We start from the raw sequence: 57671 nt of genomic DNA, 5'->3' as shown, positions 1-57671 counted from the left end.
ACGGTTGTACCAGCAGTTACGTTTTGCCAGAAAGCGCGGAAAACACTCGGCACATCAACACCGGGATTCGTGTAGAAATTGGCATCTTCGACGGCAACGGTCGCATCACGAAGGATTTTGGGAATGCGATCGAGGGTTACCGGTACGCGCACACCAAGACCGATCACCTCGTAAAGCAAGGTGTAGCCATCACGGGCGTAAATCTGGGAGTTCTCAAAGCTGCGATACTGGTCGATTAATTCGGGAGGCGGAAGGTCGCGGCTGTAGTAAAAATAGAGTGCGACCAGACTGGCACAGCCAAACATGACCAGTACGAATACTCCAAACACCAGTCGTTTCAACCAGCGCCATAACACAGAGAGAAAGTGGGACGACGATGAGCGATAGCGAAGTCGACGGGACATAGGCAATCGGTACCAACGACATCATGAAACAGAGCATCAGTGAATGCGCTATATGTACTATAGCGCGTTTCAGTGCAGATTGTATATGGAAAAATTGTTAAAACGTTCGGGGTACGAACGACACCGAACGACGATGACGCCGAACGGTCGGGACGTCGACGACGCCGATGACGAAACGACGGTCCCCGTAGAGACGCACGGCCGTGCGTCTCTACGGGGACCGTTCGCCGCGGAATCGGTCGCGTTCCCACCGGACCGGATTATTGCGGATATACGTCATGATACGTTGATACGCAATATCATTGCGGATAATATGATCATGAAATCGGGGTTGCCAGACCGGTACGCCGGGGGTTTGGCGGTATTCATTGATCCGTTTGGTGGCGGCCGCCTTGAATCCGGCAATGAACGATGAAATGGATTTGGGTGGTCGGATGATGCGTTTGCGATCAGGGGATGGTCTGGGGGCCGCACGGACGTGCGGCCTATCAGTGGGTAGATCGATGATTCGCAAAATTGCGTGAATGTGGTTCGGCATAATGACATACACGTCACATACCAATTCGGCACGAATATCAAACGATCGTTCCCATTCCTCGCGCACAATGTTACCCAACGGCGATAAACACATCTGCCCGTGGCGCACAAACCCAAATAGATGTTGGCGTTGCGCTGTGCAGAAGGTGATGAAGTAACGCCCCGGCGCGGCGTAGTTCCACCATGAAGCACGTGCAGATGGAATGCGGTATTTGTTTTTGTAGAGTTGGTTGTTTTTCGCTGTCATCGTTGTGATCTGATCAAATGCGGCTCCTTACTATAGATATACCGTTTGACCAGCGCAAAAGATGCGCAAGATACTAGCGTTTAACGCAGGGATTGCTGAGTACGAACCGCTACGTTCTGATGCACCTACCGCCAGCGAGCGATAGCGCCGCGTTGTGGCCTCATTACACTCAACGCAGAGGATTACGCTACGACAATGCTGTTCGCCTACCCTGACGGTCACCGCCAAACATTCGCCACAGTCAGTTGGCTGCGGGAGCACAACTCCCCTCTCCCCCCGCCTTGATTGCCTCCATCACTGCCGGCCAAGCTGCGCTATGCGGCGTGGTTAGTTCAAAGTGACCACAATGCGGCACCATGCTCAGATGCGCATCATCGCCGGCAGTGCAGGCAGCGGCGACAAAGGCGGCAAGGTAGGTCGGCGGTACAATGCGATCGTCGCTGCCAACGATGTGACGGTGTGGAACGCCGAGCGGTAGCAATGCATGCGGTGAAGCCTCAGCGTATCGCTGTGGTTCATCGTCGATCAGGTCGGCACAGGCAGCGCCACAGCCTGTAGCAGTGATACCTTGTTCCAGATCGGCCACGGCAGCCAGTGCGACAACGCTACGGATCGGTAGTGGATCGGTAGTGTACAAGAGGCTAGTAGAGGGAAGTTTTGGCCGTGCTGCCAGCCAAAGCGCGAGATGACCACCGGCTGAATGACCGACAACAATGACCCGACAAAGATCGAGTGGATACTCCTGAGCCAGTTCCCGCACGTGATCGGCGCCAGCCGCAACATCGTGAAAGGTGTGCGGCCAACCACCACCGTTACCCAACCGACGATACTCAAGACTCCACACGGCATATCCGGCGGTACGCAGTGCAGCACAACACTCGCCGAGTGGTGCGAGATCGTAGACCGCTTGCCAACAACCACCGTGAATAAGGATCACAACCGGTATCGGCTGCTCCGTATCAGGGACGTACAGATCACCAAACTGATCGGGATGCGATCCATACCATACTCGTCTATCGGGCGGGACGTGCGGTTGGGCAAGGTAATCGGCCACGGTCAACATACGGCTATGCTCAGGATCAGAATCACACGACTGTCACGGCACGCTCGATACTAGCGACGCAGACAAGACCGGTGCTACATATCCTCGAACTGCTCGAGAAACGCTTCGAGCGCACCGTTAAAATAGACATGCACGACTTGGTTGAACGTGATCCGACTGACCGCGTCCCATACCTCATCAGGGTCACTACTGTAAGCGACCAGCATTGCCTGCTCAGGATGCTCTTCGTCTTCGCCGGGAGGGATGACGAGCGCGAGCCATCGGTTGGGGTGGCATTGTTCGATCAACGCGACCGGCTCAACCCGACCCCGTTCAACCATACCGGTATATGGGCAACCGCAGCCGCAATCCGGCCCACAACTCCTGTGGTCGCCGGTGCCGCAACTGGAGCTGGTGCCACCGTGAGACGCACTGGTGAGGTTAATAACAACCGGCATAAACTATTCCATAAAGGCACTTATAACGGTGAGAATATTATTACCCGATAATAAACCGCAAAAACTCTTACCATGGTAAACGTATCATCACTTGGTAAAGTGTACCACCTATTACATCTTCGCGCCTTTGCATTTTTAAGGTCCAATCCGTTCCATCCCACCCATATACGGGCGCAACACCTCAGGAATCAGAATACTGCCGTCTTCCTGCTGATAATTCTCCATAATCGCGATAATTGTGCGCGGTAATCCAAGGCCTGATCCATTCAGCGTATGGACAAACTCTGGCCTAGCACCCGGTTCGGGCCGGTAGCGTATATTGGCACGGCGAGCCTGAAACGCTTCGACGTTAGAGCATGAGCTGACTTCAAGCCACTCCCCCACGCCCGGTGCCCATACCTCAATATCGTAGGTCTTAGTTGAACCAAACCCGAGATCAGCCGTACAGAGCAGCTTAGTGCGAAACGGCAAACCGAGCAAGCGCGTACACTCTTCGGCATCACGCCGCAACTTCTCGAGCGCCTGATAACTCTCTTCCGGCTTCACAAACATGTACATCTCAACCTTATCAAATTGGTGACCGCGCTTGATCCCCCGCACATCACGCCCGGCACTCAACTGTTCTTTCCGAAAACAAGGCGTATAAGCGGCGTGGTAGATCGGCAACTGACTCGCCTCCAGAATCTCGTCGGCGTAGAGACTGGTCAGCGGCACTTCCGCCGTCGGCACCAGCCACAAACCCGACTCCTCATCGCGGTAGAGATTATCACGGAACTTTGGTAACTGTCCCGAAGCCAACAACACCGACTCTTTCACCACAAACGGTGTATAGACCTCTTGGTAACCCTGCTGCAAATGGAGATCGAGCAGCCACTGGATCACCGCACGTTGCAGCCGCGCACCGGCATCACGCATCACATAAAACCGCGATCCGGCCAACTTGACGCCCCGCTCGAAGTCGAGAATACCCAACGCTTCACCAAGCTCCCAGTGTGGGCGAGCAGGAAACGGCAGTTGACGCTCTTCTCCCTCTTGATAGACAACCACGTTATCGTGCTCATCAACGCCATCGGGGACATCAGGATGCGGGAGGTTGCGAATCTGCAACATTGCTGCCCGTTGCTGCTCTTCAACGGCGGCGAGTTGGCGATCGAGTTCAGCGATCTCATCACCCAATCGGCGCATTGCCTCAATCTTCGCCTGTCGCTCGGCTTGATCTTTCATTGCACCAATCTGCTTCGAGACCGCATTCCGCTCTGCTTTGCGCGTTTCAACTTCGTAAATCAGACGACGCCGTTGCTCATCGAAGGCTAGCACCTGATCGATGATTGCCCCGTCAACACCACAGCGAGCCAATTGGCGCTTTACTTCATCAGGCTGCTCGCGGATGAGTTTGATGTCAAGCATGGTTTTCTACCAATATTCAATGCGCAAGCGCGCAGCGGTTCGTGCTGTAGAGGCAATTATACCACGGTGTTGGATGGTATGTCCGCCGACAATCGTCACGATCCACGTACACGGCTGTAGCGCCACCCTACCGGTTGGCCGTTGGCGTAGGGCATCACGCCGTGGAATGGACGCGGATCATTGTCGAATACGAGCGGGAGAAAGTAACGGTCGCCGGGCCAGAGTGGCAGATCCGTGATCCGTACCAACGGTACCCACTCAAGGGTTCCTTCGACATTACGTGCCGGCGGCTCGCCTTCAAAACGGGTGATTAAGAAGATGAACGCAAACCAGTCTTCGCCGTTCTTACCAAAACCGGGCCAACTCACCGTCCCGCGCAAGGTGAGTTCGAGCGCAGTAATGCCGGCCTCTTCGCGCAATTCGCGCTGTATCCCGGCAACAATCTCTTCGTCACGTTCCAGTTTACCGCCGAGACCATTATACTTGCCCAAATGTTGATCATCGGGTCGCGCATTACGATGCACCATCAGCACCGATTGGCGATCGGGCGAGAGAACGTAACCAAGGGTAGCGAGAATTGGCGTGTAAGGCATAGTTGACCTCAATCACAAATGTACATAATCGCGTCACAGTCCACTCAGCGAACTATCAGGATTGATGAAGAGATTGACGGGTGTTGCTTACTTACCACGCCCGATAGAGATGATGCTCACCACGACGCACTTCCATAATTCGACGCATACTCCCAGCCTCAATACCGGTCGGGAGACAGTCAATGTGAAACCATTGGGCATCACAGATTTCGATGTCACCGCGGGGTGGTGACGGTGGACTATCGGCTATCGCCGTGAAGACGATAATGTAGTCACTCAGCCCATGGGCAAAATAGTGAAAAACGCCGTGTAAACCGGTAATCGTCACCGAACAGCCACTTTCCTCAAACGCCTCACGACGAGCGGCTTCTGCCGGCGCTTCGCCACGGTCAATCGCACCACCGGGTAAACCCCACGGTTTTTTCCCCCCGCGATGACGTACTAACAAGAACTCGTCACCATGTTGCACGATCACCCGCACCCCAAGCGCACGTGGGCGCAGGATTAACTGCACTACCCGGCGTAGGTGAAGGAAGAGGTTATAGGCGCCGGTGAGGGCAAATTCACGAAGTCCATGTAGCATGGTTACTGACGTATCTAGCATTCGTCCACATTATTGATAGCATAACAGATTTTGTTACCTGGTGACATCAGATCATTGTGTGATAATTTCCATTCGCATCACCATCGACGTGTTCTCGATTTCGGTTGTAGAATTGGCCTCGTAGCACCATGATAGGAATATCCATTAAGAACTTTCATAGACATTACTAACACAATACTAATCCTCTTCTAATCAACAAGGTCTATTTTCTCGGAATTGAGCGGATCTCCGCGACCGGCTACTCAGTCATCACAAAGGAAAGGGAGGTAGACGATGCGTGCCATTCGCACCATCAGTATACTCGTGCTCGTACTATTAATAATGGTAGGATTCACACCGGCATCAGCGCAAGAAAACCAACGCAACCTCTTCTTTTACACCCGCTACCCTGCCCAAGAAGCCACCATTGGTGACATCATCACCTTCAAACTAACCCTCGGTACCGATACAACCCCCCAGATCGTCCAGCTCGGTTTGCGAGAAGTACCACAAGGTTGGAATGTCACCTTCCGTGGTGATGGGCGGGTCATTTCTTCGGCATACGTTGAACCCAACAATAACGCCACGTTCGACTTGCGGATCGAGCCTCCGGCTGATGTAAAGGCTGGCTCGTACCGCATGGTCGCGGTAGCAAGCGGTGTAAGTCAAGAGGTCGCCCTTCCGATTGCTCTGACTCTCAAAGAGAAGAGTACCAATCCGGGTGGATTATCGTTCAAAGTTGATCTCCCCACCCTCCGCGGCTCACCCTCGACCACGTTCCGCTATAACGTCACCCTCAAGAACGAGAGTAGTGAAGAGGTACCGGTGAGCTTACTGGCCGAAGCACCGCGTGGGTTTCAAGTCGATTTCAAGTTATCAGGGCAGAGCATTACTAGCGTGCCATTCGGCCCCAACGAGTCGAAGAGCTTGAGTGTTGAGGTACAGCCGTTCAGTGATGTGCCCGCCGGTACCTATGAAATCGGCATTCTCGCACGTGGCAACGATTTGCAGGCTACTACCCGCCTTGTCGCCGATATTACCGGCCAACCCCAACTACTGCTCACCACTCCCGATGGCCGCTTGTCGGGTGAAGCCCGGATCGGTGAACAGACTGAAGTGAAGCTTATCGTGCGCAACACCGGTAGCGCACCAGCCCGCACTATTGAACTAAGCGCCTCACCACCCGTGGGTTGGACGGTTGAGTTTGAGCCGAAACAGATTCCTGAATTGGCCAATGGTCAGCAGATTGAAGTGAGCGCAAAGGTTCAGCCGTCGAATCAGGCTATCGCCGGTGATTATCTCGTAACCTTCACTGCACGTCCTACCGATGCGGCGGTTGCCACCAGTGAGTTCCGTTTCACCGTGCTGACCTCGACCATTTGGGGTCTGGTGGGAATCGCATTGATCGCAATCGCTGTGGTGGGCGTAGGTATGGCGGTCATGCGATTTGGTCGCCGGTAAACTTATCGTTCCATAGGGCGACGCACCGCCATGCGTCGCCCAGATGTGCATCACCACCGACAGACAATAACAGGAGTACACCTATGACCGACGTGGTGATTGAATGCCATGATTTGACGAAGCAATACGGTACGTTTACCGCCGTCGATCATCTGAACATGACCGTGCGCAAAGGCGAAATTTTCGGTCTGTTGGGTCCAAACGGTGCCGGTAAGACGACCACCATCTTAATGTTGCTCGGTCTCACCGAGCCGACGAGCGGTAGTGTGCGCGTGCTTGGGCTTGACCCGGCCCGTCAGCCGCTCAGTGTCAAGGCACGGGTTGGGTATTTGCCCGATCAGGTTGGTTTTTATGACAATCTGACAGCACGGGAAAACTTGAACTACATCGCCAAGCTGAACGGTTTTCGCGAGCCGGATATGAGCAAGCGGATTGCCGCTGCGCTTGAGCAGGTCGGACTGAGTCATGTCGCTGACCGGCGGGTCAAGACGTTTTCGCGCGGTATGCGTCAGCGTCTTGGTGTAGCCGAGGTGTTGATCAAGCAACCGCAGTTAATTATTATGGACGAGCCAACACTAGCGCTTGACCCAGAGGCCGTGCGCGAATTTCTCGATCTGATCCGTCAGCTTAAGGCGAGCGGCATCACCATCTTACTCTCGTCACACCTGTTGCAGCAGGTTCAGGCGATATGCGACCGTGTCGGCCTGTTCCACAAAGGACGGATGGTGCTCGAAGGCACTGTCAGCGAATTGGCCCAGCGCGTCCTCGGCGGTGCGTACCGGATTCACGTTGAAGCAGAGGGTGGTGACGCTGTCGCTGCTGCCTTGCGGTCGCTACCCGATGTCCTGAACGTTTCGGCTAACGGCACCCACTTCTACCATGTCGAAGCACGCACCGACGTGCGGGCCGAGATTGCTCGCAAAGTCATCGAAGCCGGTGGCCGTCTGCTCGGCCTGAGCGTTGATACACCCGGCCTCGATGAGGTTTATACTCGCTACTTCCAGAAAGGAGCTGCCTATGCAGCAAGCGCGTAGCCTAACGACCACCCGCCAACGCGAAGGGTCGCCATGGACAGGGCTGTGGGCGGTGGTGGCGAAAGAAATGGCCGATTACCTGACGAGCGCTCGCATGATGATTCTCGAGGCGTTGATCTTACTGACAGCCTTCGGTACCGTCTTTGCCGCCTCGCAGAATCTGCGCGCCGGGGTCAGTAGTAACGATACCTTTCTCTTCTTGCGTCTCTTTACCACGGCTCGCGATCCACTGCCGGCGTTCGTTGGGTTTCTTGGCTTGCTGGTGCCACTATTAGCGATTGCGTTGGCATTCGATTCGATCAATGGCGAGTTTAATCAACGCACCCTCTCGAAAGTACTCGCCCAGCCGATCTACCGCGATGCTTTGTTGTTAGGGAAGTTCTTAGCCGGACTCGGCACGTTGGCCTTAGTCCTCACCGCGATCTGGCTGCTCATCATTGGGATGGGCCTATTGCAATTGGGGGTTCCCCCCAGCAGTGAAGAGACGGTTCGCATGCTCTGGTTCCTGCTGATCACCATCTTCTACGGTGGGATTTGGTTGGCGCTGGCAATGCTGTTCTCGATCATCTTTCGCCAACCGGCCACGGCTGCGCTAGGCGCGATAGCCGTCTGGCTCTTTTTCACCGTCTTCTGGGGCATTATTGCCAGCTTACTAGCCCGCACGCTCCAACCGGTTCCACCGGGTGACACGCAGGCCCTGATCAACCAGATTCAGCTTGAACTCATGCTGACCCGGCTGTCGCCGAACACCCTCTTCTCCGAGGTGGCACTGGCAATGCTGAACCCAGGCGTCCGCGCGCTTGGGATTGTCTTACCGATCCAGTTGCACAATGCAATCGCCGGTACACCCCTCCCTGCCTCACAGAGTATTCTACTGACGTGGCCGCACGCCACCGGCCTGATCGCAGCCACAATTGTGTTGTTTGCCATCGGATACATCCTCTTCCAACGCCAAGAGGTGCGGGCCTAGGCAAAAAGCGTATTGTTCCGCCGACTCCCTTCGCCGTAGCCGGCGAAGGGAGTCGTTGTTACGCATACGCCACCACATAGAACCTTCCGCGCGATACCCCATTCTCATCAGTCCTCATTGTTGTACAATACTATTAGCTTTTGTTGGGTTCGATGTTACTGAAAGAACGAACAACCGATGATGAGCAATGTGCTAGCGATTGCCCTCGGAGCGGCGATTGGTGCTAATCTCCGCTATGGCATTGGTCTGTGGGCAGCTCAACGCCTCGGTACAACATGGCCGTATGGCACCTTTATCATCAATCTGTTAGGCTGTTTACTCATTGGATTATTGCTGACGCTGGCCGCTAACCGGCTGACACTCAGCGAACCGATACGACTAATGCTGGTGACGGGTTTACTCGGTGGTTTCACTACCTTCTCAACCTTCGGCTACGAGAGTGTGACACTCCTTAATAGTGGGAACTGGCTGGCGGCGCTCAGCTATGTTGGCGGAAGTGTCATTGGTGGCCTCATTGCGGTAATTATCGGTATCGGATTAGGGCGCTGGATCGGCGGATAGATAGATGGGTCAAGGTTCGTTTGTAATGAGGAGGTCACCGATGGAACAGGCCATGACCCAACAACTTTGGATTTATATTGATGAAGGTGACAGTTTGGAGGGGCGCACAATTGTGACGCGCATTGTCGAAACGCTACGCGCTGCCGGTGCGCCCGGCGTCACTGTTCTGCGCGGTGTAGGCGGCTATGGCACCCACGGTGTGTTTCACAGTGATCTGTTGGTGGACATTCCCAGTCGGTTACCGTTGGTGATTACGTGTATCGACCGCAGTGATCGGTTGCAACGATTATTGCCAAAACTGAGCGAACTGGTGCAAGAGGGTTTGATCGTGCTCTCGCCGGTGCAGGTGGTGAAAGTGGGTCGGCGAGCCGGTGGAGTATTACCGGCACACCTGACCGTTGCCGACGTAATGACCCATGACGTAGTGTCGGTGACGGTCGACACACCTGTAGGTGAGGTGGTGCGCCTGTTGATCGAACGTGGGTTACGCGCGATGCCGGTAATCGATACTGATCGCAAGGTAGTGGGGATTGTTACCGATGCCGATCTTCTCCAACGGGGTGTGATTCAGTTACCACTTCACTTGCAGCAACTCCTGCCGAATAATGATCGGGCAGCCCAACTAGCGGCAGCCGCATCTCGACCCGAACGGATCGGTGAGGTTATGACACCAAACCCGATCACAATCCCTGCAACTGCCTCATTAGCACAGGCGGCATTGGTTATGACCAAGAATGACCACAAACGGCTGCCGGTGGTTGATAACGAGGGGCGATTGGTAGGTATTGTTAGTCGGTCGGATCTGTTGCAGACGGTGGCGAACAATTTTGCGATCAGTCGTGAGACGCTGCCGGCAGAGCTTGTCACGGCAACAACGGTTGGCGAGGTGATGGCTCGCGATGTTCCGGTGGTAACGCCGGACACGTCACTGAGCGAGACGCTTGATCGGATACTCTCGACGCCACGGCGACGAGCAGTTGTTATCGATCAAGATCGGCGTGTGATCGGAATCGTGAGCGACGGCGACATTTTACGGCGAGCGATGCGCCCGGTATCACCGGGATTGCTGCAACGGTTTGCCATGTGGATCGGCGGTGGTGCGCGCTCGCCGGAATTGGCGTTGGCCCTCCAGAATCAGACGGCGGCTAACGTGATGACGAGTCCGGTCATCACCGTCACGCCGGACACGCCGATTACTGCTGCCATCGAGCAGATGATTGCTCACCGGATCAAGCGGCTGCCGGTGGTTGATGACCAAGGACGATTAGTGGGGATGGTAGGCAGAGCGGCACTGTTAGGAGCGTTAATCGGCAACAAACGGTAGGTTATCGCCCAACGGATGTGTCAACAGAGCGGCGGGTCGGTGACCCACCGCTCATTATGGACTTATGCCAGCGCCGGGCTTTCTTCCGTCTTCTCCTGATCGATCTCGCGTTGTGAGCGAAGGCGCAACTGATCCTCATAGACATCGACAATCACCGTATCCCCATCTTGGAACTGACCGGAGAGCAACCCTTCGGCCAGTGGGTCTTCGATCAGGTTGGTAATCACTCGCCGCAACGGGCGCGCACCGAAGGCCGGGTCATAGCCACGGCGAGCGAGGTATTCGAGCGCATCGGGCTGCACGACCAACTTGATCTGGTGCTCATCGAGCTGGGTCTGCACCCGCTTAAGCATCAGTTGAGTGATCGACTGAATCTCCTCTGTCGTGAGCGGATGGAAGATGATCGTAGCGTCGATTCGATTGAGGAACTCCGGTCGGAAGAGCATCCGCAACGCTTCATCAACCTTACGCCGCATATCGGCCTGATCGATCTCCGCCGCGTTCCCACCAAACCCAATCCGTGACGCTCGTCGGATGTGCTCGGTACCGACGTTACTGGTCATAATGATGATCGTATTGCGGAAATCAACCCGTCGGCCCTTGCCATCGGTCAGATGACCATCTTCGAGCACTTGCAACAAGAGGTTGAAAGCATCGGGATGGGCCTTCTCGATCTCGTCGAACAGCACCACGCTATAGGGCTTGCGACGCACCGCATCGGTCAACTGACCACCCTCACCGTAACCGATATAGCCGGGCGGCGAACCAACCAACCGCGAGGTGGTATGGCGCTCTTGGAACTCCGACATATCGATCTTGATCAGCGCCTCTTCGGTACCGAACATAAACTCGGCCAGCGCCTTGGCCAGCTCGGTCTTCCCGACGCCGGTGGGGCCGAGGAAGATAAAGCTCCCAATAGGTCGCTTGGGGTCCTTCAAACCGGCGCGGGCACGGCGCACTGCCTTCGAGATAGTGACAATCGCCTCGTGCTGACCAACAATCCGACTGTGGAGGAACTCCTCCATATGCATCAGGCGCTGCGTCTCGTTACCGGTGAGACGGGTAACGGGCACACCCGTCCACATCCCAACCACCTCAGCAATATCCTCTTCGGTCACATAAGGCCGGTCGTAGCGCTCATTGCCGCGCGTCCCCAGCTCGGCCTCAATCTCTTGGATACGGCTGAGCATCCGCTCTTCACGCTCACGCAGATTTTCGGCCAGCTCGTACTGATGATCTTCGAGGGCAGCCTCACGTTCCTTCCGCAGTGCCTCCAACCCACGCAGCGCATCACGCAAGCGTGGCGGCGTCGCCGAACGATACATCCGCACTCGTGAAGCAGCCTCATCGATAAGGTCAATCGCTTTATCCGGCAACTGGCGGTCGGGCACATAGCGAGCCGAGAGCACTGCTGCCGCCCGAATAGCCTCATCGCTAATCTGCAACTGATGGAAATCCTCGTAGCGCGACTTAATCCCGCGCAAAATCTGGATAGTATCCTCAATCGACGGCTCATCGACCATCACCGGCTGGAAACGGCGTTCGAGGGCTGCGTCACGCTCGATATACTTGCGATATTCATCGAGCGTCGTCGCACCGATCGTTTGCAACTCACCGCGCGAGAGAGCCGGCTTGAGGATATTGGCCGCATCGAGCGTCCCTTCGGCGCCACCGGCACCGATAATCGTGTGGAACTCGTCGATAAAAAGGATGCAGCGTGACTCTTTAATTTCATCAATCACACGCTTGAGACGCTCTTCAAACTGGCCACGATACTTGGTACCGGCGACCAGCGCACCCATATCGAGCGTCACCACCCGTTTACCTTTGATGCTATCGGGCACATCACCCTGCACGATACGCTGGGCCAAACCCTCAACAATCGCCGTCTTCCCAACACCAGGTTCACCGATCAGGGCCGGGTTATTCTTGGTACGGCGTGAGAGAATCTGGATTACGCGCTCAATTTCATGTTGGCGCCCAATAATCGGATCGAGCCGTCCCTGCTCGGCCATCTCAGTCAGATCGGTGCCAAGTGCATCAAGGTACGGCGTCTTCGACTGGCGCTGCGTCGTTGGTGTACCAGGAGCAGACACGCGCGCCTCACCGGTAGCGCCGGCAGTCCCGTGGCGTAAGGTGCGCATCACCTGATTCCGCACCTGTTCGAGTGAGACGCCGAGAATGTCGAGCACGCCGGTGGCAACACCTTCACCATTGCGCACCAGACCAAGCAACAAGTGCTCGGTACCGATATAGTGATGGTTCAGGCGATTGGCCTCTTCAATCGCGTATTTAATAACCTTTTGGGCGCGGGCCGTCAGTTCCTGATCGGTAACCAACGTACTCTCACCGGGGCCAACGATAAACTCAACCGCGCTTCGTGCCTGCGGCAGCTTCACCCCGAGTTCATCAAGCACACGGGCCGCAATCCCTTCGCTTTCACGAATCAGGCCCAGCAAAATATGCTCAGTGCCAATGTATGGATGATTGAACGCACGCGCCTCTTCGGCCGCTAACTGCAATACCTGCTTGGCACGCTTAGTGAATTTACTGTAGAGGTCTGACATACTCTTCTCCACCTGCTTGATTTGGAGGAAATGACTAACACGGCTCGACAGACCGGGGAGAACAACTTGTGTTCCGATAAAACCATCGTGCGCCAGAGCGCCATCGTGCGCAAGACGGTAGCGTTTAGCCAGCCTCCTCCGTTTCGGCGTCGCCCTCCGACGGCTCTTGTTGGAGCCGTAGACTCAACCCCATCCGCTTCCGTGCCGGATCGATGCGGATGATCCGTGCCTGCACAACTTGACCCTCGCTTAGCACGTCACGTGGGTGCTGAATACGCTCATCACCTATTTCTGAAACGTGGATCAGCCCTTCTACCCCATCTTCAATCCGTACAAAGGCGCCAAACGAGGCCAGTTGTGTAACTGTCCCTTCGACAATTTGCCCCAACTGATAGCGTTCGGCCACCCGTGTCCACGGCTCGCTTTGGGTCCGCTTGATCGATAGCGCGATCCGTTTGCGCTCGTGGTCAATGTTCAAGATGGACACTTTGACTTTATCACCCACCTTGAGCACTTCGCTCGGATGTTTGACGCGCGACCACGAGATCTCGGACAGATGCACCAACCCATCAGCGCCGCCGATATCGACGAAGACACCGAAATCGCAGACCGACGAGACCACTCCTTCGCGCACATCACCCTCTTGTAACGATGCGAGCAACTCGTCTTTCTTCGTCTCACGGGTTTCGACCAACGCCTGCCGCTCGGACAGGATCAGGCGGTTGCGGTTGCGGTTGATCTCAATCACTTTCAGCGGCAGCTCAACATTTACTAGCCGCGCCATTTCGGATTGCTTTTGCGCCTCCGAAGCACGGCTAACACTCGACACCTGCGACGCAGGGACAAACCCGCGCACACCATCGAGATCGACTAACAGGCCGCCCTTGTTGTAATTCTTGACGCGGGCGTAGATAATTTCGCCCCGCTCGTAATACTCTTGCAATGCGCGCCAGCTTTTTTCTTGCCGAGCTTTATCGATTGATAAAATCGCACGTCCTTCTTTGTCTTCCGATTGGACAACGAAAACGAGGATGGTATCGCCAACTTTGAGCGCAGCTCGATCGTCTTCACTGAGGGTCTGCATCTCCCGGCTAGGGACGACACCTTCGGCTTTGGCGCCTATGTCAACCAGGATTTCATCTCGGTCAATCCGCATGATCCGTCCATCAACGGTGTCACCGTGTTTGAGGTTACGGTAGGCATGGGCCGGATCGCTCAGTATCTGTTCCATCAGTGCCTGATCGCCACGCTCCATCAGATCGTTTAGATCAGGTTGGCGAACGTCCTCATTGTTTGTGTTATTCCCGGCATGCTTCAACTCTTCCATGAAAAATCCCTGCGCAGAAGCGGCGGCGCGCCATTCGACGGGGCTTGGTCGGAGTAATACGTAGCAATATTATACGCCGGGCTGATGTAAAACGCAAGGATTACGAAAGTATCTCATCGCTTGCGGCAGGACGCCGCCGGTATGTCGCGGTCGTGACTGGAACAATAGGAAGCGGCAGCAGAGCGATACTACGGAGCTGCATACCGGCTTCTTCAGTACATACGAGCGTTCCCGGTGAGCTTTCCACAACGAGTTGAGCCGTTTGGGTGATGATGTCGCCGGTGACGTAAAGACCGAGCAGGGGAACAATGGCGACCCGCCCATTGCCACTGCTCAGCGCAAACGGCGGTAGTGGTAAGCCGGCAGTCTTGGCGGTGGCTACAATGGTGGTGATCACGTTAACCGCACTGCGAATCGGGTCGGGTGTGGGGAGGAGGACACCCACGATAAGGAGCGCTACACCATCGTGCCACTGGACGAGTGCTCGCTGGTGGGCTGCCGATTCAGACAATATCTGTGTGCGCGCCCGCAGCTCAGCCAATGGATCGGTAAATGCTAACCGGCCCACCGCGACCACCGCAATCGGCGTGACTTTACCCTCAACCGGTGGAAGGATGGTGAGCGTTTCGAGTTGTTGGATAGCCGGTTGTGACGGTTGTAGGCGTTGGCGATGTTGTTCGGCACGCCATCGCTGTAACAATCGGTTCATTGCGTGGCACACTTCACCCCACGCGCCCACCCCGACTTCGAGTTTGGCTTCTAAGGAGCCGGATTGAAGACGGTTGGCCAGAGCACGCATCGCCCGCCCAAGACGATAGCGTTCCCACAGCAACAGCAAGACAGCAGCGCCCAGCGCTACGATTGACAACACCGGAGCGATTATGAGACTGATAATCGCTATGCTACAAAGTATGACAAGTAGCAAGAGAGTTGGTTCCGCTACCCAACGACCCATACATAGTACGCCTTGTATCCTTAACCATAACCGGCAACGCAAGCTGGTGCAGCTCGGCATAGTCGCAGCGTACCATGGGTGGGGAAGTATGCAGCTCAGACGTAGATTACAGATTGGCGAACGATGCTCTCGGCCGGTAACGTACCAATGCCTCGTCGTCGTAGCGTTCGAGCATGCCATCTGCAACCAGTAATTCGAGATGGGCAATTGTCTCGGCAATCGCAAAACGGGCTTCGTGTGGGGTGAAGCGCTCGACAGCGAAGACCCGTTGCGCAACGGTAAATGCCGTTTCGGCGCCATCCTGTACTGCCTGGAGCATAGCCTCAAGACGGTTTTGGTGGTGATGTTGCAATTCGGCAATTCGCTCCTGCCACGCAGTAATGGTCTTCCCATGACCGGGCAAGGCCAGATCGACATTGAGAGCCGCTAATTCCCGCAACGATGCGAGATACTTGCGTAACGGATCGGGGTCACTCTCCGGCCATACGCCAATATGCGGCGTGATCTTCTGCAAGACTTGGTCACCTACTAAGGCGAGCCGCTCGTCGGGAGCATAAAAGATGAGCTGGCCGTCGCTGTGACCAGGGGCATGAATGGCGAGAAAGCGCCGCTCGCCCATGGTCAGCCACGTACCGGCCGGTAGTGGAGTCAACGGAGGATGAGGACGAGTGCCGGTACGTAACCGCGCAATCGCACCGACCACTTGTTTCACCAGCTCGGCCGGCATACCATGGCGGAGAAAATGTCGTAAACTAGGATCATCATGGTCGGCGCGGTGGATCCATACCTCCTCGGCCAATGCAATCTCACGCAGGGCGAGAAGGACTCGTGCGCCAGAGCGTTCGTGGAGCCAACCGGCCATACCGAAGTGATCGGGATGAAAATGGGTGAGAACAATGGTATGAATCTGATGGGGAGCGATCCCTAATTCGGTAAACGCCGTCTGCCAACCGGTTTCGGCAGCCGGGGTGTGCAGACCGGTGTCGACCACCGTCCACCCTTGACTGTCTCGGAGCAAATAGACGTTAACATGGTTAAGGGCAAAGGGCAGAGGGAGGCGCAACTGGTACAGATTGGGAAGGAGAGCCGTAATCATACGAAGCAGTTCCTGTTAGATGACGCAGCGCGTCGGCGAATAGACTACTTGCATTATAATACGGTAAGGATGTAGACAATACCACTTTTGACGTATGGAACATTTTGAACCATCATCATCTCAGCCACCGGCATGGCGTCTACCGGCCATCATCGGTGGAATTATCGTGCTTGCCGGTTTGTTGGCTTTTTTCATCACCGGTACCGGGACAACAGCACCGACAACACCCCCTACTACCGCTCCTACTGTTGAGACAGCCGCAGGACACGGCGATTTAAGCAACAGCCCCCCGGCGCCAACCATCTCGGTCACCGAAGCCTACCAGCGTTGGCAAAATGGGAACGTTATCTTCGTCGATATGCGATCCGGAGAGGCATATACCACCGGCCACCTGCCCGGTGCGCTCAGTTTGGCTTCCCCTGATCTCAATCAACAGCTCGCTGCCCTGCCGGAAGATGGATTGATCATTACGTATGGTGATGCAAGCCGACCCACCGCCGGTCAGCGTGGAGCGCAGATTTTTCGCGACCTCGGCTATGGGCCGGTAGCTGCTCTCGATGGCGGTATTGAAGCGTGGCAGGCGGCAAACCTGCCGTTGGAGCGACCATGATCGATTTACACATTCACACCAATGCGACCCCCCATCACGCAACGTGGACACCGGTTGCACTGGCCGTTGCTGCTGCGGCACGTGGGATAACGATGATTGCTGTGACCGATCATAATACGACAGCCAATGTGATCACGACGGCAATGGCCGGAATGCATTACGGTGTGCAAGTGGTCAGTGGGGTAGAGATTGATAGTGCTTTCAACGGCAAGTTGTGGCACACGTTGGTCTATGGCGTCGATCCTGAAGCACCGGCCCTGCTCGATCTCTGTGCGGAGGTTGTCAATCGCAATGCTGCTGATGCAGCGCAACTGCTGCGCGATTTATCGGCAGCCGGATTCCGTTTGCCGGACCTAACCGACCGTGATCGCCCCCCGACGGTTGCCGATGTCGCTCTTGCATTAGCACGTCACAACGACTTACCCGGTCGGATCGCCGGCGAAAGTGATGAAGAAGCCGGTATGCGCTTTATTCTCACACACTTTGCCGCCGCTTACCGTCCACTTGGCGTCGATGAGATTATCGGCGTGGCACATGATCTCGGTGGGTTAGCGGTGCTGGCCCATCCCGGACGAGACAAAGGGATCTATGCCATCTCCGCTACCGACGAGGATATTGCAGCGCTTGCCGCCGTTGGACTTGATGGCATCGAGGTCTATTACCCAACGCACGATGCAGCAACCCGGGAGCGATTACTGGCCGCGGCTCAGCGTCATCACTTGCTGGTGTCGGGTGGGAGTGATTCGCACCATCCGCATCAAGAGTTGGCAACCTGGCGGGCAACGGATTTGACTATCGTCGCCAGATTGCGCTGATCACCAACTCATACCTCGCCTAACGAGCATAGCACGGGTCATCATATGAACGTACCATCAGCACTCGATTGGCTACCACCACACCACCGTGCGGAAGTAGTCATGCTCGCCGCCCAATACGGCGTACCGCACCACCGTCACGTTGTTCTCACCGACGGCGAGTTTGATCCACTGATCAAGACTGATCGGTTAGGTGAGGTGGGAATGGTGGTGCGTCGGCGTGACGGCGGTATTCTGGTGGCGCGTAAAACCTACTATCCGCCAGAAGTCTTCCGCTTGCTTACCGGCGGTATCGCTCCCAACGAACCGATTGCCATCGCGCTTGAGCGTGAAGTCGCTGAAGAGACGAGCCTTACGGTGCATATCGAGCGCTTCCTCGGTATTATCACCTACGAAGCACGGCAGCCCGTTCTCCGTCGATTTGTGAGCTACGTCTTCTGGCTCACCGAATTGGGCGGTACGCTCCACGTTGCCGACCCAACAGAACAAGTCGCCGAAATGCGCACCGTTGCCCCGCCAACGTTGCCGGCACTGGCTGACAAGTTACGACAGTTACCGTCTACTACCGATCCGGCGATCAACGGGCGTTGGTCCAGTTGGGGCCAATTCCGTGCCGTGATGCATGAAGAAGTAGCGGGGTGGTTACCGACATAACTTGTTGAGGTGAGACTTCATCGCCGCTTGCCTCATGAGCACGCTACCCCAACCGCTATCGGACGACGGCAGCCACCATGGCTGCCGTTCGATATCCTGTGAAATCATTCACTTGACAGCCAAAGGCTTCCATGTAATACTGCAAAGGATTAGTCAGATTTGTATAGTTTTATGAGGATTGACATGGTACAAACAAGTGGTCTTTGGCTAGCAATCGCTACGTTTCTCAGCATCTGGTGGGGACACGTCGGGGTACGTTGGCTCGAAGCACAAAGCGCCGATATTCGCCCCCCAATGGTTGTGTTGATCATCGCCGGTCTTGCTCTGAACCTGGTAGCTCTCTTTGCACCGAATATCACAATTAGCGGCGTGTGTAGTGTGGTGGGGATTTCGCTCTGGTGGGATGCCTTTGAACTAGTTCGGCAAGACCGGCGCGTGCGCCATGGTCATGCCCCGGCCAATCCGGCTAATCCGCGCCATGCACGGTATCTGGCAGCAGGAACGGCGACAATTCACGATCCCCTCGATCGCGAACCGTCCGATCCGATGGAACCGGCCCCGCACTCGATAGATCGTAAAGCTGAGATTGCATAACCATGGGTAACTCGGTAAGAGCCGGCAGGCATCCGCAGACGACAATCTTATCGTCACTAGTAATCTTACGGAGTATAATGTATGATGTGGCAAGGGTTAGCGATAGGGCTCTTTAGCCTTGGCATTATCGGCTTTGGCTTTTTCTGGGTCATCCGAATGGAATACCATCTCGGCTATTTATGGTGGCCGTATCCCCTCCTGTTAGGAGTCGGGATAATCATTGGCTCACTATTTGTTGCCGATGCCGGTTGGTCGGCGCTTCTCGGTGTCACCGGAGCATCGTTCATCTGGGGCGCGACCGAGTTGAAGGAACAAGCGGTACGTGCCGACTTGGGATGGTTCCCACGTAACCCGAATCCCAAGCCGTTGCCGCCGTTTGCCTCGCTGATCCGCAAAATAAAGGCACCGCATCTATAGTATCGAGTTGGACCACAGGAACGCTGTGGTCCAACGGACTATCTTCATGACCGACATTGCTGCCGAGAAGGCTGCCTTACGTGCCAAGATGATGACCTTGCGTGATACGTTACCCGAACGGGAAAGACGGAGTGAACGAATCTGCGCACTAGTCCAGACCTTAGCGGCATTTGCGACTTCCTCGGCGATTCACTGTTATTTCCCGATGCGCTCTGAAGTTGATACGAGACCACTGATTGCAGCAGCGTTGGCTGCCGGCAAAGCGGTGGCTGTCCCAATTGTTGTCGGTCGCCATCAACTTGAGCATAGCTGGATTGATAGTTTGGCCGAATCGGAATGGGTGCGCGGTCAGTTCGGCACGCGACAACCACGCCAGATCCATCCGGCTCATCCCGGGGAGTGGTCGGTGACGATTGTCCCGTTGCTGGCATTTGATCGTGACCGGTATCGGTTGGGCTACGGCGGTGGTTATTACGACATGCTCCTCGCTACTGCCCCAACCCTCGCAGTTGGAGTAGCATTCGCCGCCCAGGAAATTGAGCAACTGCCGCGAGAAGCACACGATTACCAACTCGATCTCATTGTGTGCGAAGATGGGATTCGCGGAGATGGCCGCTCTATGTAGCGAATTCTTATCTGGCACCGTTGGTTACTCTGCGGTATGATACAAACACTGTGGACTGACTTTCTAGCGATCACGAGGATTAACGACCCTCGATGACATACCCACAGCTTATGGACTTGCGTCCATATCTTGTAGCCAGTTGTAAAGGGATCTGCCTACTCATTGAATGGTGAAGGAGTTCGACTCAATGCGCGCCACCGATTTGCCGATGATTATTCAGGGTGGCATGGGTGCCGCTGTCTCTGATTGGCGGCTAGCACGCGCCGTAGCAGCATGTGGTCAACTTGGTGTGGTCTCTGGGACCGGGATCGATACCATTCTCATCCGTCGATTGCAAGATGGTGACCGAGATGGGGCGATGCGCCGTGCGATGGCACATTTTCCCATTCCCGGCGTAGCCGAACGGGTTTTGGAAACCTACTTCCGCCCTAACGGTCGCGAACCTGGCGAGCCGTATGCGCTGCTACCGATGTACAACCTGAAGGTGAGCAAGGAACGACAACAGGTGGCAATGCTAGCAGCGTTTGTCGAGGTGTGGCTGGCCAAAGAGGGGCACCAGCGCCCAATCGGTATGAATCTGCTGACAAAGATTCAGTTACCGAATTTGGCTTTGCTCTACGGGGCTTTGTTGGCTGGGGTCGATGTGATTATTATGGGAGCGGGCATTCCGCGTGAGATCCCGGCCGCACTTGATGCCTTAGCCGCCAACCAACCCGCACGCCTCACCGCTGAAATTGAAGGCGACGATGGCTCACCACCGACCTATATTACGTTCGATCCGGCTGAGCATTGGCCGGGCTCACCACCACCTTTCCGCCGACCACTCTTTTTGCCGATTGTCGCTAGTGTGACGTTAGCGACAATGTTTGCCCGCAAGATTGCCGGCGTCGATGGATTGGTGATCGAAGGTCCAACGGCAGGAGGTCACAACGCACCGCCACGCGGTGAACTCCGTCTTAATGAACGGGGTGAACCGATGTACGGCCCGCGTGATGTGGTCGATCCGACCAAGATTGCAGCCCTGGGGTTGCCTTTCTGGCTGGCAGGGGGTACCGCTTCACCGGAAGGGCTGGCTGCCGCACGGGCTGCTGGTGCGATGGGGATCCAAGTCGGTACGCTGTTTGCCTTTTGTACCGATTCGGGGCTTGACGATTCCCTGCGTCGCTCGGTGCTCGACGCAGCAGCCCGCGATGCAGTTGATGTCTTTACCGATCCGCGCGCCTCTCCGACCGGCTATCCGTTTAAGGTAGTGCGCTGGGACAACGATCCAGCCCAAGGCGTACCCCGTCAACGTATTTGTGATCTCGGTTATCTGCGCTCGATGTACCGCACGCCGAAGGGCACAATCGGTTATCGCTGTGCCAGTGAGCCGATCGCAACGTTTGTCAAGAAAGGGGGCGATCTGGCCGAAACTGAAGGCCGGCGCTGTTTATGCAATGCCCTGATGGCAAATATTGGTGTTGGTCAGGCCCGCACCGATATTGGTATCGAACCACCGTTGCTGACGAGCGGTGACGATTTGTTACGTCTGCGCACGATTTTTGATCTGCGCCGTGGTTACTCGGCGGCTGATGTGATCGCCTATCTCCTTGGTGAGCGCCCGGTGGCGGTGACCATCCCGCAACAGCAGGAGTCGATGGCCGGATAGACGGCGCCAATTGCCCCGTCTATCGTGTCCACGACAAACCGGCATCGGGGTTGATCGCGAAACCGGTTGAAAAACGACGTGACGGGCCAAGGCGTAGACCTTCGTCATCGACCGTCACCGTCGCAAGGTAGAGATCGAACCCGCGCTCACCCGGTGGAATGGCGAGAAAAGCCAGCAGAGTACCGTCAGGAGAAAAGACCGGTGCGCGCGCCGTTCCAAGATCGGTGATGCGTACCGGGGAACCACCGGCGGCGGGCAAGGTGTAGAGGTCACTACCACCGTTGATCCTTACGGCAAAAACCATCCACCTTCCATCAGGGCTTACCGCCGGATCGTAGGCCGGAGTAGGTGCCCCCGGCAGCGGCTCAGCCTGCCCACTGGCAATCCGGTAGAGCTGCTGTTGACCATCGCTACCGAGCACGGTGCGCACGGCAATCAGCTCATTCTCATGAGAGGGAAGAACGACGATACGCCCGATATGGGCATTCGCATCGGCAAATACCGGTTGGCGTTGACCGTTGAGGTCATAGCGGAAGATGGCAAACGGCGCATCAGTCGGTGGATCACCAACCGGCGGTGCGGCTTGGGCAGCGGCCAACACACCACTTCCATCGGGAAGCCAAACCGGATAGAACGCCCACATTGCCGCATATACACGCTCGATGCTGCCGGGTGGTGCAACCGGGTCGTTGCGAGTCAATTGGGCCAGCATCGCCCCTGAACTATCGGCCACCCACAAATCACTCGCACCGGCCCGCGCTGCCACGTAGACGATCCGTTCACCGCGCGGATCAAAGGCCGGCTGGGTCGCCGGCGGGGCAATCAACTGACGGGCAATTCGGCCTTCCCACAACCATACGCCACCCTCACGACTGAACAGCAGGCGGCCGGGTAATTCGTCGCCCTGCAACGGAGCCGATACCGGTGATTGGTCAGGTGACGGCGCGGCACTACACGCGGCAAGTAGCAAGCCGGCGATGATCACCAACCAGTGCAGTTTCATGCTTCATCCTCCATCCGACGGCGACGCAACCATGCCAAGAGCCGTTGTGACCAGCGGCGCGCACTCGGTGGTGGTTGCTGGATTAAATCGTCGGGCAGCTCAGATGGCAACAAAGCCCGCAGTGCTGCCGGCACAACGGTAAACCGCATCGGCGTGGTTCCGATAGGATCACCATCGACTTGGACCGGCAAGGGTGGTCGGGTAATCACCTCAATCTCGTGGGCACGATAATAGGCAATGTCGGGGTTGAGGCTGAATCGGCGCCGGAGAATAGCAATCAAATGACCGATAGCGTTCAGACCATTGTCGCCTTTAATCACGCACACATCGAGCAACCCATCATCAATACTGGCACGGTGAGTAATCTTGACTAAACCACCATACAACTGCGAATTGCCGATCACGATCATCAGCACACGAGCCTTGATCCGACGACCATCAAGGAAGAGATTTGCTCGTGTACCCCGAATCCGGATTACCTCTTCGATACCACGGGCAACATACGCCAACGCGCCAAAACGCCGTTTTTCTGCAGGACGAATATTAGCCGTAATCGCGGCATCAAAACCGATCCCCGCCATCAAGAGAAAATAACGTTCGCCGGCGCGCCCGACATCAATTGATCGCGGCGACCACCCCAACATCGTCTGAGCAGCGACACGTGGTTGGAGTGGCAAACCCAATTCTCGTGCCCAGACATTCATCGTTCCTAACGGCAACGTAGCCAACATCGTCTGGCTACCGACCAAACCGTTCACCACCTCGTTAATAGTCCCATCGCCACCGGCAGCCACGACGAGATCGTACCCGCAATCAACCGCCTGGCGGGCCAGCCGTTGACCATCGCCAGGACCATTAGTCGGCTGCAACTCGACCAACCAACCGTGTTCACGCCAGACCTGAGCTGCTGCTTCAAGTTCGGCTTCTAACTGCTCGGCGTGCCCGGCCGTTGGGTTAAAGACAATCAATGTGCGCATGCAAGTGTACTCTCGTTGTGTCAAACTACCGTCAGTATAGCAGAAACCATTCGCTGCACCATTGCTACCCAAAAACGCATGGTACAATAAGCGGGCAGGCTTGGACGTGGAAGGAGGGTGCGATGAACCAGGCTCCACCAGAACCACCGTCATTCGAGCCGGTTGAACAGGAACGACCGGCAGTGAGTGGCCCACGCAGCAGGGACGAAGATCAACGCGAGTGTCCTGTATGTCAAACGCTGATGATACTTTGGGCCGGATTTTACCGTTGCCAACACTGCGGCTTCAAAGAGAGCTGCTGCTTCTAGATTGACACGCCACAGGCTTTCAAGTACCATAACCGTCACGCAATCCGTCAGACACGTGGCGAGTAACGACCGGGCAGACGCATGAACCAGTATGTAGCGCAATTTCTCGCCTATCTAGCCGATGAACGGAAGATGTCGGCCAATACCACTGCGGCCTATCGCACCGATCTCGAGCAACTCTGCTCGTTTCTGCAAGAGCGAGGAATCGAGCAGTGGAACGATGTGAATACCGAGGCAATGTTAGCCTTCGTCATCACGCTCAAAGAGAAAAAGTACGCCAACTCAACCGTCGCGCGACGATTGGCGGCGATTAAATCGTTCTTTAGCTTTTTGCGCAAACGCAACGTTATTCATCATGACCCGACTGAGCAACTTGACGCGCCGCGCGTTGATCGCTTCCCGCCAAAAGCTATCTCCCAGAATCAGGTTGATGAGCTGCTGGAATTGCCGCTGCAAAATAACAGCGGACCGGAAGGACTACGCGATAAGGCGATGCTCGAAGTGCTCTATGCAACCGGTATGCGCGTCAGCGAATTGGTTGCATTGAATATTGACGATATTTCGTTCACGAGCAAAACGGTACGCTGTCTGGGTCGGCAAGGGCGCGAGCGGATTCTGCCGCTCAGTGAGGCGGCGCTGACTGCGCTTGAAGAGTATCTTGATATTGCCCGTCCCAAATTAGCCAACCACGCCCATGGCAATGACGAGGCACTCTTCCTCAATCATCGCGGCAAACGGTTGACCCGCCAAGGTTTCTGGCTGATCCTGAAGGAGTACGCCGACCGGGCTGGTCTGCACGATCTAACCCCGCACATCCTACGGCATTCCTTTGCCGCCCATCAGTTGCGCAACGGCGTGGATTTACGCGAGTTACAGGAACGACTCGGACACGCCTCAATCGCGACGACCCAAATCTATACACATCTGACCGAAGAAGAGACGCCATCGAATGTAGCCGGCAATAGTCAACCTCACCGGTAGCATGGCAAAGGAGTTGCAGGTCGCTCACCTCTGTGCTATACTCGGACCACGACGGCGATGAACCGGAGGAGTACGCCGGAAGGAGTACCCAGCGAGCCGGGAATGGTGTAAGCCCGGCGACTCGGAACGGCGGAACGGCGCCGGGGAGCCGGTGTGTGGTTGAGGTGAGCGGCTCATGCCGCTAACCGGGGTGGAACCGCGCGTCAGGTTGTGATGCGTCCCCGGGCGATATGTCGCCCGGTTTTTTTGTTGGAGCAAAGGAGGAAGATCGTGCCGGCTACCGCTCTTGACCAGATCGTGGCGCTGGCAAAGCGTCGCGGCTTTATCTTTCCCAGCAGCGAGATCTATGGCGGTTTACAGGGCGTGTATGACTACGGCCCCCTCGGCGTCGAATTGAAGAATAACATCATTGCCGATTGGTGGCGGACGAATGTGTATGAACGTGATGATATGGAGGGTCTCGATGCGGCAATCTTGATGAACCGGCTAGTCTGGAAGTATTCCGGTCACGAAGAGACCTTCAACGATCCCTTGGTCGATTGCCGCACCTGCAAGATGCGCTGGCGCGCCGACCATATTCACGGTGTGTGCCCTAATTGCGGTTCGCGTGACCTCACCGAGCCGCGCCCGTTTAATATGATGTTCCGTACCCAGATCGGGCCGGTGGCTGATAGTAGCTCGTTTGCCTACTTGCGCCCCGAAACGGCACAAGGCATTTTTGTCAATTTTGCTAATGTTCTTACCACTACTGCCCGAAAATTGCCGTTTGGGATTGCCCAAGTCGGCAAGGCGTTTCGCAACGAGATTACCCCACGCAATTTTATCTTCCGGGTGCGTGAATTCGAGCAGATGGAGATTGAGTATTTTGTCATGCCGGGTACCGATGAAGAGTGGCATCAGCGGTGGCTTGAGGCCCGATTGGCGTGGTGGGAGCAGATCGGTATTCCGCGGAGCCGGATTACTATCTACGACGTGCCACCCGATGAGCTTGCCCACTACTCAAAACGCACGTTTGACCTTATGTACGATTACCCCAACATCGGCGTGCAAGAGATCGAGGGCATCGCTAACCGTACCGATTACGATCTCGGTTCACACAGCAAAGATCAAGATCAACTCAATCTAACCGCCCGGGTGAACCGCAATGAAGATAGCCTCGCCCGCCTTACCTATTTCGATCAGGCGAGCGGTCGCCATGTGGTACCGTATGTGATCGAGCCATCAGCCGGGGTGGGACGTTGTATGCTGGCGGTCATGTGCGAAGGGTATGCGGAAGAATTGACCAAGCCGATCCCGACCGAGAAGTTGGCTGCTGCCGGTGATGCCTTACAGACGTTCCTCAAGTCGGTTGGGCGTAGTGAGAAGATCGGTGGTGAAGCCCGCGATGCCATCCTTGCTCGTGGCGAAGCGTTACAACAGGCGCTCACCGAACGGTTACCTGAAGTTGAGCAGTTGTTGGCGATGCCCGGCGCCGATCAGATCGAGGTCGGGAAGAAGCTGCGTGGGCAAGTACAACCGCTCATCGATGAACATTACCGGACGGTGTTACGCCTCAAACCGCGCCTTGCTCCGATTAAGGCCGCCGTCTTCCCTCTCAAACGCAACCACGAACAGCTTGTCACTACGGCCAAAGCGGTGCGGCGCCGGTTGCAGGTCGGTGGCGAGATGCGCACCGTTTATGACGATACCGGCGCGATTGGCAAGCTCTACCGTCGTCAAGATGAGATCGGAACCCCCTTCTGCATTACGGTTGACTTCGATACGATTGGTCAGGGCAAAGACCCATCGTTGGCAGGAACGGTAACGGTGCGCGATCGCGATACGATGGCGCAGGAACGAGTACCGATGAGTGAATTAGAAGGATACCTACGGGAGAAACTTCGCGCGTAGCGCCACATCGTTCAGCAGATCCCACCTGCGGATGGTGCTGCGACCACGATTATCGCTGATCTGTACGGCTAACCGGCGGCTGCCGACCGGTAGACAGCGATACCAAAAGCGGCGCCATGCCCGTGGGCCGAGATCATCGTCGAGTTCAGCATCGACCCACGGGCCGCCATCGACCGAGAGCATCACCCGCGCTACTCCATGCCCCCCTGACCATGCCATACCGTAAAGTGACGAATGATCGTCGGTGAACAAGCGACAGTCGATTGCCAGCTCGCCGGAGCAATGAGCCTCCGGTGGCGCTTTATCGGCTGAAATCAGGGTGATGTGAGTAAGCCACTTGATCCAATAAAACCCATACCAACCCGGTACTACCAGCCGCACCGGCCCACCATGCACCGCCGGTAAGGGCTGGCCGTTCACCGCATACGCCAACATCCCGTCTTGCCAGAGTTTGCTGAGGGTAACATAACAGACGAGCGGTTGCTCACCGGCACTTCGACAAACGGCGAAGCTGGCTTGGGCCTTTACCCCGGCTGCCTCCAGCAAGAGCGCCAGCGGTGTGCCGATCCATTCGGCGTTGGCAATGTTTGCGTAGTCTGCATGCTCGCGGGATTGACCGATGAGAGCCGCGATCAAACTGCCAACCGGTGTACGCTGTAGATCGGATAGGGTGATGGTCAACGGATACCGCACCAGCCCGTCAATCGTCAATTCCCAACTGTCGGCAAGATGCGGAATGTGTGGCTGACGATTACGGACGAACAAACGCTCGACCGGTGTCAGTTCCTCGTTGAGGATGGCGAGGGGCGGATACAGAATCAATGGCACATCACTCACGAACCGGAGCCGAGCATCCTTAGCCGGTAACATTGTGGATGGCGAGAAAGACATGAGTTCAAGCGACATAGCGGTATCCGTTGACAATCGTGAATACTCCGGCTGTTAGTAGTATAGGATCATCGTGTGGATAAAAGATGACAGTTGACGTAGGCAAGACTACAAAACGTTTATGAAGGTGTGCCGATCACGGCCGGCGGTATACCAAGCAGAACGATAGGAGCAGTGCCATGCGCGCGGAACCCAGGACGGAATACGCATTTGACAAGTCAATCATATCGTAGTACCCTTTATTTAGTTTGTCTAACTAAACAATTGAGCGGTCATGGACCAGACTACCCTTATCAATGCCCAACGCATGATTCAACTTCTTGACTGTATGCGTGCGAACCAACCGCGCAGTCCCCTTATGCAACAGCTCAATGAGTGGGGATTGTCGATGTCGCACCTGCGCTTGCTCAGTCTCCTCGCCCCCGACCGCAGCTTATCGATGCGAGAGTTGGCCGATGCATTGAATATTACACCTCCCTCCCTCACGGCACTAACCCGGCGGCTCGTGCAAAATGGCCTTATCGAACGCCGTCCCCATCCCGACGATAGTCGTGTGGTGCTACTCTCACTCAGTGAAGCCGGTCGCAAACTGCACCATGATCTAGAGGCCGAGCGATTAGATCGGATGGTACGATTACTGAGCGGCTTAACGCACACGGAACAGCGGTTGTTTCTCGATTTACTTGAACGCGCGATGCGGACGTGATGTCGTCAGATTCGTCACACGCTAGGAAGCCTTTGTTATGCAAGCTAACCGTTTCGCTCAATCATCAACGCAGCGACCAACACCGGGCGCACTGATCCGAGCCATTCGCTATCTTGGCCGACAACGACGCACGGTTACCATTGCTTACGGAGCGCTGGTCATTGCGACGCTAGCCCAGTTGGCGGTGCCGCAACTGGTGCAGAACATGATCGATGCCGTGACCCGCAGTGTCGTGGCAACACGCATCCTGACTGAAGTACCGGCAGCATTCCAAGCTGCCGCAGCCGCTCGGTTGGGCGTCACCATTGAGCAGCTTCAACTTGATGCTGCCAATGCCGAAGGTATTGTCATTAACGCTGCGTTGCTCATTCTAGCGTTCGCCGTAATGCGTGGCATCTTCTCATTTTTGCAGACGTTTATGGCCGAACGTACATCACACGGATTGGCGTTTGATCTCCGTAACGCTATTTTTAGCAAAATCCAGCGGATGTCGTTCAGCTTTTACGACCGCAACCAAACCGGGCAGTTGATGGTGCGCGCCACCGATGATGTCGAGCGCGTGCGCACATTCGTCGCACAGGGGTTGGTGTTGACGGCACAGTCTTTTTTGTTACTCACCGGGGCATTAATCGTCTTAGCTTTCACTAACTGGCAATTAACACTGGTAATCGTGCCGCTGTTGCCAATTGCACTGGCGGTTTTCTTCATCTTTGGTCGGATCAGCCAGCCACTCTTCGCCGAAGTGCAGAATCGATTATCACGACTCAATACTATTTTGCAAGAGAATATTGCCGGAATTAAGGTTGTTAAAGCATTTACCCGTGAATCTTACGAAGAGCAGCGGTTCGACCGGGCAGCGACAGCGCTGATGGAGCAACAGATCAAGGTTAATCGCATCTTTGCGTTTCTGTTTCCGGTAGTTTTTCTGATCGCTCAACTCGGCCAAGTAGCAATTCTCTATTTTGGCGGTCAGCAGATCCTCAATGGTACGTTGGCTTTGGGTGAATACCAGAAATTCAGCCTCTACCTTGTGTATGTATTCTTCCCGCTCGGTCAACTCGGTTTTATTATTGCGCTGCTCGCCCAAGCCGGTGCATCGGCTAGTCGCATTTTTGAGGTGCTTGATGCGCAAAGTGAGATTGTGGAGCGACCCAACGCTATTCCGCTGCCACCACTCAAAGGTCGCGTCGAGTTCCGTCATGTCACGTTCCGCTATTTCAACAGTAGCGCACCGGTGTTACAAGATGTTAGTTTTGTTGTTGAACCGGGGCAGACGGTGGCGCTGCTCGGCGCAACCGGCAGTGGTAAGACCTCGATCATTAATCTGATCCCGCGCTTTTACGACGTGAGTGAAGGAGCGGTGTTGATCGATGGTTATGATGTGCGCGATGTGACAATTGATAGCTTGCGGAGCCAGATCGGGATTGTGTTGCAAGAGACAAACCTTTTTAGTGGGACGATCCGCGAGAATATTGCGTTTGGCCGCCCCGACGCGAGTGATGAAGCGGTGATCGCAGCGGCAAAGGCAGCGGCCGCCCACGACTTTATTATGAGTTTTCCCGATGGCTACAACACCCGAGTCGGTGAACGTGGTGCAACCCTCTCTGGCGGACAAAAACAACGCATCGCCATCGCCCGTGCGCTCCTGCTCAACCCACGCCTGCTCATTCTCGACGATAGCACGAGTAGCGTTGATGTTGCTACCGAGGCTCTGATCCAGCGCGCACTTGACCGGTTGATGCGGGGACGCACCAGCTTTGTCATTGCCCAACGGATCAGTACGGTACGGAATGCCGATCTCATCCTCGTGCTCGATAAAGGTCGGCTCGTCGCGAGCGGCACACACGCCGAGCTGCTGGAAACGAGTCCGATCTATGCCGAAATCTACGCTTCACAGTTGGTCGAAGATGCACCGCTGCCGTCGTCAAACGGGCATGCGGGCGAAGGAGCGTCTACACTATGATGGGAGGACTAGGCGGCCCTGGCCGCATGCTCAATACCGAAGTCCAAAAGCCGAAGAATGTCTGGGCGACCGTTGCCCGCTTCTGGCCCTATTTTAGGCCTTACTGGTTCGCCGTCGCCTTGACATTCATCTTGATCACGGCAAGTGCCCAACTTCAAGTTACGGCGCCCGAACTGATCGGGCAGGCCGTTGACTGCTACCTGTTCCCGAAAGCGGATGCTTGTTGGTACGCGACCGTCGATCCGGCAGCCACAGTGGCCGATCGGTTAAGTGGCGTAAGTGGGCTGGTCGGCTGGTTGTTGGCAGTCTTCATCGGTGGGGCGTTATTCCAAGGGCTTGCCTTCTTCAGTATGAACTGGGTTGGTCAGCACGCCTTACGTCAACTCCGTGAAGATGTCTTCGCCCACATCCACCGCCTTTCGCTCGGCTATTTTGCCCGCAATGAGGCCGGTAATGTGATGAGTCGAATTACGAACGACACCGACACCATCCAGCAGGCGCTTAGTTTTGCTCTCTTGAGCGTTGTTAACGGCATCTTGCAGATCGGCTTGACAATCAACGCAATGGTGCAGAGCAATTTACCCTATGCCCTGATCAGCCTAAGCGTGGTGCCGTTGATGATCCTCGCCACCTTTTACTTCTCAACCCAAGCACGGCGCGCGTTTCGCCTCAGCCGCCAGCAATTGGGGAATGTCAATGCCGGTTTGCAAGAGAGTATTGCCGGTGCTCGTGAAGTCCAGGCGTTCAACCGTGAAGCCGAGAGTATTGCTCAATTTGAACGAGTGAATGCGGCAAACCGTGATGCCAGTATTCGCGCTGCCAGCTTTACCAGTGCCCTGAACCCGGTGTTGGAAGCACTCGGTTATGTCGCAATCGCGATTGTAGTGGTGACCGGTTCGCTCAGTGCGCTCCGCAACGCGCCGCTCTTCGGGACTACAGTCATCTCGCTCGGTACCGTCTTTGCGTTCATTCAGTACGTGCAACGGTTCAACCAACCGATCCAGCAAATCGCTACGCTATGGACAAACGTTCAGAACGCAATTGCCGGCGGCGAGCGGATTTTTGGGCTGCTCGATGTCCAACCGGATCTCGTCGATGCACGAAACGCACGTCCATTGCCGCCGATCAAAGGCCGCGTCGTGTTCAATCACGTGTGGGCCGAATACAAACCGGGTGAGCCGGTTCTGCGTGACATTACCTTTGTCACCGAGCCGGGCCAAACCGTTGCCATCGTTGGGCCAACCGGCGCCGGTAAGACTACGTTGGTTAATCTGATCCCGCGCTTCTACGATGTAAGTGCCGGTTGCGTAACAATTGACGGTTACGATGTACGTGAAGTGACGGCGGCAAGTTTACGCGCACAGATCGGAATTGTGTTGCAAGACACGTTCCTGTTTGCCGATACGGTGATGAACAACATTCGCTATGGCCGGCTTGAAGCGAGTGATGAAGAGGTCATCGCGGCGGCCAAGCTTGTCGGCGCGCATGAGTTTATCGAGCGCTTGCCCGAAGGTTATCAGACCATCCTCGGCGAACGTGGGACGGGTCTCAGCCAAGGGCAGCGCCAGTTGATCGCCATTGCCCGGGCTGCACTGGCGAACCCGCGCATCCTGATCCTCGATGAGGCAACCAGCAGTGTTGATACTCGCACCGAGCGCATTATTCAGCGGGCTTTTGATCAGATGCTCAGCGGACGTACCAGTTTTGTGATTGCGCACCGGCTTAGTACCATTCGTAACGCCGATCTCGTTCTGATGATTCAAAACGGCCAGATTGTCGAACGCGGTACTCATCACGAACTGATCGCGCGTCGTGGGGCGTACTACGATCTCTATCGACAGCAATTTGCGACCGAAGTCGAGGCCAGCGGGTAAGGGGTGGAATATCTACTCTTCAGAACGTGCGCCGACTGCGTATTCCGATAATCGTATCTGACAGACGCGACGTTCCCGACTACGGTAGAGACCCCCTCCACCGTAGTACCATTGCCGGACAGATTCGCCACGGGTAGGGCAGTTGTGATTGCCAGCCGTTTCAGATTTTGCGCTACGTTCAGGTCCTGGTCATCGTGTGCTCCACAATGCGAACACGTTCATCCCGGTCAGTCAACCGCAGCGCCTCGTTTTTTGTGCCACAGACCGAACATAAGGCGAGGCACTTAGTGGTCGGCGCACGAGCCGTGTGCCGTAACGTTTCGTCTTGCATTCGATCTGAGCGCGAAATACCTCAAAACCCACGTTTGCTGAGGGAGCGAGCACGTTTGTTGTTTGCCAACCTCCCCTTCACGGGCAAATCTTCGATCAACACTGCTTAGAAGCTATCTCATACATTGGTTGCTGTGAGATAATAGTGCTGATCCTTACGATGGGGGGTGAGCACGATGGATCTGACCGATGAACAATGGGCCATCATCGAGCCGCTGACTCCTGAGGAGGAACGAATCCCAAAGCCCAGGCGTGGCCAACCACGGCGCTCGCCTCGGGACGTGCGTAATGGTATCCTTGGGATACTGCCGAGCGATGCACCCTGGAAGGATGTGCCCGCGCGATATCCACCATCCCAGACCTACCACTGGCGTTTCCAGCGGTGGGTACAGATAGATGGGGGTCATGGAGGAGATCCTGTGAGCGCCGGTCAAGGACCTGAAAGAGCGAGGGGGACTGGACCGCGAAGAATGGTGCATCGATGGCACCTTTGTGGTGACAAAAAAGGGGGCCTCGGGGTGGGAACGACCACGCGGGGCAACGGTGCGAAGCGCATAGCAATGGCAGACGGCGCCGGTCGTCCTCTCTCCATATCCATCACCCGTGCTCGCCCGCATGAAGTGACCTTGGTTGAAACGACGCTGGAGGCATCGTGTGCCTCAGACCTGCCGCGAAGGTTGCTGGGAGACCGTGCTGATGACCGTGACCGGTTGGGCAGGCGTTTGGCAGAGCGGGGCATCGAGATGATTGCTCCGCTAGTTTTGGCAACAGAGACAGATCGTGAGCTTGTGGGTGGAATCTGCGCGCATAGTTGCAATGCGGGCACGAAGTCACGCCACTGCAGTTGCGTTTTTCTCGCGATTTTTGGAAACGGAAAGATATGTTCGCTTAAGAATCGGCGTGTTGGCTTCGATTCCAATTACCACTTTTGTTGCGATGACCTGGCACCTCGACCACCGACTACGAATCTGAAGAGGTTTGGGTTCTCGGATTTTTCTGGAAAGTGTCACCACGGCCTTTATGCCTAAACCCACGCCCACGACGCCATCCTGTGTGCGCTTGGTACTACACATGGTCGAACACATCAATCTAGATTGCTACAAACCGGCCAATCCGCCGTGCGCGAAACCTTTCAACTGCTGTTTGAGCACCATCACGTTAGGACGCTGACTGCCGCGTATTACCGGTTCCACGACGATTGTCATCGGTTCGCACAGCCGGAATCAAGCGCTCTGCACACTTCCATCGGTGTCATGCCTTGCTGGTGACACCTAGCAGCTTCTCATCAAAAAACACTTTTGGCAAGACTGGTGTCTTGCTCAACCCCTTACCTACTCACAACTGGCAGATAGTTTTCATAAGCAATCGGTAGACCGACAATTAACGGGAGAGCGGTTCCGCCGGACAAACTAGCCGTTACCCCTCCAACACCAACCGGACGATCACCGGCCAGATACCGACGGATAAATGCACTCCAATTATCGGTTTGCCCACGATAGATCAACATTTCTATCAACAACGGTTGGGCACCGAAGAGTGAACGGTGGGGAAAGAACTCGGCGAGTCCCGCCCCCGGTGGCAAGGTTGGGTTACCGACTGCGCCATCAGGTAATCGACGTACAGCGATGACCAAGGGGTTCGAGCCGCCAAGCGTATTGGCAAGTGTCGTGGTAGCAGAGCGCAATGCAGCCAGATCGCTGGCCTGCAACGCCGGTGAAGCAGCAAGCTCTGCCGTGAAATCACCGAGATCGATGAGGGCATCATCAGGCGCAGGCACAACGGCTCCGCTCTGATCGCGCAACGCATCGGCCAAACCATTCCCTGAAGAGTCATAGATGGTACTCGCTGAACGGACAGTAGTTAGTAATGGTTGTATGACCGTCCGCCGTTCGTCCAAGACACGTGCCAACTCTGCAGCCAAAGCGTTGCGCGCAGTATAGACCGCTTCGGCCCGCGCCAGATCAAACGCCGCCAGCGCGTATCCACGTCGCACTCCATCGGCCCGCACAGCGGTAGCATAATATTCGAGGCTATCGACGGCTACGCTGCGTGGATTTGTCCCACCACTCGCAACTAATCGGGGCAACACCCGCTGCAGCCACGCAGTGCGCCAAAGCTGACCGGGTGGCGCCACCAGATAATTGGCAGCGGGAGCCAACGCCAATGCGGTATTCAGGTTCGCCATAAGTGGCGCCTGCATCAACACCAGATCGATCCGCTTACCGACATTGGTCGTGGCTGCGGCTAGTGCTTCACCCAGATCGGCAATCGACATTGCCGGATTATTGATGCTCGACTCATCGTTCCCAAACCCCAAGGCCAGATGGGCCGGTCCCACCAGCACCAACATTGTCCGATTGGCCGGAAATTCACGCAGTCCATACTCAACAAACGTGCGCAAGGTAGCGGGATCGGCGCTGTTCGGTTCGGGCTGACGCCGACAATCAACGCGGTCGGCCCGAATTCCACAGATTCGACCACCGGTGTTGCCATATCCATCGTAGAACGTTACGAGCGAAATAGTCGGGTACTGGGCAGCTAATTTTGCCAACCGCTCAAGCTCAAATGCAGGCTGAGCAACTGCGCTCATCCGAGCCTGATCGCCAAGGGCGTTATCGGCTGCCACATAGATCAGCACCGTCCAATCGGCCCGCTCGGCACCAACCGGTACGCCCTCATCATCGGATGGCTGCACCGGGAACGACGTTGTTTGGATGAAAGTTATCGTATGCTCGGCAAAACTATACCCATACGCCGGCAGCGTATCGGTACCGCGATTATCGTGTACGATGGCATACCAACGGTATGGATGATTGTAGCGCAAACGCATGGTGGCAAAATCTACCGGAAGTAGATCGAAAAACGGAGCATCGGCGGAAAGCGGTGGGCTACACACCTGCGGTGGCAAATTAATATCAGGAACGATCAGCTCCGGATCGTACAAGCAGATTTGGTACGTCTCACCTTCAATCCCGCGCAGTTCGATTTGGAATCGTACCGGCAAGTCATCGCGCAAGATACGGCGCGCCTGTGGCGGTGGATCGAGCAAACGCACCGTGCTCAGCTCGAGATCGAGATCGGTCTGCTCTTGTCCAGGTGCCAATGAAGTAATCACCGGCCCGGCCAACACCCCAAGGCGGTTAGGATCACGACGAGCAGCGAGCGGCTGATTCACAAACCAAACCTGATACACGGCACCATCTAGAAGTGGCGACACACTCATCTGATAACGATAGCCATCTTCAGCTAACGCAACTTGCGTAGTGGCGACAACACGCTGCCCAGCACTATCAGACCGCACCAATACGATCTGTGCATCACGTAGATCGGATTCAGGACTATTCCGTTGCGTCACCCGACCGCCAATGGTCGCCAACGTGCGCGTACAAACTTGGGCATCAATATCATCAAACGAGATGCTGATCCCAACACCATCATTCACGCCGCGCATTGTAATCACCAGTTGTGCCGCACCGAGTTCAGCAAGGCGTGCTATATCGGTCGCCGCCCACGTAAATGCGCGCCAATTTCCATCGGCATGTCCACTCAGCGGAATATTGACGGCAAACACACGTCCGGTCGGTGAAGGATCGTCAGGTACATTCAGCGCGAGGATCACCGTATCGTTCGGACCTAACGCACCGGGAACAATCCGGTAGCGGATTGAACCGATGATTTGCTCGGTCAGAGGCGGAACGGTGAACTGTTGGCGAAACGCATCGACATCAACCGGACCATCGCTATCGCCATCATCATCTTCGGTCAGATAGATCGCGCGCGGCGCCGAAAAGACGCGGGCGGCAGCATCGGTAAAAGTTATTTCGCGGCGTATCGCCTGCCATGGCGAAACCGACAGTGCAAGGCTGATCAATGGATCGGCCAATGCAGTGGTGCAGAGCAGAGGAGCCGGTGTTGGTGGTGGCTCGCTCGTGGCCGCAGCACGTGGCGCCGGTAAACTTCCGGCAAGCAACGCAATGCAGATCAAGATGGTGAACCGACGCACCATCTGCTGTATCGAAGTCTGGTACAATAAAGCGACCATGCGCCAAAACTCCGCTGGAGGCGATATGACCGAATTACAGTATCTTACCGTTAGCGCCGCCCACACAGCACTTGCTGCCGGCGAACTCACCGCCGTTGAACTTACCGAAGCATGTCTGGCACGAATCAACGCCACCGAACCGCAGATTCGCGCCTTCCTACATCTCACACCTGAAGCCGCATTGGCCGCCGCACAGGCTGCCGACGAGCGTCGCCGACGCGGACAAGCGCTAAGCCCACTAGATGGCATTCCCATCGGCATCAAGGATGTGATTTGCACCAACGGCGTACCGACGACTGCCGGCTCCCGGATATTAGCCGGCTTCCGCCCACCCTACAACGCCACCGTCATCGAGCGTTTACTGGCTGCCGGCGCCGTCTTGATCGGCAAACTCAACTGCGACGAGTTTGCGATGGGTTCGAGCACCGAGAACAGCGCCTACCAGATCACCACGAACCCGTGGGACACCAGCCGCGTACCGGGAGGTAGTAGTGGTGGTAGTGCTGCGGCTGTTGCCGCCGGTCAAGTACCGGCTACGCTTGGCACCGATACCGGAGGCTCGATCCGCCAGCCGGCTGCACTCTGCGGCATTAGCGGTCTCAAACCGACCTACGGACGGGTTAGCCGCTATGGCCTGATTGCCTACGGCTCCTCGCTCGATCAGATCGGGCCAATGGCATGGACGGTCGCCGATCTAGCTTTGATCATGAACGTAATTGCCGGGCACGATCCGCGTGATAGTACGAGTGCTCCCATTCCCACCCCCGACTACACAGCGGCCCTTACAGGTGATATGCGCGGGTTACGAATTGGTATTCCCCGGGAGTACTTCGTGGAAGGGATGGAACCGGGTGTAGAAGCTGCAACCCGCACCGCGATTGAGGTGCTGCGTGAGCAAGGTGCGACGCTGGTAGAAGTCTCACTGCCACACACCAAATATGCTTTGCCTACATACTACATCATTGCGCCCGCCGAGGCTAGTGCAAATTTAGCTCGTTTCGACGGTGTGCGCTACGGCTTCCGCGCCGAAGGTGAAACGATGTGGGAACAGATCGAGCAGACGCGCGGTCAAGGATTTGGGCCGGAGGTACGGCGCCGGATTATGTTAGGAACGTATGCCCTCTCGGCTGGGTACTACGATGCGTATTATCGGCGTGCGCAGCAGGTGCGCACGTTAATCAAGCGCGACTTCGACCAGGTCTTCAATGGGGTCGATCTCCTTGCTACACCAACTTCACCGACCGTCGCCTTCCCCATCGGCCAAAAGATCAACGATCCACTGGCGATGTATCTGAGTGATGTATGCACCCTACCGATCAATCTGGCCGGAGTTCCCGCGCTGGTGGTACCGTGTGGCTTCAGTGACGGTTTACCGGTTGGTCTCCAACTGATTGGTCGCCCATTTGATGAAGCAACGTTGCTGCGTGTCGGTGATGCGTATCAGCGTGTGACCGATTGGCATACGCGCCGACCAGATCTCGCCCAGGCATAACCGGTGAACAACACTGCATCCGCCTGAGTTGTGGTATACTAAAAGGCGGTTTAAACATAGATAACCGGTCTAATATTGCTTTGGACAAGGAGAAAAACCATCAATGAGCCGTTCGCGAGGTATGGGGCGGCCGCGTTCACGCCGCCGCGAGTGTGAGTTTACCAAGCTCGGGATTGTACCTGACTACAAAGACGTGAAGCGCCTACAAAAATACTTGACAGCGCAAGGCAAGATCCTGCCGCGTCGCCGAACCGGTGTGTCGGCGAAGATGCAGCGCCGGTTGGCCGTCGCTATCAAACGTGCCCGCCATTTGGCGCTCTTGCCGATTGCACCTGCGCATACACGCTAGTACCAATCGCCAAAGATGACAACCGTGACGTGCGAGGGATAGCAGCAGCTTGCCTGCCTACCCTCGCATGTTGATTACAGTGGAACGTAGAGTATGGCGACTAATACCTCGTCGTTGTTACAACCACCACTCGATACGCAAGCATGGCTCAACGGTGTACGCGCAGCATGGCAACGCAGTGGCCTGCGCATTACCGGCCCTCGCCTGCGGGTCATTGAGACTATCGTCTCGTACCAAGCGCCCTTCAGCGCTGAGCAACTCTATGCCGACCTCTGTATGCATAGCGATGCTCCAGGTCGGGCAACCGTCTACCGTACTATTGACCAATTGCACGCAAGTGGCTGGTTAGCCCGTATTCACGGTTCGGTTGGCGAAGAGGGTTACATCCCTTGTCAGCCCGGTCACCTTCATCACCTCGTCTGTACCCAGTGCGGCGCTGTGACCAGCTTTGAAGGGTGTGACATCGAGCAGATGATCGCAAACGTTGCAGAACAGACCGGGTTTAGCGTCGAGGGGCATTTACTGCAATTATTTGGCCGTTGCGCCAAATGTCGGTCGCAAGGCCAGGTTGCATCATAGCGTTGCCGATCACGTGTTCAGAGCACGACCCGCAATCGTACCCTTTCTTTTATGGTGACTAACGAGTTGGTGGGATCAGGGTAAGTCCACACCAAGCTGGTGTAAGCGCGGTCGGACGATCTCTAACGCCTGCATCAGTTGCAGGCGTGTGGTCAGATAGGTGAGATCGAGCTGGTGACGACGGAGAATGCCGGCAACATCGGCGACATCATGCTTCCCCTGCTCAGGGCCGCGCTGCAAGAGGAGTTTGTGCGCGACAATATCTTCTGGTGCAGCAACAAACACCTGTGCTCCAAGCAACGGCATCCGACGACGATGGCACTGCATCGGTTCATCGAGCCAGAACGGGTGACTCAACCCTCCACTGCGCACGGTCAGGTCTTCAAACAGCTTGATCCCGCGCCAGATCACCCGTGATCCGTCGGATTGAACAGCTTTGTGTGAATGTTGCAACAGGGTTACAACCCGCGACAATGATCCGCGCTGGACCAGTACATCAATATCGTTGAGTGGGCGACGATCGCCGTAGAGATGAGCCGCTGCCCCACCAATCACAGCCCATACCATCTGATCGCCATCCAGTAAACGCTGAACAATCGCAAGATTTCCGGCGATAAGTGACATGATCATTCCTCATTCGATTAGCCCGCCACCGGCTGCCAACCAAGCCTCGCGGGTCAATTCCATCTCGTAGAACTCAACGTGCGCACTAAACTGATTACGTCGAAAGTATGAACGTAAATGCTGGTATTGTTCATCATCCAATAACCGGAGGACCGGCTCGTTACCAACCTGACGCCATTCACTCCCAACACTAACAAAGCCTAACCGCTGATAGCAACGCACAGCCCGCCGATTAAACGCAGCTACATCGAGCACCATGCGTTGGTAGCCAAGCGCACCGAAATAGTAGGCAAGGAAAAGACGGAGCGACTCACCACCTAACCCCTGCCCGACGTAAGGCTGCGCCAGTGATATGCCGAGCCGGGCCGATTGACGGCGTCGATCGATTTCTCGCAACGAGATACGACCTATCAGAGACCCCGACCGCAGTTCGATAGCCCACGCTTCTGTTGCCCCCGTCCAATCCTGATCGTCATGACCGGGTTGATACGGACGAGGAATATTCCACAGTGAGCTGAATGGTTCGCTGTAACGTGGCCAGCGCTCTTGGATCAGCGTATCGGCGCGTCGCCATGGCCTAATGCGAACCCGCTCGCCGAGTAATTCACGCGCGTTCGATTCGTGTGTCACCATCTCACTCCTACGGTTGTGGACGCAAATAGTTCAGTGACATCCACCCCTCTATGCTCTGGCCGTTTAACTCAACCCGCACCTTGAGCCATGGAATATTATCGGCGATGACCGGCCCTTCCAGCTTACGTACTACGACGCCGTTGGGAACGACGGTCATAATCGTGTCCGAACGCGCACTCGGCTCCGAGCGCAGATTGAGTCCTTCGGCGATATTGACCACATACAGTTCAGGTGGTGCTCTCCCCGGCCAATTGAAATCGGGCAACGACCACGAGGGTGCATCGGGCAACTGCGATGCTGTTCCGAAGCCCAACTGCCGAACGATCCAGGTTACGCCCCAAAATGAGAGGGCCGCAACGCCGAGCAACAGCATGATCATGACGAGAATGCCACCAACCGTTCGACTCCAGTGTTGTCGACGCAGACTATCAATATCGAACGAGCCGGTGAACACTTGACTCACGCGGTTACGGAGCGAGCTGGTCGGCATGGGTGAACGCACAACCGGTGCGACCTGTACCGATTTGGCATCTGATGGCGTTTGATGATGCGTCGATCCACCAACCGCTGGCCGGCCGCTCGTGCGCACCGATTCGACGTTCAGCCGCCGCGTTGACACGGTGAGTTCGCGCCACAGATCGTTGATCGCCGTCACGAACGATTGGGCATCGGCAAAGCGATGAACCGGATCATGCGCCGTTGCGCGGGCAATCAAGCGGTCAAGGGAGGGTATATACATCGTTGGGCGTACCCGCGCCAGCGAAGGTACCGTTTGGGTTAAATGAGCCAGTGCCGTTGATTGAGCATCGTCACCGTGGATAGGACGTTGGCCGGTGATTAGTTCGAACAGCAGAATACCTAAAGCATAAACGACACTCGACAACTGCGGTGCTTGGCCTTTACTCAGTTCGGGTGCCCGGTAGTGAGCAAGATCGGCAGCGATGAGGTTGGGCTCAAAACACCAGCCATCAACTAATTTGACCTGACCGTCGCCGACCAGGAGGAGATTGGCACTGCTGATTGGCGGGTGAAACAAGCCGAGGGGCAACTCCGGTGAACGGTGGCTTTGGCACAAGGCGACCGCTTCTGCCACTTGGCGAACAATTGCCAGCGCTTGTTCAACGCTTAAAGCGCCAACACCCAAGAGTGGGCGCCCATCAACTGCTTCGGTGATTAGAAAAGGGCGGTCATTACGTTCACCGATGTCAAACACTTCGAGGAACACCGGATGCGAGCGATGCGCACTTTGTTTCGCTTCGGTAAGGAATTGCGCTCGTTTATGCGGATGTATGCACAGCTCTTTGCGCAGCAAATGGATCAAGACCGGCCGTTGCAAACGCAGATCGGTTGCTTTGTACACCGTAGCAAGGCGTGATTCGCCAAGCATTATGTGAACACGATAGCGGCCAAACAGGACCGGTTCTTTTGATACGTCAGGAAAGGTCATGCTATCGTCATCAATACAGTCGGGGTGACATTGAGCTAAGACAGTGAAGCGCGATAGAAAACCTTAAACGCCTCGCCTTCTGCACCCCTTACTATTTCCTCGTATATAGTATACCGCCGGAGTGCATATTGTGCCTCCGGCGTGAGTAATCAATCGCTGGATAACGTGGGCCTTAGGCGACGCACGCCTCGATAGCGAGGGCAAAGCGCGCGACTGCTTCATCAGCTTGTGCCTTGGTAAGAATAAGCGGTGGGCAGAACCGAATCGTCGAGGCACCACACGTCAACACCAGCAAGCCCTTGCGAAAACTCTCAACCATCACGGCATCGGCTAATGCGCCATCGGGTTCACCCTGTGCATTCACAAACTCCACCCCGATCATCAATCCACGTCCGCGCGCCGTACCGATCTGCGGAAAGCGCTGCTGCAACGTTTGCAGTTGCGTGAGCAAATACGCACCGACATCGGCAGCATTGGCCATCAATTCCTCTTCAACCATGCAGAGCAATTCATACGCCACCGCACACGTCAGGCCATTGCCACCGTAGGTATTGCCGTGCGAACCGAGCTGCCACTGGCGAGCCAGCTCGGTGCGGGCAATCATCGCGCCGAGCGGCAATCCACCGCCCAACCCCTTAGCCGAGGCGACAATATCCGGTACAATCCCCTCATGCTCGAACGCCCACATCTTCCCGGTACGTCCTACCCCACTCTGCACCTCATCAACGATGAGCAAGATACCGTAGCGGTCGCAGATGGCGCGTAACCGAGATAATGCACCGGGCGGTGGCACAACATAGCCCCCTTCGCCTTGAATCGGTTCGATAATAATAGCAGCTACCTCTTCCGGGGGGGTGGTGGTTTTGAACAATACGTTCTCAATCACATCAAGACAGGCGATTTCACACGACGGAAATTGGCGATTGATCGGACAACGGTAACAATTCGGGTAGAAGGTATGGCTCACACCGGGTAGCAATGGAAAAAAGCCACGACGCTGGCGAGGCTTCGAGGCGGTCAGCGAGAGACTACCGTAGCTCCGTCCGTGAAACGCACCGTAAAACGCGATGATATTCTGCCGCCCGGTTACATAACGAGCCAATTTGATACTTGCCTCAACTGCCTCGGTTCCACTGTTAGTAAAAAAGACTTGCCAGCCTTTTCCACCGGGCATCAAGGACACGAGCTTCTCGGCTGCCCGCACCATCGGCTCGTTGTAGAAGTCGGTACCCGCCATATGGGTAAATCGCTGCAATTGATCGTTGGCTACCTTAATCAAACGTGGATGACAGTGACCGGCTGCCAGTACTGCAATGCCTGCATTCATATCGAGAAAGCGATTCCCATCGACATCCCAAACTTCGCATCCTTGGGCATGGTCGATCACGAGTGGGTACACCCGACCGAGCGGGGCAATGACTTCATTGTCACGCGCTATGAGCGCTTGGGCAAGCGGACCGGGAACCGATTCGGGCATATAATCGGCAGGCATGTGCGCCTTTTCGGTGTGAATGGTCATAATGCTGCTCCTTTGCAGATGCGATGGTCAGGCTGCTATTGTAGCCTAACAGCAGTTTGAGCGTCAAGGATGCTGCAAGGGAGAAGGGCGCGAGCGTGGGGTTACAGATGTGGTGAGGAGCCGTCAGGTGATACTGAAACCACAAAGTAGTGGAAGACGCGAGCGATGGATCACACCTCTCGCGTCTTCGTCAGGCTAAAACTCGGAGAAGACAATCCGCGGCGCCTTGTTTCGTCCGTGCTCGACATCGGCAAACGCTTCATTCACTTGCTCAAGCTTGCGCGTCTCGTAGAGCACACGGGTCTTCCCAGCGGCATGGAGGGCAAACGTCTCGGCTAAATCAGCGCGGGTACCTACAACCGAGCCAATCACGTGAATACCCTTGAGGACGGTCTCGAAAATGGGTAACTGCATATAATTATCGGCCGGCAGGGCAACGAACACGATCCGACCACCGCGAGCGAGCGATTGATACGCTTGTTCAAACGCCTTGAGTGAAACAGCAACGCAGATCGCTGCATCTACCCCACCCCACTTCTTCAGTTCTTCGACCGGGTCTTGTGTTTGGGCGTTCATCGTAATATCGGCACCGAGTTCTCGTGCAGTCTGCAACCGCTCATCAAGCAAATCGATGGCGGCTACCGTTGCACCGGCAATCTTCGCATACTGCAACGCCAGATGGCCCAACCCGCCAACCCCAAAAATGGCTACCAGCTCAGATGGACGCGCGCCCGATACTTTAACCGCCTTGTAGGTTGTAACACCGGCGCATGTCAGTGGGGCCGCATCGAGCGGTGACACACCCGGTGGCACAATACCGACGTACTTCGCATGGGCCTTGGCGTACTGCGCATAGGCACCGTCGAGGAAGTAACCGGTATTGAGTTGACTTTCACAGAGCGTTTCCCAACCGGATGCACAATACTTGCAACCACCGCAGGCGTATCCAAGCCACGGAATCGCAACCCGATCACCTTCCTTAACATTCGTCACGCCTGGGCCAACACTCTCCACAATCCCGACCCCTTCATGGCCGGGAATGAACGGTAACTTTGGTTTTACCGGCCAATCGCCGTGCGCTGCGTGAATATCGGTATGGCAAAGACCTGAGGCCTCGATCTTGACGACAATCTCACCGAATCCCGGCTCTGGCTTAGGCACTTCTTCGATCATTAACGGTCGACTGAAATCATGGACTACCGCTGCTTTCATTGTCTTCATTGACAATCCTCCTGCTCTCCTCTTTACCGATTGACGACGTACCTACCATAAGCCCGTTGGGAGGTTGATGGGTTCAGATTATTGGGAACAAGGATGAGTATTAACGATAACAGACGTTTATACATTGAAATATTACAATATATTCTTTGAGGAAGAAGGATTGATTTTTCATAAAAATTTTATTGTATTAAATTTTCAATTTATGATTAATAAAAAGGGCTATGAATAGTTTGTTTAAGAATAAAATATCATAGCACATTTATCCTGTCAAGAACTTCAATCAGGAAGAGAAACAAAATAATATCTAAATTATACAACTAAAAACTTTTGAAATCTCAGTTATTCCAAAATTATCACACCTAAGCAATATATCGTCCCGTCTCAAGTGCAGCATTCGGCGACAATTTGCACACTCGATACTGCTCACAACAGACACAAGCGGCACCATATAAAGCAACAAACCATCCCGATGGGATGGTTTTTATCGAACGTGACTTGTGAACCGGTTGTAACTACCGTGTCAACTTACGATACACAATCCGGTGCGGATGATCGGCCACAGCACCTTTACGACGGCGGTAATCGGCGACGTATTCCGAATAGGTACCGGGGAACCAAACAACTTGGCTATCACCCTCAAAGGCGAGGATATGAGTTGCCACGCGGTCGAGGAACCAGCGGTCGTGCGAGATGATCAGCGCACAACCGGCAAAGTTTTCGAGACCTTCCTCCAATGCACGCAGGGTATGCACATCGAGATCGTTGGTCGGCTCGTCGAGCAACAGCACATTCGCTCCCGACTTCAGAATGCGCGCGAGATGTACCCGATTACGCTCACCACCAGACAGACTACCAACCAACTTCTGCTGATCGCTGCCACTAAAGTTAAAGCGCGCGCAATAGGCGCGAGAATTCACCTGCCGCCCACCGAGGATAATTTGGTCGTTCCCTTCTGAAATCGCTTCCCACACCGTCTGCTTCGGGTCGAGCACCTCACGGCTCTGATCAACGTAGCCAAGCTTCACCGAGGCACCGATTTCGAGCGTCCCGGTATCAGGCTGCTCTTGGCCAACAATCATCCGAAACAGGGTCGTCTTCCCGGCGCCATTCGGACCAACGATACCGACAATCGCCCCGGGCGGGACATCAAAGCTAAGATTTTCGTAAAGCAGCTTATCACCGTAAGCTTTACTGATATTCGTCGCCCGAATCACCAGATCACCAAGCCGCGGACCGGGCGGGATGTAGATCTCCAACTCGCGGTCACGCTGATCTTGATTTTCGCCGAGCAGCCGTTCGTAGGCAGCAATGCGCGCTTTCGACTTCGCATGACGGCCTTTCGGCGTCATATTGATCCATTCCAACTCACGCTGTAACGCCTTCTGGCGCTGGGACTCGGCTTTCTCGGTTGCAGCCAATCGCTGCTGCTTCTGTTCGAGCCAGCTTGAATAGTTGCCACGCCACGGAATACCGTGCCCACGTTCGAGTTCGAGAATCCAGCCGGCAACGTTGTTCAGAAAATGCCGATCGTGAGTGACCGCAATCACCGTTCCCTTATACTCTTGCAAGTGGCGTTCCAGCCATGCCACCGATTCGGCGTCAAGGTGGTTGGTCGGCTCATCGAGCAACAGAATATCCGGTTGTTGCAGCAGCAAGCGGCACAGCGCCACCCGCCGCCGCTCACCACCCGACAACACCGCTACCGGTGTATCGCCTGGAGGACAGCGCAACGCATCCATCGCCAACTCGAGCCGACTGTCGAGATTCCAACCATCGACGTGATCAATTTTTTCTTGCAACTCGGCTTGCTCGGCGATTAACGCATCGTAGTCGGCGTCAGGATGGTTAAATTGCTCGGTAATCTCATCGTAGCGACGCAGCAGCGCGACCACCTCGGCCATACCCTCTTCAACCACCTCGCGTACCGTCTTGGTGGTATCGAGATACGGCTCCTGTTCGAGCAGACCCACCGTGTAGCCGGGAGCACGGGTAATCTCACCGATGTAATCCTGGTCAATCCCGGCCATAATCCGCAACAGCGAACTTTTGCCGGAACCATTGGCCCCAATCACACCGATCTTTGCGCCATAAAAGAACGAGAGACTGATGTCTTTGAGTATCTCACGGTTGGGCGGTACGACTTTGCCCACCCGATACATCGAAAAGATTATCTTCTGCGTATCGGTCATGCATCACTCCTTGTTTTGGGTTATATTGTCTCTAGTGTAACATATCTCCAGGGCCGGTCTGGGTGGTACTGCCGTCCTCGATAACCACCCCTGTCTCGGAACAATCCATCGGAGGGTTGACAACACACGGCTCAGCTTGTGGTATAATAGCTGACGGAATGCCGGGTTGTGTAATGGCAGCACAGCGGACTTTGGATCCGTTTGTCCAGGTTCGAGTCCTGGCCCGGCAGCCAACTCATTTTTACCGTGCTGCGGGCAATGAAACGACTGAACACACACAACTGGCTATCAGGAACAGTGGTTAGAGTTTCTAGCTCGGCCAAGTGATGAGGTGCGCAGTGAGTATGCTCGCTGCGCGTTTCTATCTCAGGAAAGAATTGATGACATCATGGACGGTCGTCTGCTGATTTTTACCGGCAACGCCAATCCGGCGTTAGCCCAAGAGATTGCCCGCAACCTGCGCATCAATCTTGGGCGGGCGCTCGTCGGTACCTTCAAAAATGGCGAGACACGGGTCAAGATCCACGATAACGTGCGCGGCTGTGATGTATTTGTGATCCAGCCAACCTGCACCCCCGTCGATCACCATCTTATGGAACTGCTGATCATGATCGACGCTTTCCGCCGAGCATCAGCCGCTCGGGTAACGGCAGTTATTCCCTACTACGGCTACGCCAAGCAAGAGAAGAAGACGTCGGGCCGCGAGCCAATTACGGCAAAGCTGGTGGCGAACCTTATTCGCACCGCCGGCGCCGACCGCGTCTTGACGATGGATCTGCACGCACCGGCAATTGAGGGCTTTTTCGATATTCCGGTCGACCACTTACAAGCCTCCCCATTATTGGCCGACTATATTCGCGACCTCAACTTACCAAACCCGGTGGTTGTCTCGCCGGATACCGGTGGGGTGGGTAGGGCCAACCGCTTCCGCGAACGGATCGGGGCCGGCCTCGCGATTATCGCTAAGCAGCGCCCAGAGCCGGACACGGCTGAAGTCATTGAGATGGTTGGTGAAGTCGAAGATAAAACGGCAATTATCGTCGATGATATGATCTCGACCGGCGGTACCCTGATTGAAGCAGCCCAAACGCTTTTGGCGCGTGGGGCGCGTGCGGTCTATGCTTGTGCAACCCACGGTATCTTTGCCGATGATGCGCTGAAACTGATCGCTCAATCTGACCTGATCGAGACGATTGTCACCAATACCATTCCACAACCACCTGAAGCTGCTGCGGCTCGCGTGCGCACTATTAGCGTCGCACCGCTATTCGCTGAAGCTATTATGCGCATCCACAAGGATCTCTCGCTCAGCGCGCTCTTTTCCTGATGACATGGCTTACCGCGCCTGAACCTACGTGGTATACAGGCGCGTGTAAGTATATTGCGCGTAATGCTGTCTCCCAGAAAGGAGGAGGATCGATTTGGAGGACCCCGGCCCTAGTTCGATAATCATCGGCATCGGCCTCTGTCTTACTATGCTCGGTATTACCTCGGCTGCCGATACGGTCATGATGATGGTTAGCCGTCCTCGTCTGCACGCCCTGCTTGCTTCGGCCGGTCTTGGCAGCCAACGTTTCACTGCCCATTTTCTCGATGAGCCATACCGAATCAAGTCAGCCATCATCTTTCTCAATACGGCACTGACGATTACGGTTACAGCGCTGACCATTCACCTCACGATGCCGTATGGTTTGACCATCGTCATCGGTGGCATGGCAATTCTCTTGTTTACCATCCTGCTCCTGAGTGAGGTTATCGCAAAAGCGCTCGCTCGTCGCAACCCGGATACGACCATTCTCGTACTGGCCCGCCCACTGGTTGCAGTCACAACGATTTTGTGGCCGTTAATGGCTATCATCAATGTTATCACCCGACCGATCTTTACCCTCGTGAGTGGTCAACCGGCGCCACCGGCGCCGCTCGTAACCGAAGAAGAGCTGCGTTTGATGATGAGTGCCGGTGAAGAGGCCGGCTGGATCGAACATGAAGAGCGCGAAATGATCGAGGGGGTGATGGACTTTGGCGATACCCTGGTGCGCGAGATTATGATCCCGCGGGTCGATGTTGTCGCGCTCGAAGTCAATAGTTCGCTCGATCGAGCACTCGATGTGGCGATTACACGCGGTCATTCACGAATTCCGGTCTATGAAGAGACTATTGATAATGTGGTCGGTATTCTGTACGCCAAAGACCTGATCCCCGTGTTGCGCGATGGCCGGCGTGATACGCCGCTGCGCGATCTGCTCCGTCCGGCCTACTTCGTCCCGATGACGATGAAGGTCACTACACTGCTTGAGGATCTTCAACGCCGGCGCGTTCACATGGCGATTGTTGTTGATGAATACGGAGGAACTGCTGGTATTGTTACTTTAGAAGATTTGCTCGAGCAGATTGTCGGTGAAATTCACGACGAATATGATACAGAAGAACCGGCGATTGTCGAGGTAGGGCCGCACGAGTTCATTGTCGATGCGCGCGTCCCGATTGATGACATCGCCGAGTTGCTTGAGGTCGAATTCCCGGCTACTACTGCCGATCGGATCGGCGGCCTCGTTTACGAGCAACTAGGTCGTATTCCGCGGGTGGGGGATGAAGTAACGTGTGGTGATGTTACCATCACGGTATTGTCGATCAAAGGCATTCGCGCTGAACGCTTACGTGTCATTCGCCAACAGCCGGCCCAGAACCAAGCGGCAGCACCGGCTGAGGCAGAAAAACCGCTGTTGCCGCTCTCGCAAGAAGTGCATGGATCCAGTGGACCTTGAACGGCTCATTGCGGCAGCTTTAGCTGCCCAACGCCGTGCGTATGCACCATATTCACAGTTTGCCGTGGGCGCTGCCGTCCTTACCGCAAATGGACATATCTTTAGCGGGGCAAATATCGAAAATGCCTCGTACCCGCTCACGATCTGCGCCGAACGGGTGGCACTCTTTTGCGCCCATATGGCCGCCGCCGGACCGGTGACGGCACTGGCAGTAGTAACGCCAACAACTACCGTCGCCAGTCCGTGCGGCGCTTGCCGACAGGTAATCTTTGAGTTAGCGCCACACGCTCAGGTCGTACTGCTTAATGCCGATGGCAGTGATCGGCGGTTTACCACACCCGCTGAGTTGCTCCCCTACGGATTCGGCCCTGAACAATTGCGCGAACGATAAGCCTCGATCCGAGTGATAATGATTAGGTGTCCGCCAGGCTGCTGCACACCATAGGTACTTACTGCGGTTTGCTACTATCTGGTGGGGTTTCCGGCATCGGTAATAATGGTGCAACCGGTGCAACCAGCCGATCAACAATCGCACTCAAACGAGTGAACTGAGGGCCTAGCTCGGTCTCGACCAAGGGAATATTGACCGGTACATCGAGTTCGACCGGGATCGATGTCACCAGCTTCACATTCATGTTCAAATCAACCGGCAATTCAAGGCCTGCCGGTAAGACAATCGCTACACTGGCATTGAGATTACCACCACCACCGGGAAACGTAATTTGGGCCGGTGCTTGCAGCGAAACCGGTTCGGTGAGAGTGACCACATTCCGCTCGGTCATGATGGTTGCGCGATTGATCGGGACATCTAGTTCGATCGGGAGACGGGTGCTGAGCGGCACTGTATACACGATTGTTGCTGTTTCAAGATGATTAACAACATCTTGTAGCTCGGCTAAATTGTTGGCGGCAAAGGCTGGCAAACTATCGGCCAATTGCGCAACTTGACGTTGGTTCATGACCAGAATCCCGATCACAACCCCCAACACCGCCAACAAGACTGCGTTCATAATAAACGATGTCCAAATCATAGCCTTGTACAAAGGGGCAATACGTGCATAGCGCTTCGGAGTCTGCGTTGTGGTTTCGCTGCTCATGGTACCTCCTCCACCTACATATTGAGAGGAATAATACCATGCTCATTAGTAGATGCAAGAGTTGCAAAATCGCCATTTTGAAGTATAATGGAATAGTGCCGCGAACGGCAGATACTTGCGGAACCCCGCCAGGACCGAAAGGTAGCAACGGTACGCGAGTTCCTCTGGGTGTTCGCGGCGCGTTATTTTGGCAGTGACACTGGCAACCCGTGCAACCCGGCCATCACGCCCGCACCGACCCACCTTCGCGGCACGGTGTTTTGGTAGCGACACTGGCTACGCCCGATCATCGGCAATGATCGCCGTCGCCAGATCGGCCAACAAGGGGGTCCCGCCGATTCGTTGCAAGAGAGGGATGACCAGCTCAAGTGCATGAAATATCTCTTCACGCCCAACCGCGGCCTTTGCCAATGTTGTTGCCAAGCGCGCCAAGGTCATGGGATCGGTAGGATCAAGGGCCACAATAATTGCCAGTTCGGCGCGTACCCGCTCATTCCGGCGGCGGATGCGACGGGCGATCTTAGCCGCAGTCGCCAACTCACCGCGTTCGGCGAGGGCTACCACCAGGGCTGCACGATACCGGCTACGCACCTCACCGATCAGCAGCTCATCGGCCAGTTGGTCAGCCAGCGTGGCATCAGTCGTTGCTAACAACGGTGCGATCAGCACTAAGGCACGTCCCCGCTCAGCGGGCACCTCGATCGCACGAATCATTGATACAGCGGTGAGTACATCACCGGAACGCGCGCGAGTAATGGCCAAATCGGCGCTAGTACGCGCACGCTGATCGGCAGCAACAATCGCCATTGCCTGCGCCATTGCTGATTCCCAATCACCGATAGAAGCTAACGTGCGTGCAATCTCATCGCGTGCCCAATCTCGCTCATCGTCATCGGTCATCTGGGCCAACACAGCCTGTGCTCCGGCATAATCACCTGCCTGTACACAAGCAACCGCAACCCGCGACAAGGCCCGTTCCAGTTCTTCCCCGCGTAACTGGTTGGCTATCGCCAATGCTCGATCCTTACGACCAATCGCTGCATGGGCCGAAGCAAGAGCAGCCAGCAATATTGGACGATCCTCGCCTTGGAGGGCATCAATCTCGCGCGTTGCTCGTTCGGTAGCAAGATTAGCAACCAACCCTTGTAACAACACGCGCAACTCGAGCAACGTCGTCACGCGCAACTCACGATTGCCAATCCGCTCAGCCGCTGCCAATGCATCACCATCCTTTTCGGCGTGTGCAAAGACGCGAGCCAGGCGAGCTAAACCGCGATCACGCTGATGTTGGCCAGGTAACGACATAATTCGGCGCAACGCAGCCTCTTCATCACGCAAGGCCACCTCGCAAGCCAGCTCAATCTCGGCCCAGGCGCGTGCAGTTTCTACCTTCAGCTCGTCCAACATCATCGCACCGCGCGGATCACCGATCCGTTCTAAGGCAACTGCCACCTCGGCCTGCGCCCACGCGGCCCGATTTTCGTGCAGAATGGAGCGCGACAAGCGCCATGCGCGGTCGTACTGACCATCTTCAAGTAAGCGTCGTATCACCAACGTCTCAACTTGGGCACGGCGTTCGAGTAGATCGATCAGCTCCGCACAGGCTAAAGCCCGATCAACATCACCGGCTGTCAAGCAAGCAGTCGCCAGCGCCTCGATAGCTTGATCGCGAACGTCACGCCAAGCCCGCGAAACCGGCTGTGCCTCGAGGTCAAGTGCCCGGGAAAGGAGACGCATCGCAGCGCTACGCATATTAACGCTATAACACGCCTCACCGAGCTGGCGCAACACAGCCGCTTTTGGGACACCATCGGGCAACTGCTCAACGATCGCCGTTACCCGGCGCAAACTTCCTTCACGTCCACCGGTTTGAACAGCGGTGAGAAAGGCAGCAACCACAACATCGCCGGTAAGTTGCCGCGCGCGGGTAGCAAGTGTACCGGTGATGGCAGCAATCCGCGCTAAATTCAACGGTGAACCGGCTGCGGCATCGTACAACATCCAACCGGCATCCCGCAACGCGCCGGCTATTCCTTCACGCAATTCGCGCTCACGCAACCAAGTTGTTGGGTTAGCCGTAGGCAAATGAGCCGGACGTTGGGTAGAGGGACATAACGCTGCATGGCGGGCCAATTGGCGTCCCAGATAACGGTTCGTCAAATCGAGTGGGTTTTGTTTAAGCCGTTCGGCGTACCAACGAGCCAATTCTCCGTGTGCAGCATTCATCTCGTGCGCAGCGTGGCGGGCCAAAAACAAGCGCACCGCGCGATGCACATAGCGCACGAGCAAAATCGTATCATCCTCACTCAGTCGGCGTAGATTGATATGGACGAGACCCTGTTCTTCCCAGCGGTCAAGAATGAGGTGTGGGTGTTCGGCACTGACTTCGGCTAACACCTTCATCGGCAACGGTTCACCCGCAGCGGCCAACAAAACGGCCAATCGTTGCTCGGCTCGACTAAGCGACTGCCACCATTGCTGCAACAGATGATCGAGATCGGGTGGCAAATTTGCTACATCAAGCAAACCAAGGTGGAGCCAGCGTTCAGCCCAACTCAGATAGAGCAGATTACCGCGGGCTGCCAAAACAAGCGGTTTGCGCCAGCTCGGTGGGCAATTACGGCGTTCGAGCAACGACATCTGGGTTTGGAAAAGAGCACTATCGGCCCTTGGCAAGACAATTCGCGCATCAGGCTCGATTGGCAATGAACCGTGGACGAGCAGTGTCACACCGGCAGGCAGATCGAGGGGCAGCGGCAACGGCAGTGAGCGTAAGGGCTGTCGATCACGGTTAGGCGCGCTGACCAGTAGCACCAGTGGTCGATTCGGATCGACGACCTCGGCCAAAAGCCGTTCAAAAGCGGCAGGGTCGGTTAATGCAGCAGGATCGACCAAAGGCAAAGAAGGGCGGCGTAGTGCGGCTATTTGGGCGTAAAATGCCAATGCCCCGCCACCATCATCATCATCGGTCAGCCAGAGTGGCCACTCAGCGCGCACTGCTAACTGAGCGAGCAACGTCGTTGCTCCGCTCCCCATTGGTGCGTCGAGAGCGATCACGCCCTGTTGTTCGCGCACCATCGTGCAGACAGCGTCGAGCAACGCCGGTCGCTCGATAGCGGAGCGCAAGCAGGCATGGACTCGTTCCTGCTGAGTCCGTAACGCTGGTGCCACCATGGCATATAACTCACTAAATTGCTCAACAGCGCGAAAAGCGCACGGTATTATAGGCGTCATCGATCATGTACTATACCACACCCTTTCTAAAAACAGGATACGGGCACAGCAGTACTGTGCCCGTATCAATCAACCTGGCAGCAGTCTTACTTAATCTCAACCACTGCACCGACCTCAGTCAGCTTCGCCTTAGCTGCTTCGGCCTCTTCCTTGCTAACACCCTCACGAACCGGCTTAGGCGCACCTTCAACCAGGTCCTTCGCTTCCTTCAGGCCAAGGCTGGTCAGCTCACGCACGACCTTAATGACCTGAATCTTGTTGGGGCCAGCCTCCTTGAGGATGACATCAAACTCAGTCTTCTCCTCAGCCGGCGCGGCAGCAGCAGCACCGTCACCGGCGGCGGCCATCGGCGCAGCAACACCCATCGCCATCACCGGCGCAGCGGCGGTTACACCCCACTTCTCCTCCATCTTCTTCTTCAGCTCAACCAACTCGAGGACATTGAGGCCCTCGATCATCTCGATAATCGTATCAATCTTCGACATAGCTGGTACACTCCTTTACGTGATAGATGAATTATTGGACAGATACAACACGCCATGCCATCACATTGCGCACCATAGCATCACAATGCTATAAGAACTAGCACACGGTGCTACTACGATGAACTTTGCGGCTGCAACTGATCGATGCGTGCCTGTAAGACATACAGCACATTCGAGATTGCGGCGTTAAGCACGCCAACCACTCCTGAGACCGGCGCGGCAATCCCACCAACAACTTGAGCGAGGGCTTGTTCGCGTGAGGGCAACTTGGTCACCTGCTCCAATGCATCAGCGGGAAGTAATGCCTGACCGAGCAGCGCACCGCGAACGGTAAAGCTCTTGTTACCCGACTTCAGATAATCGAGCAGCGCCTTTGCCACTTTAGAAACATCATCATAGGCAAACGTAACCGCAGTCGGCCCGGCGAGCAGTGGATCAAGCGCGCCACGCCCGGTATGATTGGCTGCAATCTTAAGCAACGTATTCTTCGCGACAACCACCTCACCACCGTGCTCGCGCAACTTGCGGCGCAGTTCGGTCATATCGGCTACCGACATACCACGGCCTTCGCCGCGATAATCGGCCACGATCACCAACTGAGCGCGGCTCAGCTTTTCGGTCAACTCCTGAACCGTCTCAATCTTACGCTGTGTTGGCATCTAGTTCACCTCCTCTCTGGTTGAAATACAACAAAAAACGGTCGCTTGCGTCCTGAGACCAAGCGACCGAGAACGGCGCAGCAAATGCCGCACACTATTGACGGAGCGAGCACATTGCTCACACCTATCACATCTCAGACGCCACCTCGGCCGGCGCCCAATAGAGCATTACGAGCACTTGCTCACCGGCTGTCTCAGGCAGCTAAGAGATTAAGCTATCGATTACAGCTTCAGATTCTGGACCGCCACCAGATCTACCGGTACACCGGGACCCATGGTGCTGGTCAACGTCACACTCCGAATATAAGTACCCTTTGCGCCACTCGGCTTTGCCGCTTTCACCGCCTCCATCAGAGCGGCCAAATTCTCGCTCAACTGCTGAGAGGTGAAGCTTACCTTCCCAATCGCAACGTGAAGAATACCGGTCTTATCATTACGGATCTCAACGCGACCACCTTTCACTTCACGGATGGTACGCGCCAGATCGGCCGGTTGCACCACCGTTCCGCTCTTGGGGTTCGGCATCAAGCCACGCGGACCCAACTTACGACCGATACGTCCCACCTTGCCCATCATATCGGGAGTAGCTATCGCCACATCGAAATCGAAGAAATTCTCACGGTCGATGCGAGCAATCAGATCATCGCTCCCGGCGTAATCAGCACCGGCATCGAGAGCCGCTTGTAACGCCTCACCTTGGGCAAAAACCAAAACTCGCACCGTCTTACCGGTACCGTGCGGCAAGGCAACGGTAGTGCGGATATTCTGATCGGCGTGGCGCGGATCAATACCAAGACGCAAATGAGCCTCGACGGTGGCGTCAAACTTCGTATAGGAAGTTTCCTTCACTAACGCAATTGCTTCGGCGGGTGTATAGAAGCGTGATCGATCAACTTTCGCCAGTGCAGCGAGATATTTTTTTCCGTGCTTCGGCATAGGACAACTCCGGGTGGTGATGGCGGACCGTAGAGCGATCCTCCCACCAACTAACAACGCTTAATCAACGATCTTGATCCCCATACTGCGTGCAGTACCGGCAATAATTCGCTCAGCCGCCTCGATATCGTTTGCATTCATATCAGGCAGCTTTTGCTGGGCAATCTGTCGCAACTGGGCACGGGTAATCGTACCGACCGGATTACGCTTCGGATTACTCGAACCCTTTTGCACACCGGCAGCCTTGCGTAACAAATCGGCAGCAGGAGGAGTCAGGAGGCGAGCGACGAAGGAGCGATCGCTATAGATCGAAATCTCAACCGGAACAATGCTACCGGCTTGCGAAGCCGATTTCTCATTGTACTCCTTCACGAACGCCATGATATTGATACCGTACTGACCAAGTGCAGGACCGACCGGCGGAGCCGGGGTCGCCTTGCCAGCCGGTAATTGCAGTTTTACAACTGCGACAAGTTTCTTTGCCACGACACTACTCCTTACATAACGGGAGGCATTGGTCCGCCTCCCTCCCTCGCACAACCGGCGAGGTCACGGACAGAGAAACAACGCTACTCAACCAGTTTCGTTACCTGCAAGAAATCAAGCTCAACCGGCGCTTCCCGGCCAAAGAACGAGACCAGTACGCGCACCCGACCACGCTCGTGGTCAATAGAATCAACGATCCCTTCAAAATCGGTGAACGGACCATCGATAATCTTAACCGCCTGCCCCTTCTGGTAGCTAACACGCACTTTCGGCGTTTCACCTTCCATTTGGCGCAGGATAGCTTTCACCTCTTCATCATCCAGTGGCGTTGGTTTATTCCCATGCCCGACAAAGCTCGTAACTCCCGGTGTGTTGCGAACCACGTACCACGAGTCGTCGGTCAGGCGCATTTGCACCAGCACGTACCCGGGATAGATTTTCTTATTGACCGTGCGGCGTTGGCCGTTTTTAATCTCAATCTCTTCTTCAGTCGGCACAATCACCCGAAAAATCTGGTCTTGCATCTCCATTGAAGCGATACGATGCTCCAGATTTTTCTTGACTTTGTTTTCGTAGCCTGAATACGTATGGATCACGTACCAGCGCCGATCATCGGCCTCTTTGTCTTTGTTTTTTTCCTCAGACATGGGCAGCCCCTGTTCGCGAACAGCTACTGGACGAGGCTTACAAGGCTCGTGTAGAGGAATGTGAAAATGGTGTCACCGATAAAGAGCAGCAATCCGATCACGATCGACACTGACACCACGAGCACTGTAAGGCGAATCGTCTCTTCGCGGCTTGGCCAAACAACTTGCCGTAACTCGCTGCGCGTTTCGCGAAACGTGCGGACGAGAATGTTTTCCTGAATATCGCGCTCTGTGTCTTTGGCCACGGCCATTGTATACCCTTCACTCTGAAGCTGCCGACGGCGCTACACCGCCAGCAGCTTCGCGAATCCGGCATCAGATATTAATCAAGGATCTTGGTGACGACACCTGCACCGACGGTGCGCCCACCCTCACGGATAGCGAAGCGGAGGCCCTCTTCAATCGCCACCGGCACAAT

Annotated in this window: 55 protein-coding genes, 1 tRNA gene and 1 other RNA gene (1 of these 57 running past the window's edge); 26 read left to right on the top strand and 31 right to left on the bottom strand. The window is 55.6% G+C overall.

The features are described from left to right. The 7 genes from AC01ZF_RS10010 to AC01ZF_RS09980 all read right to left on the bottom strand — a co-directional run. Window positions 1-404, bottom strand: partial view of a transglycosylase domain-containing protein gene (locus AC01ZF_RS10010; RefSeq protein WP_476575332.1) — the 5' end (the start) only. The gene continues 2077 nt to the left of window position 1, outside the view; 404 of the gene's 2481 nt are visible here — the first part of the coding sequence; the start codon lies at window positions 402-404; its stop codon lies beyond the left edge, outside the window. Window positions 405-615: 211 nt separating this feature from the next. Then, the gene (locus AC01ZF_RS10005) at window positions 616-1188 is read right to left on the bottom strand and encodes a transposase (protein WP_428111794.1); all 573 of its coding nucleotides are present in this window, start codon (window positions 1186-1188) and stop codon (window positions 616-618) included. A 241-nt stretch (window positions 1189-1429) separates the two neighbouring features. Next, on the bottom strand, window positions 1430-2251 hold the full coding sequence (locus AC01ZF_RS10000; RefSeq protein ID WP_424676472.1) for an alpha/beta hydrolase family protein: 822 nt from the start codon (window positions 2249-2251) through the stop codon (window positions 1430-1432). Between the two features lie 74 nt (window positions 2252-2325). Then, complete coding sequence (locus tag AC01ZF_RS09995) at window positions 2326-2688, bottom strand: hypothetical protein (protein ID WP_424676471.1); 363 nt, start codon at window positions 2686-2688, stop codon at window positions 2326-2328. Between the two features lie 135 nt (window positions 2689-2823). Continuing rightward, the gene (gene serS / locus AC01ZF_RS09990; RefSeq protein ID WP_424676470.1) at window positions 2824-4095 is read right to left on the bottom strand and encodes a serine--tRNA ligase; all 1272 of its coding nucleotides are present in this window, start codon (window positions 4093-4095) and stop codon (window positions 2824-2826) included. Window positions 4096-4190: 95 nt separating this feature from the next. Next, window positions 4191-4688 (bottom strand): NUDIX hydrolase, encoded by a 498-nt coding sequence (locus AC01ZF_RS09985; RefSeq protein WP_428111791.1) that lies wholly within the window; start codon window positions 4686-4688, stop codon window positions 4191-4193. A 91-nt stretch (window positions 4689-4779) separates the two neighbouring features. Further along, window positions 4780-5271, bottom strand: coding sequence for an NUDIX domain-containing protein (locus AC01ZF_RS09980; RefSeq protein WP_424676468.1), 492 nt, complete (start codon window positions 5269-5271; stop codon window positions 4780-4782). A 294-nt stretch (window positions 5272-5565) separates the two neighbouring features. On the opposite strand from AC01ZF_RS09980, the gene AC01ZF_RS09975 reads away from it, so the two are divergent. The 5 genes from AC01ZF_RS09975 to AC01ZF_RS09955 all read left to right on the top strand — a co-directional run bounded on the left by AC01ZF_RS09975 (window position 5566) and on the right by AC01ZF_RS09955 (window position 10621). After that, window positions 5566-6732, top strand: a complete 1167-nt coding sequence (locus tag AC01ZF_RS09975) for an NEW3 domain-containing protein (protein ID WP_476575331.1) — start codon at window positions 5566-5568, stop codon at window positions 6730-6732. 83 nt (window positions 6733-6815) lie between these two features. Continuing rightward, window positions 6816-7766 carry an ABC transporter ATP-binding protein gene (locus AC01ZF_RS09970; RefSeq protein ID WP_424676466.1) on the top strand — a complete coding sequence of 317 codons (951 nt, stop codon included), beginning with the start codon at window positions 6816-6818 and terminating at the stop codon, window positions 7764-7766. Beyond that, window positions 7750-8736, top strand: a complete 987-nt coding sequence (locus AC01ZF_RS09965; RefSeq protein WP_424676465.1) for an ABC transporter permease — start codon at window positions 7750-7752, stop codon at window positions 8734-8736. Before AC01ZF_RS09970 ends, AC01ZF_RS09965 begins: the two co-directional genes overlap by 17 nt. 180 nt (window positions 8737-8916) lie before the next feature. Continuing rightward, window positions 8917-9297: a fluoride efflux transporter CrcB gene (gene crcB, locus AC01ZF_RS09960; protein ID WP_424676474.1), complete on the top strand. Its 381-nt coding sequence runs from the start codon at window positions 8917-8919 to the stop codon at window positions 9295-9297. A gap of 40 nt (window positions 9298-9337) precedes the next feature. Continuing rightward, entirely contained in the window at window positions 9338-10621 is a 1284-nt protein-coding gene (locus AC01ZF_RS09955) for a DUF190 domain-containing protein (protein WP_424676464.1), read from the top strand. A 62-nt stretch (window positions 10622-10683) separates the two neighbouring features. On the opposite strand, the gene AC01ZF_RS09950 is transcribed toward AC01ZF_RS09955, so the two are convergent. From AC01ZF_RS09950 to AC01ZF_RS09935, 4 genes are all read right to left on the bottom strand, one after another. Then, window positions 10684-13188 carry an ATP-dependent Clp protease ATP-binding subunit gene (locus AC01ZF_RS09950; protein WP_424676463.1) on the bottom strand — a complete coding sequence of 835 codons (2505 nt, stop codon included), beginning with the start codon at window positions 13186-13188 and terminating at the stop codon, window positions 10684-10686. Window positions 13189-13312: 124 nt separating this feature from the next. After that, the gene (gene rpsA, locus AC01ZF_RS09945; RefSeq protein ID WP_424676462.1) at window positions 13313-14515 is read right to left on the bottom strand and encodes a 30S ribosomal protein S1; all 1203 of its coding nucleotides are present in this window, start codon (window positions 14513-14515) and stop codon (window positions 13313-13315) included. A gap of 100 nt (window positions 14516-14615) precedes the next feature. Further along, complete coding sequence (locus tag AC01ZF_RS09940; RefSeq protein WP_424676461.1) at window positions 14616-15470, bottom strand: DUF3329 domain-containing protein; 855 nt, start codon at window positions 15468-15470, stop codon at window positions 14616-14618. A 106-nt stretch (window positions 15471-15576) separates the two neighbouring features. Continuing rightward, window positions 15577-16566: an MBL fold metallo-hydrolase gene (locus tag AC01ZF_RS09935; protein ID WP_428132270.1), complete on the bottom strand. Its 990-nt coding sequence runs from the start codon at window positions 16564-16566 to the stop codon at window positions 15577-15579. 94 nt (window positions 16567-16660) lie between these two features. Between AC01ZF_RS09935 and AC01ZF_RS09930 the strand changes: the two genes are divergently transcribed. From AC01ZF_RS09930 to AC01ZF_RS09900, 7 genes are all read left to right on the top strand, one after another. Then, a complete protein-coding gene (locus AC01ZF_RS09930; RefSeq protein ID WP_424676459.1) occupies window positions 16661-17176 on the top strand; it encodes a rhodanese-like domain-containing protein in 516 nt (171 codons plus the stop codon). Next, window positions 17173-17991: a PHP domain-containing protein gene (locus AC01ZF_RS09925; protein WP_424676458.1), complete on the top strand. Its 819-nt coding sequence runs from the start codon at window positions 17173-17175 to the stop codon at window positions 17989-17991. The genes AC01ZF_RS09930 and AC01ZF_RS09925 overlap by 4 nt, the downstream gene beginning before the upstream one ends. Window positions 17992-18036: 45 nt before the next feature. Then, window positions 18037-18645, top strand: coding sequence for an NUDIX hydrolase (locus AC01ZF_RS09920; RefSeq protein WP_428111776.1), 609 nt, complete (start codon window positions 18037-18039; stop codon window positions 18643-18645). 183 nt (window positions 18646-18828) lie between these two features. After that, a complete protein-coding gene (locus AC01ZF_RS09915; protein ID WP_424676456.1) occupies window positions 18829-19239 on the top strand; it encodes a DUF4491 family protein in 411 nt (136 codons plus the stop codon). 81 nt (window positions 19240-19320) lie between these two features. Further along, window positions 19321-19656: a DUF4491 family protein gene (locus AC01ZF_RS09910; protein WP_424676455.1), complete on the top strand. Its 336-nt coding sequence runs from the start codon at window positions 19321-19323 to the stop codon at window positions 19654-19656. A 46-nt stretch (window positions 19657-19702) separates the two neighbouring features. After that, on the top strand, window positions 19703-20281 hold the full coding sequence (locus tag AC01ZF_RS09905; RefSeq protein WP_424676454.1) for a 5-formyltetrahydrofolate cyclo-ligase: 579 nt from the start codon (window positions 19703-19705) through the stop codon (window positions 20279-20281). A gap of 187 nt (window positions 20282-20468) precedes the next feature. Further along, a complete protein-coding gene (locus AC01ZF_RS09900) occupies window positions 20469-21929 on the top strand; it encodes a nitronate monooxygenase (RefSeq protein WP_424676453.1) in 1461 nt (486 codons plus the stop codon). Window positions 21930-21948: 19 nt separating this feature from the next. Here the strand turns inward: AC01ZF_RS09900 and AC01ZF_RS09895 are convergent, their stop codons facing one another. From AC01ZF_RS09895 to AC01ZF_RS09885, 3 genes are all read right to left on the bottom strand, one after another. Beyond that, on the bottom strand, window positions 21949-22932 hold the full coding sequence (locus AC01ZF_RS09895; protein WP_424676452.1) for a TolB family protein: 984 nt from the start codon (window positions 22930-22932) through the stop codon (window positions 21949-21951). Beyond that, window positions 22929-23909, bottom strand: coding sequence for a diacylglycerol/lipid kinase family protein (locus AC01ZF_RS09890; protein ID WP_424676451.1), 981 nt, complete (start codon window positions 23907-23909; stop codon window positions 22929-22931). The genes AC01ZF_RS09895 and AC01ZF_RS09890 overlap by 4 nt, the downstream gene beginning before the upstream one ends. Window positions 23910-24058: 149 nt before the next feature. Further along, window positions 24059-24247 carry a hypothetical protein gene (locus tag AC01ZF_RS09885; RefSeq protein ID WP_424676450.1) on the bottom strand — a complete coding sequence of 63 codons (189 nt, stop codon included), beginning with the start codon at window positions 24245-24247 and terminating at the stop codon, window positions 24059-24061. Between the two features lie 51 nt (window positions 24248-24298). On the opposite strand from AC01ZF_RS09885, the gene xerA reads away from it, so the two are divergent. Together xerA and AC01ZF_RS09875 are read left to right on the top strand one after the other, a co-directional pair. Further along, window positions 24299-25198, top strand: a complete 900-nt coding sequence (xerA, locus tag AC01ZF_RS09880; RefSeq protein ID WP_476575330.1) for a site-specific tyrosine recombinase/integron integrase — start codon at window positions 24299-24301, stop codon at window positions 25196-25198. Window positions 25199-25468: 270 nt separating this feature from the next. Next, window positions 25469-27088: a glycine--tRNA ligase gene (locus AC01ZF_RS09875; RefSeq protein ID WP_424676448.1), complete on the top strand. Its 1620-nt coding sequence runs from the start codon at window positions 25469-25471 to the stop codon at window positions 27086-27088. Here the strand turns inward: AC01ZF_RS09875 and AC01ZF_RS09870 are convergent. Continuing rightward, on the bottom strand, window positions 27065-27994 hold the full coding sequence (locus AC01ZF_RS09870; RefSeq protein WP_424676447.1) for a molybdopterin-dependent oxidoreductase: 930 nt from the start codon (window positions 27992-27994) through the stop codon (window positions 27065-27067). The genes AC01ZF_RS09875 and AC01ZF_RS09870 overlap by 24 nt on opposite strands. A 340-nt stretch (window positions 27995-28334) precedes the next feature. Here AC01ZF_RS09870 and AC01ZF_RS09865 point away from each other — a divergent pair, with 340 nt between their 5' ends. From AC01ZF_RS09865 to AC01ZF_RS09850, 4 genes are all read left to right on the top strand, one after another. Further along, window positions 28335-28682 (top strand): MarR family winged helix-turn-helix transcriptional regulator, encoded by a 348-nt coding sequence (locus AC01ZF_RS09865; RefSeq protein ID WP_424676446.1) that lies wholly within the window; start codon window positions 28335-28337, stop codon window positions 28680-28682. A 37-nt stretch (window positions 28683-28719) separates the two neighbouring features. Beyond that, window positions 28720-30645 carry an ABC transporter ATP-binding protein gene (locus AC01ZF_RS09860; protein WP_428132280.1) on the top strand — a complete coding sequence of 642 codons (1926 nt, stop codon included), beginning with the start codon at window positions 28720-28722 and terminating at the stop codon, window positions 30643-30645. Continuing rightward, entirely contained in the window at window positions 30642-32519 is a 1878-nt protein-coding gene (locus AC01ZF_RS09855) for an ABC transporter ATP-binding protein (RefSeq protein WP_428111766.1), read from the top strand. Before AC01ZF_RS09860 ends, AC01ZF_RS09855 begins: the two co-directional genes overlap by 4 nt. A gap of 506 nt (window positions 32520-33025) precedes the next feature. After that, window positions 33026-33877, top strand: coding sequence for a transposase (locus tag AC01ZF_RS09850; protein WP_476575329.1), 852 nt, complete (start codon window positions 33026-33028; stop codon window positions 33875-33877). A 299-nt stretch (window positions 33878-34176) separates the two neighbouring features. On the opposite strand, the gene AC01ZF_RS09845 is transcribed toward AC01ZF_RS09850, so the two are convergent. After that, window positions 34177-36891, bottom strand: a complete 2715-nt coding sequence (locus AC01ZF_RS09845; protein WP_428111762.1) for a clostripain-related cysteine peptidase — start codon at window positions 36889-36891, stop codon at window positions 34177-34179. Window positions 36892-36916: 25 nt separating this feature from the next. On the opposite strand from AC01ZF_RS09845, the gene gatA reads away from it, so the two are divergent. From gatA to AC01ZF_RS09830, 3 genes are all read left to right on the top strand, one after another. After that, a complete protein-coding gene (gatA, locus tag AC01ZF_RS09840) occupies window positions 36917-38383 on the top strand; it encodes an Asp-tRNA(Asn)/Glu-tRNA(Gln) amidotransferase subunit GatA (RefSeq protein WP_428132284.1) in 1467 nt (488 codons plus the stop codon). A 103-nt stretch (window positions 38384-38486) separates the two neighbouring features. Continuing rightward, entirely contained in the window at window positions 38487-38732 is a 246-nt protein-coding gene (gene rpsR / locus AC01ZF_RS09835) for a 30S ribosomal protein S18 (protein WP_015940224.1), read from the top strand. Between the two features lie 93 nt (window positions 38733-38825). Then, a complete protein-coding gene (locus tag AC01ZF_RS09830) occupies window positions 38826-39311 on the top strand; it encodes a Fur family transcriptional regulator (protein ID WP_424677059.1) in 486 nt (161 codons plus the stop codon). Between the two features lie 75 nt (window positions 39312-39386). Here the strand turns inward: AC01ZF_RS09830 and AC01ZF_RS09825 are convergent, their stop codons facing one another. The 6 genes from AC01ZF_RS09825 to ettA all read right to left on the bottom strand — a co-directional run bounded on the left by AC01ZF_RS09825 (window position 39387) and on the right by ettA (window position 46944). Continuing rightward, a complete protein-coding gene (locus AC01ZF_RS09825; RefSeq protein WP_424677058.1) occupies window positions 39387-39935 on the bottom strand; it encodes a nucleotidyltransferase family protein in 549 nt (182 codons plus the stop codon). Window positions 39936-39944: 9 nt separating this feature from the next. Continuing rightward, window positions 39945-40568, bottom strand: a complete 624-nt coding sequence (locus AC01ZF_RS09820) for a GNAT family N-acetyltransferase (RefSeq protein ID WP_424677057.1) — start codon at window positions 40566-40568, stop codon at window positions 39945-39947. Window positions 40569-40575: 7 nt separating this feature from the next. Further along, complete coding sequence (locus tag AC01ZF_RS09815; protein ID WP_476575328.1) at window positions 40576-42015, bottom strand: serine/threonine protein kinase; 1440 nt, start codon at window positions 42013-42015, stop codon at window positions 40576-40578. 172 nt (window positions 42016-42187) lie between these two features. Further along, window positions 42188-43534 (bottom strand): acetyl ornithine aminotransferase family protein, encoded by a 1347-nt coding sequence (locus tag AC01ZF_RS09810; protein WP_424677055.1) that lies wholly within the window; start codon window positions 43532-43534, stop codon window positions 42188-42190. 195 nt (window positions 43535-43729) lie between these two features. Further along, a complete protein-coding gene (locus tag AC01ZF_RS09805; protein WP_428111755.1) occupies window positions 43730-44755 on the bottom strand; it encodes a zinc-dependent alcohol dehydrogenase in 1026 nt (341 codons plus the stop codon). A 512-nt stretch (window positions 44756-45267) separates the two neighbouring features. Then, entirely contained in the window at window positions 45268-46944 is a 1677-nt protein-coding gene (gene ettA, locus AC01ZF_RS09800) for an energy-dependent translational throttle protein EttA (protein WP_424677053.1), read from the bottom strand. Between the two features lie 159 nt (window positions 46945-47103). Between ettA and AC01ZF_RS09795 the strand changes: the two genes are divergently transcribed. The 4 genes from AC01ZF_RS09795 to cdd all read left to right on the top strand — a co-directional run bounded on the left by AC01ZF_RS09795 (window position 47104) and on the right by cdd (window position 50100). Beyond that, a tRNA-Gln gene (locus AC01ZF_RS09795) sits at window positions 47104-47177 on the top strand. A 155-nt stretch (window positions 47178-47332) separates the two neighbouring features. Further along, a complete protein-coding gene (locus tag AC01ZF_RS09790) occupies window positions 47333-48271 on the top strand; it encodes a ribose-phosphate diphosphokinase (RefSeq protein WP_424677052.1) in 939 nt (312 codons plus the stop codon). Window positions 48272-48365: 94 nt separating this feature from the next. Continuing rightward, on the top strand, window positions 48366-49709 hold the full coding sequence (locus AC01ZF_RS09785; RefSeq protein ID WP_424677051.1) for a hemolysin family protein: 1344 nt from the start codon (window positions 48366-48368) through the stop codon (window positions 49707-49709). Next, a complete protein-coding gene (gene cdd / locus AC01ZF_RS09780) occupies window positions 49690-50100 on the top strand; it encodes a cytidine deaminase (protein WP_428111752.1) in 411 nt (136 codons plus the stop codon). The genes AC01ZF_RS09785 and cdd overlap by 20 nt, the downstream gene beginning before the upstream one ends. 58 nt (window positions 50101-50158) lie before the next feature. On the opposite strand, the gene AC01ZF_RS09775 is transcribed toward cdd, so the two are convergent. Continuing rightward, window positions 50159-50806, bottom strand: a complete 648-nt coding sequence (locus AC01ZF_RS09775) for a hypothetical protein (RefSeq protein WP_424677049.1) — start codon at window positions 50804-50806, stop codon at window positions 50159-50161. A 91-nt stretch (window positions 50807-50897) separates the two neighbouring features. On the opposite strand from AC01ZF_RS09775, the gene ffs reads away from it, so the two are divergent. Further along, an RNA gene (gene ffs, locus AC01ZF_RS09770) (signal recognition particle sRNA small type) lies at window positions 50898-50996 on the top strand. Between the two features lie 86 nt (window positions 50997-51082). Here ffs and AC01ZF_RS09765 read toward each other — a convergent pair. The 8 genes from AC01ZF_RS09765 to AC01ZF_RS09730 form a co-directional block, all read right to left on the bottom strand. Then, complete coding sequence (locus AC01ZF_RS09765; RefSeq protein WP_476575327.1) at window positions 51083-53980, bottom strand: hypothetical protein; 2898 nt, start codon at window positions 53978-53980, stop codon at window positions 51083-51085. A gap of 146 nt (window positions 53981-54126) precedes the next feature. Then, window positions 54127-54525: a 50S ribosomal protein L7/L12 gene (gene rplL / locus AC01ZF_RS09760; RefSeq protein ID WP_424677563.1), complete on the bottom strand. Its 399-nt coding sequence runs from the start codon at window positions 54523-54525 to the stop codon at window positions 54127-54129. Between the two features lie 113 nt (window positions 54526-54638). Next, window positions 54639-55184: a 50S ribosomal protein L10 gene (gene rplJ / locus AC01ZF_RS09755; protein ID WP_424677562.1), complete on the bottom strand. Its 546-nt coding sequence runs from the start codon at window positions 55182-55184 to the stop codon at window positions 54639-54641. Window positions 55185-55406: 222 nt separating this feature from the next. Continuing rightward, window positions 55407-56120, bottom strand: a complete 714-nt coding sequence (gene rplA / locus AC01ZF_RS09750; RefSeq protein ID WP_428132291.1) for a 50S ribosomal protein L1 — start codon at window positions 56118-56120, stop codon at window positions 55407-55409. A gap of 60 nt (window positions 56121-56180) precedes the next feature. Further along, window positions 56181-56606, bottom strand: coding sequence for a 50S ribosomal protein L11 (gene rplK, locus AC01ZF_RS09745; RefSeq protein WP_015940240.1), 426 nt, complete (start codon window positions 56604-56606; stop codon window positions 56181-56183). Window positions 56607-56689: 83 nt separating this feature from the next. Beyond that, window positions 56690-57253 carry a transcription termination/antitermination protein NusG gene (gene nusG / locus AC01ZF_RS09740; RefSeq protein ID WP_015940241.1) on the bottom strand — a complete coding sequence of 188 codons (564 nt, stop codon included), beginning with the start codon at window positions 57251-57253 and terminating at the stop codon, window positions 56690-56692. 23 nt (window positions 57254-57276) lie between these two features. Continuing rightward, window positions 57277-57504: a preprotein translocase subunit SecE gene (gene secE / locus AC01ZF_RS09735; RefSeq protein ID WP_015940242.1), complete on the bottom strand. Its 228-nt coding sequence runs from the start codon at window positions 57502-57504 to the stop codon at window positions 57277-57279. A 71-nt stretch (window positions 57505-57575) separates the two neighbouring features. Continuing rightward, the coding region (locus AC01ZF_RS09730; RefSeq protein ID WP_428132090.1) for an EF-Tu C-terminal domain-related protein at window positions 57576-57671 on the bottom strand (96 nt) is incomplete at its 5' end.

Source organism: Chloroflexus sp., from assembly GCF_056331925.1.
Note: the sequence above shows the minus strand (reverse complement) of the source record. Positions and strands in the feature narration are given on the sequence as shown.

What these genes read in the sequence shown, in the direction of transcription:
- AC01ZF_RS09820 (WP_424677057.1), bottom strand. Translation starts at nt 40,568, where the DNA reads ATGGTGACACACGAATCGAACGCGCGTGAATTACTCGGCGAGCGGGTT.
- ettA (WP_424677053.1), bottom strand. Translation starts at nt 46,944, where the DNA reads ATGACCGATACGCAGAAGATAATCTTTTCGATGTATCGGGTGGGCAAA.
- AC01ZF_RS09810 (WP_424677055.1), bottom strand. Translation starts at nt 43,534, where the DNA reads ATGACCATTCACACCGAAAAGGCGCACATGCCTGCCGATTATATGCCC.
- nusG (WP_015940241.1), bottom strand. Translation starts at nt 57,253, where the DNA reads ATGTCTGAGGAAAAAAACAAAGACAAAGAGGCCGATGATCGGCGCTGG.
- AC01ZF_RS09860 (WP_428132280.1), top strand. Translation starts at nt 28,720, where the DNA reads ATGCAAGCTAACCGTTTCGCTCAATCATCAACGCAGCGACCAACACCG.
- AC01ZF_RS09805 (WP_428111755.1), bottom strand. Translation starts at nt 44,755, where the DNA reads ATGAAGACAATGAAAGCAGCGGTAGTCCATGATTTCAGTCGACCGTTA.
- AC01ZF_RS09935 (WP_428132270.1), bottom strand. Translation starts at nt 16,566, where the DNA reads ATGATTACGGCTCTCCTTCCCAATCTGTACCAGTTGCGCCTCCCTCTG.
- AC01ZF_RS09975 (WP_476575331.1), top strand. Translation starts at nt 5,566, where the DNA reads ATGCGTGCCATTCGCACCATCAGTATACTCGTGCTCGTACTATTAATA.
- AC01ZF_RS09900 (WP_424676453.1), top strand. Translation starts at nt 20,469, where the DNA reads ATGCGCGCCACCGATTTGCCGATGATTATTCAGGGTGGCATGGGTGCC.
- rplJ (WP_424677562.1), bottom strand. Translation starts at nt 55,184, where the DNA reads ATGCCAACACAGCGTAAGATTGAGACGGTTCAGGAGTTGACCGAAAAG.
- AC01ZF_RS09965 (WP_424676465.1), top strand. Translation starts at nt 7,750, where the DNA reads ATGCAGCAAGCGCGTAGCCTAACGACCACCCGCCAACGCGAAGGGTCG.
- AC01ZF_RS10005 (WP_428111794.1), bottom strand. Translation starts at nt 1,188, where the DNA reads ATGACAGCGAAAAACAACCAACTCTACAAAAACAAATACCGCATTCCA.
- xerA (WP_476575330.1), top strand. Translation starts at nt 24,299, where the DNA reads ATGAACCAGTATGTAGCGCAATTTCTCGCCTATCTAGCCGATGAACGG.
- rplA (WP_428132291.1), bottom strand. Translation starts at nt 56,120, where the DNA reads ATGCCGAAGCACGGAAAAAAATATCTCGCTGCACTGGCGAAAGTTGAT.
- AC01ZF_RS09815 (WP_476575328.1), bottom strand. Translation starts at nt 42,015, where the DNA reads ATGACCTTTCCTGACGTATCAAAAGAACCGGTCCTGTTTGGCCGCTAT.
- AC01ZF_RS09920 (WP_428111776.1), top strand. Translation starts at nt 18,037, where the DNA reads ATGAACGTACCATCAGCACTCGATTGGCTACCACCACACCACCGTGCG.
- AC01ZF_RS09850 (WP_476575329.1), top strand. Translation starts at nt 33,026, where the DNA reads ATGGATCTGACCGATGAACAATGGGCCATCATCGAGCCGCTGACTCCT.
- crcB (WP_424676474.1), top strand. Translation starts at nt 8,917, where the DNA reads ATGAGCAATGTGCTAGCGATTGCCCTCGGAGCGGCGATTGGTGCTAAT.
- AC01ZF_RS09980 (WP_424676468.1), bottom strand. Translation starts at nt 5,271, where the DNA reads ATGCTACATGGACTTCGTGAATTTGCCCTCACCGGCGCCTATAACCTC.
- AC01ZF_RS09940 (WP_424676461.1), bottom strand. Translation starts at nt 15,470, where the DNA reads ATGGGTCGTTGGGTAGCGGAACCAACTCTCTTGCTACTTGTCATACTT.
- AC01ZF_RS09865 (WP_424676446.1), top strand. Translation starts at nt 28,335, where the DNA reads ATGCAACAGCTCAATGAGTGGGGATTGTCGATGTCGCACCTGCGCTTG.
- AC01ZF_RS09830 (WP_424677059.1), top strand. Translation starts at nt 38,826, where the DNA reads ATGGCGACTAATACCTCGTCGTTGTTACAACCACCACTCGATACGCAA.
- AC01ZF_RS09870 (WP_424676447.1), bottom strand. Translation starts at nt 27,994, where the DNA reads ATGTCGCTTGAACTCATGTCTTTCTCGCCATCCACAATGTTACCGGCT.
- AC01ZF_RS09930 (WP_424676459.1), top strand. Translation starts at nt 16,661, where the DNA reads ATGGAACATTTTGAACCATCATCATCTCAGCCACCGGCATGGCGTCTA.
- AC01ZF_RS09905 (WP_424676454.1), top strand. Translation starts at nt 19,703, where the DNA reads ATGACCGACATTGCTGCCGAGAAGGCTGCCTTACGTGCCAAGATGATG.
- AC01ZF_RS09845 (WP_428111762.1), bottom strand. Translation starts at nt 36,891, where the DNA reads ATGGTCGCTTTATTGTACCAGACTTCGATACAGCAGATGGTGCGTCGG.
- AC01ZF_RS09855 (WP_428111766.1), top strand. Translation starts at nt 30,642, where the DNA reads ATGATGGGAGGACTAGGCGGCCCTGGCCGCATGCTCAATACCGAAGTC.
- AC01ZF_RS09825 (WP_424677058.1), bottom strand. Translation starts at nt 39,935, where the DNA reads ATGTCACTTATCGCCGGAAATCTTGCGATTGTTCAGCGTTTACTGGAT.
- AC01ZF_RS09995 (WP_424676471.1), bottom strand. Translation starts at nt 2,688, where the DNA reads ATGCCGGTTGTTATTAACCTCACCAGTGCGTCTCACGGTGGCACCAGC.
- AC01ZF_RS09915 (WP_424676456.1), top strand. Translation starts at nt 18,829, where the DNA reads ATGGTACAAACAAGTGGTCTTTGGCTAGCAATCGCTACGTTTCTCAGC.
- AC01ZF_RS09765 (WP_476575327.1), bottom strand. Translation starts at nt 53,980, where the DNA reads ATGGTGGCACCAGCGTTACGGACTCAGCAGGAACGAGTCCATGCCTGC.
- AC01ZF_RS09790 (WP_424677052.1), top strand. Translation starts at nt 47,333, where the DNA reads ATGGACGGTCGTCTGCTGATTTTTACCGGCAACGCCAATCCGGCGTTA.
- secE (WP_015940242.1), bottom strand. Translation starts at nt 57,504, where the DNA reads ATGGCCGTGGCCAAAGACACAGAGCGCGATATTCAGGAAAACATTCTC.
- AC01ZF_RS09885 (WP_424676450.1), bottom strand. Translation starts at nt 24,247, where the DNA reads ATGGTACTTGAAAGCCTGTGGCGTGTCAATCTAGAAGCAGCAGCTCTC.
- AC01ZF_RS09970 (WP_424676466.1), top strand. Translation starts at nt 6,816, where the DNA reads ATGACCGACGTGGTGATTGAATGCCATGATTTGACGAAGCAATACGGT.
- AC01ZF_RS09955 (WP_424676464.1), top strand. Translation starts at nt 9,338, where the DNA reads ATGGAACAGGCCATGACCCAACAACTTTGGATTTATATTGATGAAGGT.
- AC01ZF_RS09895 (WP_424676452.1), bottom strand. Translation starts at nt 22,932, where the DNA reads ATGAAACTGCACTGGTTGGTGATCATCGCCGGCTTGCTACTTGCCGCG.
- gatA (WP_428132284.1), top strand. Translation starts at nt 36,917, where the DNA reads ATGACCGAATTACAGTATCTTACCGTTAGCGCCGCCCACACAGCACTT.
- AC01ZF_RS10000 (WP_424676472.1), bottom strand. Translation starts at nt 2,251, where the DNA reads ATGTTGACCGTGGCCGATTACCTTGCCCAACCGCACGTCCCGCCCGAT.
- AC01ZF_RS09890 (WP_424676451.1), bottom strand. Translation starts at nt 23,909, where the DNA reads ATGCGCACATTGATTGTCTTTAACCCAACGGCCGGGCACGCCGAGCAG.
- AC01ZF_RS09925 (WP_424676458.1), top strand. Translation starts at nt 17,173, where the DNA reads ATGATCGATTTACACATTCACACCAATGCGACCCCCCATCACGCAACG.
- rpsA (WP_424676462.1), bottom strand. Translation starts at nt 14,515, where the DNA reads ATGGAAGAGTTGAAGCATGCCGGGAATAACACAAACAATGAGGACGTT.
- serS (WP_424676470.1), bottom strand. Translation starts at nt 4,095, where the DNA reads ATGCTTGACATCAAACTCATCCGCGAGCAGCCTGATGAAGTAAAGCGC.
- AC01ZF_RS09950 (WP_424676463.1), bottom strand. Translation starts at nt 13,188, where the DNA reads ATGTCAGACCTCTACAGTAAATTCACTAAGCGTGCCAAGCAGGTATTG.
- rpsR (WP_015940224.1), top strand. Translation starts at nt 38,487, where the DNA reads ATGAGCCGTTCGCGAGGTATGGGGCGGCCGCGTTCACGCCGCCGCGAG.
- rplL (WP_424677563.1), bottom strand. Translation starts at nt 54,525, where the DNA reads ATGTCGAAGATTGATACGATTATCGAGATGATCGAGGGCCTCAATGTC.
- AC01ZF_RS09985 (WP_428111791.1), bottom strand. Translation starts at nt 4,688, where the DNA reads ATGCCTTACACGCCAATTCTCGCTACCCTTGGTTACGTTCTCTCGCCC.
- AC01ZF_RS09775 (WP_424677049.1), bottom strand. Translation starts at nt 50,806, where the DNA reads ATGAGCAGCGAAACCACAACGCAGACTCCGAAGCGCTATGCACGTATT.
- cdd (WP_428111752.1), top strand. Translation starts at nt 49,690, where the DNA reads ATGGATCCAGTGGACCTTGAACGGCTCATTGCGGCAGCTTTAGCTGCC.
- AC01ZF_RS09910 (WP_424676455.1), top strand. Translation starts at nt 19,321, where the DNA reads ATGATGTGGCAAGGGTTAGCGATAGGGCTCTTTAGCCTTGGCATTATC.